This is a genomic window from Mycobacterium sp. 852002-30065_SCH5024008 (genome assembly GCF_001665645.1).
Lineage (GTDB): Bacteria > Actinomycetota > Actinomycetes > Mycobacteriales > Mycobacteriaceae > Mycobacterium > Mycobacterium paraffinicum.
The window spans coordinates 1-47923 of the sequence record NZ_LZSZ01000076.1 but is presented as its reverse complement, the minus strand read 5'-3'; the positions used below and the strand labels follow the sequence as shown (position 1 = coordinate 47923).

43 protein-coding genes and 1 pseudogene are annotated in these 47923 nt (G+C 69.3%); 26 read left to right on the top strand and 18 right to left on the bottom strand.

What is annotated here, in order from left to right; translation table 11 throughout:
- The first annotated feature begins 125 nt into the window (after window positions 1–125).
- Both A5781_RS09625 and dnaE read left to right on the top strand, forming a co-directional pair.
- Window positions 126–557: an SRPBCC family protein gene (locus A5781_RS09625; protein WP_067204128.1), complete on the top strand. Its 432-nt coding sequence runs from the start codon at window positions 126–128 to the stop codon at window positions 555–557.
- 77 nt (window positions 558–634) lie between these two features.
- Window positions 635–4168: a DNA polymerase III subunit alpha gene (gene dnaE / locus A5781_RS09620; protein ID WP_067204124.1), complete on the top strand. Its 3534-nt coding sequence runs from the start codon at window positions 635–637 to the stop codon at window positions 4166–4168.
- A gap of 37 nt (window positions 4169–4205) precedes the next feature.
- Here the strand turns inward: dnaE and A5781_RS09615 are convergent, their stop codons facing one another.
- Entirely contained in the window at window positions 4206–5135 is a 930-nt protein-coding gene (locus tag A5781_RS09615) for an MBL fold metallo-hydrolase (protein WP_067204121.1), read from the bottom strand.
- Window positions 5132–5578 carry a PPOX class F420-dependent oxidoreductase gene (locus tag A5781_RS09610; RefSeq protein ID WP_067204118.1) on the bottom strand — a complete coding sequence of 149 codons (447 nt, stop codon included), beginning with the start codon at window positions 5576–5578 and terminating at the stop codon, window positions 5132–5134. Before A5781_RS09610 ends, A5781_RS09615 begins: the two co-directional genes overlap by 4 nt.
- 54 nt (window positions 5579–5632) lie before the next feature.
- Here A5781_RS09610 and A5781_RS09605 point away from each other — a divergent pair, with 54 nt between their 5' ends.
- The 5 genes from A5781_RS09605 (at window position 5633) to A5781_RS09585 (ending at window position 11148) form a co-directional block, all read left to right on the top strand.
- A complete protein-coding gene (locus A5781_RS09605; protein ID WP_067204114.1) occupies window positions 5633–6022 on the top strand; it encodes a helix-turn-helix domain-containing protein in 390 nt (129 codons plus the stop codon).
- Window positions 6023–6036: 14 nt separating this feature from the next.
- Window positions 6037–6516, top strand: coding sequence for a VOC family protein (locus tag A5781_RS09600; RefSeq protein ID WP_067204111.1), 480 nt, complete (start codon window positions 6037–6039; stop codon window positions 6514–6516).
- A gap of 60 nt (window positions 6517–6576) precedes the next feature.
- Entirely contained in the window at window positions 6577–8403 is a 1827-nt protein-coding gene (gene fadD11 / locus A5781_RS09595; protein WP_067204108.1) for a fatty acid--CoA ligase FadD11, read from the top strand.
- Entirely contained in the window at window positions 8400–10292 is a 1893-nt protein-coding gene (locus A5781_RS09590) for a lysophospholipid acyltransferase (protein ID WP_067204105.1), read from the top strand. The genes fadD11 and A5781_RS09590 overlap by 4 nt, the downstream gene beginning before the upstream one ends.
- 70 nt (window positions 10293–10362) lie before the next feature.
- Window positions 10363–11148 (top strand): DUF6065 family protein, encoded by a 786-nt coding sequence (locus A5781_RS09585; protein ID WP_067204133.1) that lies wholly within the window; start codon window positions 10363–10365, stop codon window positions 11146–11148.
- Between the two features lie 2 nt (window positions 11149–11150).
- On the opposite strand, the gene A5781_RS09580 is transcribed toward A5781_RS09585, so the two are convergent.
- Window positions 11151–11366 (bottom strand): hypothetical protein, encoded by a 216-nt coding sequence (locus A5781_RS09580; RefSeq protein ID WP_067204102.1) that lies wholly within the window; start codon window positions 11364–11366, stop codon window positions 11151–11153.
- A 108-nt stretch (window positions 11367–11474) separates the two neighbouring features.
- On the opposite strand from A5781_RS09580, the gene A5781_RS09575 reads away from it, so the two are divergent.
- The 3 genes from A5781_RS09575 to A5781_RS09565 are packed head-to-tail and all read left to right on the top strand — an operon-like array spanning window position 11475 to window position 14167.
- Window positions 11475–11912 carry a nitroreductase family deazaflavin-dependent oxidoreductase gene (locus A5781_RS09575; RefSeq protein WP_067204098.1) on the top strand — a complete coding sequence of 146 codons (438 nt, stop codon included), beginning with the start codon at window positions 11475–11477 and terminating at the stop codon, window positions 11910–11912.
- Window positions 11913–11950: 38 nt separating this feature from the next.
- Window positions 11951–13234: a threonine ammonia-lyase gene (gene ilvA / locus A5781_RS09570; RefSeq protein ID WP_067204095.1), complete on the top strand. Its 1284-nt coding sequence runs from the start codon at window positions 11951–11953 to the stop codon at window positions 13232–13234.
- A gap of 12 nt (window positions 13235–13246) precedes the next feature.
- Entirely contained in the window at window positions 13247–14167 is a 921-nt protein-coding gene (locus A5781_RS09565; protein ID WP_067204092.1) for a phosphatase PAP2 family protein, read from the top strand.
- 11 nt (window positions 14168–14178) lie between these two features.
- On the opposite strand, the gene A5781_RS09560 is transcribed toward A5781_RS09565, so the two are convergent.
- The gene (locus A5781_RS09560; protein ID WP_067204089.1) at window positions 14179–14841 is read right to left on the bottom strand and encodes a pyridoxamine 5'-phosphate oxidase family protein; all 663 of its coding nucleotides are present in this window, start codon (window positions 14839–14841) and stop codon (window positions 14179–14181) included.
- 35 nt (window positions 14842–14876) lie between these two features.
- On the opposite strand from A5781_RS09560, the gene A5781_RS09555 reads away from it, so the two are divergent.
- Window positions 14877–16205, top strand: coding sequence for an aminotransferase class I/II-fold pyridoxal phosphate-dependent enzyme (locus tag A5781_RS09555; protein WP_067204086.1), 1329 nt, complete (start codon window positions 14877–14879; stop codon window positions 16203–16205).
- 214 nt (window positions 16206–16419) lie between these two features.
- On the opposite strand, the gene treZ is transcribed toward A5781_RS09555, so the two are convergent.
- The 6 genes and pseudogenes from treZ to A5781_RS09525 all read right to left on the bottom strand — a co-directional run bounded on the left by treZ (window position 16420) and on the right by A5781_RS09525 (window position 26618).
- On the bottom strand, window positions 16420–18153 hold the full coding sequence (gene treZ, locus A5781_RS09550; protein ID WP_067204083.1) for a malto-oligosyltrehalose trehalohydrolase: 1734 nt from the start codon (window positions 18151–18153) through the stop codon (window positions 16420–16422).
- Window positions 18146–20446, bottom strand: a complete 2301-nt coding sequence (gene treY / locus A5781_RS09545) for a malto-oligosyltrehalose synthase (RefSeq protein WP_067204079.1) — start codon at window positions 20444–20446, stop codon at window positions 18146–18148. Before treY ends, treZ begins: the two co-directional genes overlap by 8 nt.
- 3 nt (window positions 20447–20449) lie before the next feature.
- The gene (glgX, locus tag A5781_RS09540) at window positions 20450–22648 is read right to left on the bottom strand and encodes a glycogen debranching protein GlgX (protein WP_067204076.1); all 2199 of its coding nucleotides are present in this window, start codon (window positions 22646–22648) and stop codon (window positions 20450–20452) included.
- A 38-nt stretch (window positions 22649–22686) separates the two neighbouring features.
- Window positions 22687–24837, bottom strand: coding sequence for an acyltransferase family protein (locus tag A5781_RS09535; RefSeq protein ID WP_067204073.1), 2151 nt, complete (start codon window positions 24835–24837; stop codon window positions 22687–22689).
- Between the two features lie 348 nt (window positions 24838–25185).
- A pseudogene (gene ripD, locus A5781_RS09530) lies at window positions 25186–25842 on the bottom strand (NlpC/P60 family peptidoglycan-binding protein RipD); the annotation flags it as partial.
- Between the two features lie 323 nt (window positions 25843–26165).
- Window positions 26166–26618 (bottom strand): hypothetical protein, encoded by a 453-nt coding sequence (locus A5781_RS09525; RefSeq protein ID WP_067204066.1) that lies wholly within the window; start codon window positions 26616–26618, stop codon window positions 26166–26168.
- A 62-nt stretch (window positions 26619–26680) separates the two neighbouring features.
- Here A5781_RS09525 and A5781_RS09520 point away from each other — a divergent pair, with 62 nt between their 5' ends.
- From A5781_RS09520 to A5781_RS09505, 4 genes are all read left to right on the top strand, one after another.
- Entirely contained in the window at window positions 26681–27985 is a 1305-nt protein-coding gene (locus A5781_RS09520) for an adenosylmethionine--8-amino-7-oxononanoate transaminase (RefSeq protein ID WP_067204063.1), read from the top strand.
- 61 nt (window positions 27986–28046) lie between these two features.
- The gene (locus tag A5781_RS09515; RefSeq protein WP_067204060.1) at window positions 28047–29195 is read left to right on the top strand and encodes an 8-amino-7-oxononanoate synthase; all 1149 of its coding nucleotides are present in this window, start codon (window positions 28047–28049) and stop codon (window positions 29193–29195) included.
- The gene (gene bioD / locus A5781_RS09510) at window positions 29192–29872 is read left to right on the top strand and encodes a dethiobiotin synthase (protein ID WP_067204056.1); all 681 of its coding nucleotides are present in this window, start codon (window positions 29192–29194) and stop codon (window positions 29870–29872) included. The genes A5781_RS09515 and bioD overlap by 4 nt, the downstream gene beginning before the upstream one ends.
- Window positions 29872–30381, top strand: a complete 510-nt coding sequence (locus tag A5781_RS09505; RefSeq protein WP_067204053.1) for a 2'-5' RNA ligase family protein — start codon at window positions 29872–29874, stop codon at window positions 30379–30381. Before bioD ends, A5781_RS09505 begins: the two co-directional genes overlap by 1 nt.
- On the opposite strand, the gene A5781_RS09500 is transcribed toward A5781_RS09505, so the two are convergent.
- The 4 genes from A5781_RS09500 to A5781_RS25845 all read right to left on the bottom strand — a co-directional run bounded on the left by A5781_RS09500 (window position 30378) and on the right by A5781_RS25845 (window position 34213).
- Window positions 30378–31670, bottom strand: coding sequence for a hypothetical protein (locus tag A5781_RS09500; protein ID WP_231990680.1), 1293 nt, complete (start codon window positions 31668–31670; stop codon window positions 30378–30380). The two genes, A5781_RS09505 and A5781_RS09500, sit on opposite strands and share 4 nt — an antisense overlap.
- Before the next feature lie 68 nt (window positions 31671–31738).
- Window positions 31739–32107, bottom strand: a complete 369-nt coding sequence (locus tag A5781_RS09495) for a hypothetical protein (protein WP_067204049.1) — start codon at window positions 32105–32107, stop codon at window positions 31739–31741.
- A 3-nt stretch (window positions 32108–32110) separates the two neighbouring features.
- Complete coding sequence (locus tag A5781_RS09490) at window positions 32111–33955, bottom strand: hypothetical protein (protein WP_067204047.1); 1845 nt, start codon at window positions 33953–33955, stop codon at window positions 32111–32113.
- An 84-nt stretch (window positions 33956–34039) separates the two neighbouring features.
- A complete protein-coding gene (locus tag A5781_RS25845; protein WP_197503764.1) occupies window positions 34040–34213 on the bottom strand; it encodes a hypothetical protein in 174 nt (57 codons plus the stop codon).
- A gap of 131 nt (window positions 34214–34344) precedes the next feature.
- Between A5781_RS25845 and bioB the strand changes: the two genes are divergently transcribed.
- From bioB to A5781_RS09475, 3 genes are read left to right on the top strand one after another with little or no spacing between them, the layout of a single operon-like run.
- Complete coding sequence (gene bioB / locus A5781_RS09485; protein ID WP_067204045.1) at window positions 34345–35379, top strand: biotin synthase BioB; 1035 nt, start codon at window positions 34345–34347, stop codon at window positions 35377–35379.
- A 14-nt stretch (window positions 35380–35393) separates the two neighbouring features.
- Window positions 35394–35621, top strand: a complete 228-nt coding sequence (locus A5781_RS09480; RefSeq protein ID WP_067204043.1) for a hypothetical protein — start codon at window positions 35394–35396, stop codon at window positions 35619–35621.
- The gene (locus A5781_RS09475) at window positions 35618–36283 is read left to right on the top strand and encodes a DUF2567 domain-containing protein (RefSeq protein WP_067204041.1); all 666 of its coding nucleotides are present in this window, start codon (window positions 35618–35620) and stop codon (window positions 36281–36283) included. The genes A5781_RS09480 and A5781_RS09475 overlap by 4 nt, the downstream gene beginning before the upstream one ends.
- Here the strand turns inward: A5781_RS09475 and A5781_RS09470 are convergent.
- Complete coding sequence (locus tag A5781_RS09470) at window positions 36278–37618, bottom strand: lipase family protein (protein WP_067204039.1); 1341 nt, start codon at window positions 37616–37618, stop codon at window positions 36278–36280. The genes A5781_RS09475 and A5781_RS09470 overlap by 6 nt on opposite strands.
- A 161-nt stretch (window positions 37619–37779) precedes the next feature.
- Window positions 37780–38496, bottom strand: coding sequence for an NUDIX domain-containing protein (locus tag A5781_RS09465; protein ID WP_067204037.1), 717 nt, complete (start codon window positions 38494–38496; stop codon window positions 37780–37782).
- A gap of 46 nt (window positions 38497–38542) precedes the next feature.
- On the opposite strand from A5781_RS09465, the gene nadA reads away from it, so the two are divergent.
- Genes nadA through nadC form a run of 3 tightly spaced genes read left to right on the top strand, consistent with a single transcriptional unit; the run spans window position 38543 to window position 42014 of the window.
- On the top strand, window positions 38543–39592 hold the full coding sequence (gene nadA, locus A5781_RS09460; RefSeq protein WP_067204035.1) for a quinolinate synthase NadA: 1050 nt from the start codon (window positions 38543–38545) through the stop codon (window positions 39590–39592).
- Window positions 39589–41163 carry an L-aspartate oxidase gene (locus A5781_RS09455; protein WP_067204033.1) on the top strand — a complete coding sequence of 525 codons (1575 nt, stop codon included), beginning with the start codon at window positions 39589–39591 and terminating at the stop codon, window positions 41161–41163. The genes nadA and A5781_RS09455 overlap by 4 nt, the downstream gene beginning before the upstream one ends.
- Window positions 41163–42014, top strand: a complete 852-nt coding sequence (gene nadC / locus A5781_RS09450) for a carboxylating nicotinate-nucleotide diphosphorylase (RefSeq protein ID WP_067204030.1) — start codon at window positions 41163–41165, stop codon at window positions 42012–42014. Before A5781_RS09455 ends, nadC begins: the two co-directional genes overlap by 1 nt.
- 5 nt (window positions 42015–42019) lie before the next feature.
- Here nadC and A5781_RS09445 read toward each other — a convergent pair whose 3' ends face one another.
- Window positions 42020–42586, bottom strand: coding sequence for a TetR/AcrR family transcriptional regulator (locus A5781_RS09445; RefSeq protein WP_067204029.1), 567 nt, complete (start codon window positions 42584–42586; stop codon window positions 42020–42022).
- A 40-nt stretch (window positions 42587–42626) separates the two neighbouring features.
- Between A5781_RS09445 and A5781_RS09440 the strand changes: the two genes are divergently transcribed.
- Complete coding sequence (locus A5781_RS09440; protein WP_067204027.1) at window positions 42627–43655, top strand: zinc-binding dehydrogenase; 1029 nt, start codon at window positions 42627–42629, stop codon at window positions 43653–43655.
- A gap of 98 nt (window positions 43656–43753) precedes the next feature.
- Here the strand turns inward: A5781_RS09440 and A5781_RS09435 are convergent, their stop codons facing one another.
- A complete protein-coding gene (locus A5781_RS09435) occupies window positions 43754–44176 on the bottom strand; it encodes a nitroreductase family deazaflavin-dependent oxidoreductase (RefSeq protein ID WP_067204025.1) in 423 nt (140 codons plus the stop codon).
- Between the two features lie 105 nt (window positions 44177–44281).
- On the opposite strand from A5781_RS09435, the gene hisD reads away from it, so the two are divergent.
- The 4 genes from hisD to hisH form a co-directional block, all read left to right on the top strand.
- The gene (gene hisD, locus A5781_RS09430; protein WP_197503765.1) at window positions 44282–45598 is read left to right on the top strand and encodes a histidinol dehydrogenase; all 1317 of its coding nucleotides are present in this window, start codon (window positions 44282–44284) and stop codon (window positions 45596–45598) included.
- Entirely contained in the window at window positions 45595–46731 is a 1137-nt protein-coding gene (locus tag A5781_RS09425; protein ID WP_067204022.1) for a histidinol-phosphate transaminase, read from the top strand. The genes hisD and A5781_RS09425 overlap by 4 nt, the downstream gene beginning before the upstream one ends.
- Window positions 46728–47348 (top strand): imidazoleglycerol-phosphate dehydratase HisB, encoded by a 621-nt coding sequence (hisB, locus tag A5781_RS09420; RefSeq protein ID WP_067204021.1) that lies wholly within the window; start codon window positions 46728–46730, stop codon window positions 47346–47348. The genes A5781_RS09425 and hisB overlap by 4 nt, the downstream gene beginning before the upstream one ends.
- The coding region (gene hisH, locus A5781_RS09415) for an imidazole glycerol phosphate synthase subunit HisH (protein WP_067204130.1) at window positions 47345–47923 on the top strand (579 nt) is incomplete at its 3' end. The genes hisB and hisH, both read left to right, overlap by 4 nt.

Sequence of the window (47923 nt, the reverse complement as noted above, 5' to 3'; positions counted from 1 at the left end):
TATGCGATCGTCGGCAGCGTCAGATGTGTATAAGAGACAGGCTGCGAGGCGGGCACAAAGCCGCATCCCTCCGTTCGGGGGCGTAAGTGGCGGATGTGACAAAGCGGCCGCGCTAGGCTTCGCTCATGGCCGCTGTTGACCTGACCGCCGACGTGCCGATGACGCCGCAGGAGATGTGGGAACGTGTCTCCGACCTGTCGGACCTGGGTGACTGGCTGGTCATGCACGAGGGCTGGCGCAGTGAACTGCCCGAGGAGCTCAGCGAGGGCGTCCAGGTGGTGGGCGTGGCCCGGGCGAAGGGCTTCCGCAACCGGGTGACGTGGACGGTGACCACCTGGGATCCGCCGCATCAGGTGGCGCTTTCGGGGTCCGGCAAGGGCGGCGCCAAGTACGCCGTCACGCTCAGCGTGCAGGCCGTCGGGGACGGATCGACGCTGGGCCTGCGCCTCGAGCTGGGCGGGCGCGCGTTGTTCGGCCCGGTCGGTTCGGCGGCGGCCCGCGCCGTCAAGGGGGACGTGCAGAAGTCGTTGAAGAACTTCGTCGAGCTGTACGGATAATCGGGTCCAAGAAACCCGAGACACACTTCGCGACACGCCCGAACGGCGTCGGTGCGCAGTCATAGACTGGCGTCCCTATGAACCAGTCGTCCTTCGTGCACCTGCATAACCACACCGAGTACTCGATGCTGGATGGGGCCGCGAAGATCTCGCCGATGCTGGCCGAGGTGGAGCGGCTGCAGATGCCCGCGGTCGGGATGACCGACCACGGAAACATGTTCGGCGCCAGCGAGTTCTACAACGTGGCGACCAAGGCAGGGATCAAGCCGATCATCGGGGTCGAGGCGTACATCGCGCCGGGCTCGCGCTTCGATACCCGGCGCATCCTGTGGGGTGACCCGGGCCAGAAGTCCGACGACGTCTCGGGCAGCGGTTCCTACACGCACCTGACGATGGTGGCCGAAAACGCCACCGGGCTGCGCAACCTGTTCAAGCTGTCGTCGTTGGCCTCCTTCGAGGGCCAGCTCGGCAAGTGGTCGCGCATGGACGCCGAGATCATCGCCGAACACGCCGAGGGCATCATCGCCACCACCGGCTGCCCGTCGGGGGAGGTGCAGACGCGCCTGCGGCTGGGGCAGGACCGCGAGGCGCTGGAGTCGGCCGCCAAGTGGCGCGAGATCTTCGGCGCCGACAACTACTTCCTCGAGCTGATGGACCACGGGCTGTCCATCGAGCAGCGGGTCCGCGAGGGCTTGCTCGAGATCGGCCGCAAGCTGGGCATCCCGCCGCTGGCCACCAACGACTGTCACTACGTCACCCGCGACGCCGCCCACAACCACGAGGCGCTGTTGTGCGTGCAGACCGGCAAGACCCTCTCGGATCCGAACCGGTTCAAATTCGACGGCGACGGCTACTACCTGAAGTCGGCCGCCGAGATGCGCCAGCTCTGGGACGACCAGATTCCCGGCGCGTGCGACTCGACGCTGTTGATCGCCGAGCGGGTGCAGTCTTACGACGACGTGTGGGCACCGCGCGACCGGATGCCGATCTTCCCGGTGCCCGAGGGGCACGACCAGGCGACCTGGCTGCACCACGAGGTGATGGCGGGACTGCGGCGACGTTTCGGATCCGGCGTCGGTCAGGACTACATCGACCGGGCCGAGTACGAGATCAAGGTCATCTGTGACAAGGGCTTCCCGTCCTACTTCCTGATCGTCGCCGACCTGATCAACTACGCGCGGTCGGTCGACATCCGGGTGGGGCCCGGGCGCGGTTCGGCGGCGGGCTCGCTGGTGGCCTACGCGCTGGGCATCACCAACATCGACCCGATCCCGCACGGCCTGCTGTTCGAGCGGTTCCTCAACCCCGAGCGTCCGTCGGCGCCCGACATCGACATCGACTTCGACGACCGTCGTCGCGGCGAGATGGTGCGCTACGCCGCCGACAAGTGGGGCCAGGACCGCGTTGCCCAGGTCATCACCTTCGGCACCATTAAAACCAAAGCGGCGCTGAAGGATTCGGCGCGGATCCATTACGGGCAGCCCGGCTTCGCCATCGCCGACCGGATCACCAAGGCGTTGCCGCCGCCGATCATGGCCAAGGACATCCCGCTGTCGGGTATCACCGATCCGGCGCACGAGCGGTACAAGGAGGCCGCCGAGGTGCGCGGCCTGATCGAGACCGACCCCGACGTCCGCACCATCTATCAGACCGCGCGCGGCCTGGAGGGGCTGATTCGCAACGCCGGCGTGCACGCCTGCGCCGTGATCATGAGCAGCGAGCCGCTCACCGAGGCCATCCCGCTGTGGAAGCGGCCGCAGGACGGCGCCATCATCACCGGCTGGGACTACCCGTCGTGTGAGGCCATCGGCCTGCTGAAGATGGACTTCCTGGGCCTGCGCAACCTGACGATCATCGGTGACGCGCTGGAAAACATCAAGGCCAACAGGGGAATCGACCTCGACCTGGAATCGGTGCCGCTGGACGACAAGCCCACCTACGAACTGCTGGGCCGCGGCGACACGCTTGGGGTGTTCCAGCTCGACGGCGGCCCGATGCGCGACCTGCTGCGCCGCATGCAACCAACCGAGTTCAACGACATCGTCGCCGTGCTGGCGCTGTACCGCCCCGGCCCGATGGGCATGAACGCCCACAACGACTACGCCGACCGCAAGAACAACCGACAGGCGATCAGGCCGATTCATCCGGAGCTCGAGGAGCCGCTGCGCGAAATCCTCTCGGAGACCTACGGTCTGATCGTCTACCAAGAGCAGATCATGTTCATCGCCCAGAAGGTCGCCTCCTACACGATGGGCAAGGCCGACGCGCTGCGCAAGGCGATGGGCAAGAAGAAGCTCGAGGTGCTGGAGGCCGAGTACAAGGGCTTCTACGATGGCATGACCGCCAACGGCTTCTCCGAAAAAGCGGTGAAGGCGTTGTGGGACACCATCCTTCCCTTCGCCGGCTATGCATTCAACAAGTCGCACGCCGCCGGCTACGGCCTGGTCTCCTACTGGACCGCTTACCTGAAGGCCAACTACCCGGCCGAATACATGGCCGGCCTGTTGACCTCGGTGGGCGATGACAAGGACAAGGCCGCGGTCTACCTGGCCGACTGCCGCAAGCTGGGCATCACCGTGTTGCCGCCGGACGTCAACGAGTCCCTGGTGAACTTCGCCTCGGTGGGGCAGGACATCCGGTTCGGGCTGGGCGCGGTGCGCAACGTCGGCGCCAACGTGGTGGGCTCGCTGATCAAGACCCGCAACGAGAAGGGCAAGTTCACCGACTTCTCCGACTACCTGAACAAGATCGACGTCTCGGCCTGCAACAAGAAGGTCACCGAGTCGCTGATCAAGGCGGGCGCGTTCGACTCGCTGAGCCATGCCCGCAAGGGCCTCTTCCTGGTGCACACCGACGCCGTCGATTCGGTGCTGGGCACCAAAAAGGCCGAGGCGATGGGGCAATTCGACCTGTTCGGCGGCGACGAAGGCTGCACCGAATCGGTGTTCACCATCAAGGTGCCCGAAGACGAATGGGAAGACAAACACAAGCTGGCCCTGGAGCGGGAGATGCTCGGCTTGTACGTGTCGGGGCATCCGCTCAACGGCGTGGCGCACCTGCTGGCCGCCCAGGTGGACACCCAGATCCCGGCCATCCTCGACGGTGATGTCCCCAACGAGACCCAGGTGCGGGTGGGCGGCATCCTGGCGTCGGTCAACCGGCGGGTCAACAAGAACGGAATGCCCTGGGCGTCAGCGCAACTGGAGGACCTCACCGGCGGCATCGAGGTGATGTTCTTCCCGCACGCGTACTCCACCTATGGCGCCGACATCGCCGACGATGCGGTGGTGCTGATCAACGCCAAGGTGGCCATTCGCGACGATCGCATCAGTCTGATCGCCAACGAGCTTGTGGTGCCGGACTTTTCCAACGCCCAGCCGAACCGGCCGATCGCGGTCAGCCTGCCCACCCGGCAGTGCACCGTCGACAAGGTCAGCGCGCTCAAGCAGGTGCTGGCGCGCCACCCCGGCACCTCCCAGGTGCATCTGCGGCTCATCAGCGGTGACCGGATCACCACCCTCGAGCTGGACGCCTCGCTGCGGGTCACGCCGTCACCGGCGCTGATGGGGGACCTCAAGGAGTTGCTCGGCCCCGGGTGCCTGGGCAGCTAGCCTCGCGGCCGAGTGTGAAGCTGGCCGCACTCGCGCACTAGGCGGTCAATCCCAGCGCCGCCTGATGGTCGTGGGTGGGGATGATCGTCACCGCATGGCGCGCCAGGTGCAGCCGCTGCAGCGTCCGGAAGGCTTCGTCGCGATCCTCGTCCACCAAAATGCCTGGGTAGCTGGACTTTTGACGGACCTTCTCGATCTGCAGCCAGTGCCAGGCCGCGTCGCCGGCTATCAGGATCCAACCGCGCCCGGTGTGGGCGAGCACTCCGATGCTGCCGGGGGTGTGGCCGGGCAGGTCGACCAGCAGGACGGAGTGGTCGCCGAACACGTCGCGGCTTCGGGTGAAGGTCAGCACTGGAGGGCCGTCCAGCTCGTAGTCGACGACAGGCCGTCCGCGCAGCGAATCGCGGACGCCGCCGACCGGCGCGACGGGGCCGGACCCGATCCAGTCGCGTTCGGTGCGGTGCAGGTGAACGGGGAGGTCCGGCAGATCCAGCAGGCCCGACACGTGATCCCAGTGCGCGTGGGTCGGCAAGGCGAAATCCAATACCGGCGGCTCCGGCAGCCGGGTCAGGGCCATGACCGTGGGAACGGTGTCGGCGGGCGGGCGGACCGCCACACGCAGCACTGCGGGTAGTTGGGCGATCGCCCGCCGCTCGACGTCGCGGCACACGGCCGGGTCGACGATGAAGGTGGCGTCCGGATGGCTGACGATGAACGAGGTCATCGAGTTCCCGACGCGGCCCGGCGTGAACGTGCCCTCGACGATCGCCGCGGTCGGCACCGAGCGCGGCACCTGGGGCAGCGCGGTCACCGTGACGGTGCGCCGGGGCTCGGGCAGTCCCGCGTCGGCGATGCTGCGCAGGAACCTGCGGTCGGGCCGTCTGGGCCGCACCGCACCCCAGACCAATCCGGTTGCGGCGGAGCAGCATTGGCGCAGGCTGGGGGAGCGGACGGGATCGTGCGTCATGGCACGTCCACCCGGACGATGACACTGTCGGGCCACACCCCGCCGTCGCGCGCGCGGCTCAGCTTCTCGCGAACGCACAGGTCTTGGTGAACGTTGGTGACGCCCGGGACCTTGATCAGCGGCACGATGTTCCACTGCCAGCCATACCGTTGGTGCAGGACGTGGTTGGCCCGCTCGGCGTCGTCGCCCGACAGGATGGTGGCGCGGCCCGCCAACGTCTTCGCGCCCGGACGGACCCGGCCGCGATGGTCGCAGGCGGTGAGTTCGACGTCGCGGCGCGTGGTCAGCCGCCTGGTCTTGGGTCCCACCTTGGTGCGGAACACCAGTGCGTCGCCGTCCAGCCCGAACCAGATCGGGGTGTCGACGGGCGTTCCGTCGCGGCGGAACGATCGGAGCAGCGCGTAGCGTGCCGCGCCCAGCCCGTTGAGTGAATGTGTGTGCATGACTCCAGTCAACGACTTAGAGTTGGCTCTAAGTCAAGCGTCAAAGGAGGGCCGATGAGTCCACGGCTGACGATCGGCGAGGTGGCGCGCCAGGCCGGGGTCGCGGCGACCACGCTTCGGTACTACGAACAGATCGGCTTGGTGCCGCCGCCTGGGCGGCTGGGCGGGCAACGCCGCTACGACGATTCGGTGCTGGCCCGGCTCGAGGTGATCCGGCTCTGCAAATCGGCCGGCTTCGCGCTGGAGGAGATCCAGCTGCTGTTCGCCGACGACGCACCGGGGCGGCCGGCCAGCCGCGCCCTGGCCGAGGCCAAGCTTGCCGAAATCGATGCCCAGATGGAGTGCCTGGCCCAGGCCCGGGCGGTCATCGAGTGGGGCATGCGCTGCACGTGTCCCTCAATTGACTCGTGTACCTGTGGAATTCATACCGCGTTGCCCGCCTGAGCAAAGGAGCTCCCATGAGTCAGCCGCACACCATCGCCGTGCAGAACTTCTCCCACGTGTGCATCGGCGTCTCCGACATCGAGGCGTCGCTGGCGTTCTACACCGCGGTGCTGGGCATGGATGTCGTGTTCGACGTCGAACTCGACGGGGCCGCCCTTGATTCGGTGACCGGCGGGGCCGCGCAACGCGGGCGCATGGTCGGCGGGCTGATCGGTGCCGCCATGGTCGAGCTGCTGTCGCTGGGCGCGGTCCCCGACTGCCCGAGCGGGCCGCACCTGGGCTACACCAACATCTCGTTCCGGGTCGACGACGTCGACGCCACCTTCGACGCCGTTCGGCGCGAACATCCCGACGTCCGGGCCGAGCCGCCCGTCGACATCGGCGGGGTGCGGATGTTCTTCATCTATGACCCCGACGGCACCCCCATCGAACTGGTGGAGTTGCCCGCCGGCATATCGAGCACGCTGCAGCTCTGGCGCCCGGATCCAGCATGATCCATTCCGCGTCCCCGATCACGGACGTACGCTCACGAAGGCAGAGCTGAGAGGACACCCATGACGACAGCCGAGCGCCCGGTCACCCTATGCGAGGCATTCCAGCGCAGCGCGTCGATCGATCCGGAGGCCGTCGCGCTCCGCACGCCCGGCGACACCCAGACGATGACGTGGAGCGAGCTTGCCGCGCAGGTACGGAAGGTCACCGCTGGCCTGGCCGGCCTGGGGGTCGGGCGGGGCGACACGGTGTCGCTGATGATGGCCAACCGCGTCGAGTTCTACCCCTTCGAGATCGGCGCCCAACACCTCGGCGCCACTTCGTTTTCGGTGTACAACACGCTGCCCGCCGAGCAGCTGACCTACCTGTTCGACAACGCCGGCACAAAGGTCGCGATCTGCGAGGAGCAGTACGTGGACCGCATCCGCGCCAGCGGCGCGCCCATCGAGCACATCGTCTGCATCGACGGTTCGCCGCCCGGCACCATTTCGGTGGACGACCTATACGCCGCCGCGCAAAAGGATTTCGACTTCGAGGCGACCTGGCGGGCGGTGCAGCCCGACGACGTCGTCACGCTCATCTACACCTCCGGGACCACCGGAAACCCCAAAGGTGTGGAGATGACCCACGCCCATCTGCTGTTCGAGGCGTATGCCCTCAACGCCGTCCTCCCGTCCCAGTTCGGTGACCGGGTCACGTCGTACCTGCCGACGGCGCACATCGCCGACCGGGTGATGGGTCTCTACGGCCTGGAAGTATTCGGCGCCCAGGTCACGGTCGTCTCCGATATCCGCGCCATCGCCGCCGCCCTGCCCGACGTGCGGCCCACGGTGTGGGGCGGGGTGCCGCGCGTGTGGGAAAAGCTCAAGGCCGGAATCGAATTCGCCGTCAGCAGCGAGACGGACGAGGTCAAGCGTCAAGCCTTGCAGTGGGCGATGTCGGTGGCCGGCAAGCGCGCCGCCGCGCTGGTGGCCGGCGAGCCGATGCCGGACGAGCTGGCCGCCGAATGGGCGCAGGCCGACGAGTTGGTGCTGTCAAAGCTGCGCGAACGGCTTGGCTTCGGCGAACTCCGTTGGGCCGTCTCAGGCGCGGCTCCGATCCCGAAGGAGACGCTGGCGTTCTTCCTGGGTATCGGCATCCCCATCGCCGAGGTCTGGGGGATGTCGGAGCTGAGCTGCGTCGCCGCCGTCAGTCATCCGCGCGACGCGCGCCTGGGCACCGTCGGCAAGCTGCTGCCCGGGCTGGAGGGCAAGATCGCCGACGACGGCGAATATCTGGTGCGCGGTCCGCTGGTGATGAAGGGCTACCGCAAGGAACCCGCCAAGACCGCGGAGGCCATCGACGCCGACGGCTGGCTGCACACCGGCGACATCATCGACGTCGACGACGAGGGCTACCTGAGGATCATCGACCGCAAGAAGGAGTTGATCATCAATGCGGCCGGAAAGAACATGTCGCCGGCCAACATTGAGAACACCGTGCTGGCCGCGTGTCCGATGGTCGGCGTGATGATCACGATCGGTGACGGGCGGTCGTTCAACGCCGCCCTCATGGTCTTCGACGCCGAATCGGTCGGGCCGTACGCGGCCCAGCACGGCCTGGCCGACGCGTCGCCCGCGGCCCTGGCGAACCATCCGGAGGTCATCTCCCGGATCGCCGCGGGGGTGACCGAGGGCAACGCCAAACTGTCACGGGTGGAACAGATCAAGCGTTTCCGGATACTGCCCGAGCTCTGGGAACCTGGGGGAGACGAGATCACGCTGACCATGAAACTCAAGCGCAAGCCGATCATGACGAAGTACGCGAGCGAGATCGAGGAACTCTACGCGCCCGAACTGCACCCGGAGGTGCACGAGCCGTCGGCGGCCGCGACGGTGCAGCCGGCATGAGCGGGGGACCGGGGGCGACCGCCCGCGAATTCGGCCGGGCCGGCGTGCGGAAGTTGCTGCAGCGCACCGGCATTGTCGAGGAGTCGACGACACCGCTGACGACCGACCCCGTGGAAGTCGTCCAGCTGCTCGCCGCCCCGTGGTATGACGAGCGGCTGAGTGGGCTGGCCGACGAGCTGGGGCGCGACCTGGCGAGCGTGCGCGCCGAGGCCGCGTGCTACCTGCGGGAGATGGCGCCCTCGCTGGACGAGCGGGCGGTCAGGGCCTGGCGCAGCTTCAGTTGCTGGCTGATGCGCGCCTACGACGTGCTGGTCGACGAGGACCAGATCGCGCAGCTGCGCAAACTGGATCGCAAAGCGACGCTGGCGTTTGCCTTTTCGCATCGCTCCTATCTGGACGGCCTGCTGCTGCCGGAGGTGATTCAGGCCAACCGGCTCTCGCCCGCGCTCACTTTTGGCGGGGCGAACCTGAACTTCTTCCCGATGGGCGCCTGGGCCAAGCGCACCGGCACGATCTTCATCCGGCGTCAGACCAAAGACATTCCCGTGTACCGGTTCGTGTTGCGCGCCTACGCGGCCCAGCTGGTGCAGAACCACGCCAACCTCACCTGGTCGATCGAAGGCGGCCGCACCCGGACCGGCAAGCTGCGGCCCCCGGTCTACGGGATCCTGCGCTACATCAGCGACGCCGTCGACGAAATCGACGGACCCGAGGTGTATTTGGTCCCCACCTCGATCGTGTACGACCAGCTGCACGAGGTCGAGGCCATGACCACCGAGGCGTACGGTGCCACCAAGCGGCCCGAGGACTTCCGTTTCCTGATCCGGCTGGCGCGGCAGCAGGGTGAGCGGCTCGGCCGCGCGTACCTGGACTTCGGCGAACCGCTGCCGCTGCGCAAGCGCCTCGAGGAGCTGCGCGCCGAGGAGTCCGGCGCGGGCACCGAGATCGAACGCATCGCGCTGGACGTCGAACACCGGATCAACCGCGCCACCCCGGTCACCCCCACCGCGGTGGTGAGCCTCGCGCTGCTGGGCGCCGACCGCTCGTTGTCCATCAGCGAGGTGCTGGCCACCGTGCGGCCGCTGGCGAGCTACATCGCGGCGCGGAACTGGACGGTGGCCGGCGCCGCCGACCTGACGAATCGCTCGACCATCCGTTGGACGCTGCATCAGCTCGTCGCCTCGGGCGTGGTCAGCGTGTATGACGCCGGCACCGAACCGGTTTGGGGCATCGGGGCGGACCAGCACCTGGTCGCCGCGTTCTACCGCAACACGGCCATCCACATCGTGGTCGATCGCGCGATCGCCGAGACGGCGTTGCTGGCGGCCATCGAAGACGCCGAGGGCTCGGTGGACGGGCTAGTGCAGCCGACGCGCGTACGAGACGAGGCGCTGGCCCTGCGCGAGTTGCTGAAATTCGAGTTCCTGTTCTCCGCGCGCGCGCAATTCGAAAAGGAGCTCGCCGACGAAGTGCGCCTGCTCGGGCGGGTGGAAGACACGAGCAAGGCCGCCAGCGCGGCCGATGTACGCGGGCTACTGGAAAAGGCCGACCTGCTGTTGGCGCACCTGGTGTTGCGCCCGTTCCTGGACGCTTACCACATCGTCGCCGACCGGTTGGCCGCCTACGAGGACGAATCATTCGACGAGAACGCGTTTCTCGCCGAATGCCTCGAGGTCGGCAAGCAGTGGGAGCTGCAGCGCAGGATGGCCAGCGCCGAGTCGAGGTCGATGGAGCTGTTCAAGACCGCGCTGCGGCTGGCCCGGCACCGCGAGTTGGTGGACGGCTTCGAGGACCTGGATATCGCGCGGCGGCGGCGCGAGTTCGCCGACGAGATCGCCACCGCCGTCCGGCGGGTCAACACCATCGCGGGCCTGGCCGGGGCGCGGTAACCAACGCTTCGCTCGCATGCGCTATGACTTGACGGACAACGTCTGCCGCAAGCAGCGAATCGAGGGGTCGATGAGTGACACATTCGGCGGGCAGACCCGCCCACTGATCGCGTTCACCACGCAGGACAACGCGCCGCCGATCACACCGGCCCCCATCAGCCGGCCGTGGATGTCGCAGATGCGCAACGGTTGGCCGAACCGGTGCCTGCCGATGCTGATCGCCAACCAAAGTGGCTGGGAGCTGCGCAACCCGTGCGCCTTCACCGCGACGTGGATGGGCGGGGACGACAGCTTGGGCGTGATCATCGCCCCGGACCGGCGCGACCCCCGGCAGCTCCTGCCGTTCAGCCATTTCGGTCACGGCATCCTGACCTGGCACCTGCCCATGCTCTTCCGGACCCCGCCCGGCTACAACCTGTTGGTCCGCGGGCCGGCGAACTACCCGAAGGACGCCGTGTCACCTCTGGAAGGGATAGTCGAAACGGACTGGGCCACATCGAGTTTCAGTATGAGCTGGCAGATCACCCGCAAGATGATGCCGGTGCGCTTCGATGTCGACGAACCGATCTGCATGATCGTCCCGCAGCGCCGGGCCGAGCTGGAAGAGTTCGCCCCGGAGATCAGGCCGATCGACTCCGACGAGGAAGTGCGCCGCAAGCACGAGTTCTTTCTGCGTTCACGCAACGAGCTGGGGCAGGCGCAGGCCGCGACCAACACCGCCCTCGGTGAAAAGGTGCCGTGGCAAGGCGACTACACGCGGGGCAGGCATTCCGACGGCGAGGCGGGGGCCCCCGATCACCAGACGCGCATCCACCTGCGCCCATTCGTCGAGTCGCGGGGCGAGAAGCAGCAATAGGCTCATCCCGCGTGCTTCGCGGTCAGCTCCGGGATTCGCGTCGGCGCCTGGGCCGATGATCCGGCCCAGCCGATGTACCCGTCGGGGCGCACCAGTACCGCGGGCCCGCGGTCGGTCCGCTCCGCCTGCAGCATCCCGGGCGCGTCAACCGGTGGGGCGCCGTGTTCGCGCACCAGGACGAAACCTCCGGCGCGCTGGAGTTCGGTCAGCCGTCCCACGGTGAGCGGGATCGCAGTGGCGCTCGCTGACCGAATGGGTGCGCCCGGTGCTCGCGCGCTACCTGACGGGCCCGGCACCCCCGGGGCCCTCGGCCTAGAGTTGGTGCCATGCCACTTTCAGGGGAGTACGCACCGAGCCCATGGGACTGGGCCCGCGAACAGGCCGAGAAGTACGAGCAGTCGGGCGGGACCGAAGCCACCGACATGAAGGGGAAACCCATCATCGTGCTGACCACAGTCGGGGCCAAGACGGGCAAGCTGCGCAAGACCCCGCTGATGCGGGTCGAGCACGACGGCGAGTACGCCATCGTCGCCTCACTCGGCGGGGCCCCGAAGCACCCCGTCTGGTACCACAACATCGTCAAGAACCCCCGGGTCGAGCTGCAGGACGGCGGCACCACCCGCGAATACGACGCCCGCGAGGTGTTCGGTGACGAGAAGGCGGTCTGGTGGGAGCGCGCCGTCGAGGCCTGGCCGGACTACGCCGAATACCAGAAGAAAACGGACCGCCAGATCCCGGTGTTCGTGCTGAGCCCGGTCGGCTGAATTCCGGAGTTGATCGGCTGGCATGGCACCATTGATCAGTGTCCGCCGAATTGAGCCATAGCCCGAGCGTCGCGCCGCTGTGCGCGGCTGACATCGACGGCGCGGCCAAGCGGATCGCCGCGGTGGTCACGCCGACCCCGTTGCAGTACAGCGACCGGTTGTCGGCAATCACCGGCGCGCACGTCTACCTCAAGCGCGAAGACCTGCAGGTGGTGCGCTCCTACAAGCTGCGCGGGGCCTACAACCTGCTGGTGCAGTTGTCCGACGAGGAGCTGGCCGCGGGCGTGGTGTGCTCGTCGGCGGGCAATCACGCGCAGGGCTTCGCCTACGCGTGCCGGACGCTGGGGGTGCACGGCCGCGTCTACGTGCCCGCCAAGACTCCCCAGCAAAAGCGGGACCGCATCCGCTACCACGGCGGTGATTTCATCGAGCTCATCGTGGGCGGAACCACCTATGACCTGGCCGCCGACGCCGCGCTGGCCGACGTCGAACGCACCGGCGCCACGCTGGTGCCGCCCTATGACGACCCCCGCACCATGGCCGGTCAGGGCACCATCGCCGTCGAGGTGCTGGACCAATTGGATGACGAGCCGGACCTGGTGGTGGTCCCCGTGGGCGGTGGCGGCTGCATCGCCGGCATCACCACCTACCTGGCCGAGCGGACGACGAACACGTCGGTGCTGGGCGTCGAACCGGCCGGGGCCGCGGCGATGATGGCCGCACTGGCCGCCGGCGCGCCCGTGACATTGGACCACGTCGACCAGTTCGTCGACGGCGCGGCGGTGCGCCGCGCGGGCACCCTGACCTACGCCGCGCTGGCCGCCGCCGGCGACATGGTGTCGATCACCACGATCGACGAGGGAGCGGTGTGCACCGCGATGCTGGACCTCTATCAGAACGAGGGCATCATCGCCGAGCCTGCGGGCGCGCTGTCGGTCGCGGGGCTGCTGGAGGCCGACGTCGAGCCCGGTTCCACGGTGGTGTGCCTCATCTCGGGCGGCAACAACGACGTGTCGCGCTACGGCGAGGTGCTGGAGCGCTCGCTGGTCCACCTCGGCCTCAAGCACTACTTCCTGGTGGACTTCCCGCAGGAGCCCGGTGCGTTGCGCCGGTTCCTCGACGAGGTGCTGGGGCCCGACGACGACATCACCCTGTTCGAGTACATCAAGCGCAACAACCGCGAGACCGGCGAGGCGCTGGTGGGCATCCAGCTGGCGTCGTCGGCGGATCTGGACGGCCTGCTGGCGCGGATGCTGGCGACGGAGCTACACGTCGAACGCCTGGAGCCCGGCTCACCGGCCTACCGCTACCTGCTGTTCTAAACCAGCGCCGCGATGCATGACTCGCAGTATGGACCCGGCACTGGCGGGTTCGGCCTGGTCAGCGCGGGCGTCATAGCGTCGCTCCTATTGCTTGGGTGGGCGGCACTTTGGATCGCTCGCCACGGACCCCGGTTACGGATGCTCGGGGAGCGGGTGTCCAACTCGGCCGTGATCGGCAAAGCGCTGACGCGGGTCCGCGACTGGATCAGCGACAGGGGGTGGTCGCTGGCCCGTCGGTGGCCCGCGGGCGAAGTCGCCGTTGTCGCATTGGTTCTCGGGCTAGTCGCGGTGGTGGCGCTGGCGGTCGGCTTCACCGAAGTGCTCGAGGATGTGCTCGAGGGCGACGGCATCGCCGGGATCGACCAACCGGTGACTCAGTGGCTTGCGGCCCACCGTGACCTGTGGCTGACGGCTGCTCTGCGGGCGATCACCGTCGCGGGCGGACCGCTTTTTCTGGCCGCACTCGCCTTCCCGATTTCCGTTGCCGCCGGTTGGCGGTGCAGGTCATGGCGGCCGGTGGTGCTTGCTCTGGTTGGTGGCGGTGCGGTTCCGCTGGTGCTCTTCACCGCCAAAGCCTTGGTGGGTCGACAACGCCCGCCCCTTCCTTTCGCCCTCATCGACGCGGACGGGTACTCGTTTCCCTCGGGACACGCGACCGGCACCGCGGCGATAATGGTCATCTCCGCGTGGATCCTGACCCGCTGGCTGATCCTCTGGTGGACCGCTCGCGTGCTGGTATGGACCATTGCGATCGCGGCCGCGTTCCTGATCGGATTCTCGCGTGTCTATCTGGGGGTCCATTACCTCAGCGATGTGCTCTCTGGCTGGATGCTGGGCATGGCCTGGGCCGGCACCGTCATGCTCGTCGGAACCTGGTGGGACAACACGCGGCGCGCACGCGGCCGGGCGGGCGCCCGACAACCCGAGCTCTGACCAGCCGCGGCTCAGGCTCGGCGCTTGCTGAGGTACGGCGGCAGCGCCATCGCGGGATCCAGATCCCCGGCCGGCACCGGCGTCCCGGCCGTCACGCTCAGCGGCACCACCCCCGCCCAGTGCGGCAGTGCGCAATCCTCCGGATCGTCCACCGGGGCGCCGGTGCGCACCTTGGCCGATACCTCCACGAGGTCTAGCGCGAGTACCCCGGTGGCGGCCAGCTCGCGCGCGTTCGGGGCTCGGCAATCGGCGGCGCGCCCGGACGCTAGGTGATCGAGCAGGCCGGCGAGCGCCCGCAGTTTCTCCGCCTCGTCGTCGACGACACGCGCGGAGCCCAGCACGACGACGGAGCGGAAGTTCACCGAATGGTGCATGGCGGCACGGGCCAGCACCAGCCCGTCGACCAGCGTGACGGTGACGCACACCGGCAGACCGGCCGGCGCCGCCCGGGCCGCCAGCACGGGACCGCTGCCGGTGGAACCGTGCAGGTAGAGCATCTCGCCCAGGCGGGCGTGCGTGGTGGGCAGAACCACCGGCCGGCCGGCGCTGAGGTAGCCCAGGTGGCAGATCAGCGCCTCGTCCAGGATCTGGTGCACGGTTTCGCGGTCGTAGCGCGCCCGCTCCCGGTAGCGGGTGGGCGTGGTGCGCGGGGTCGGCTGGTATTCGGTTTGCATAGCGTAGACCTTTGTTCTAGTACATAATGATTAGTGTGCCAGTACAAAGCAGCATAACCGGGACGGGCGCGGAGTCCATAGCCGCCAGCATCGAAGCCGCCATCTCGGCGGGCTCCCTGGCGCCCGGTGATGCGCTGCCGCCGGTGCGCGACCTGGCCGCCCAGCTCGGCGTGAACGCCAACACCGCCGCCGCGGCCTACCGCCTGCTGCGGCATCGCGGGGCCGTGGAGACCGCCGGCCGGCGCGGTACCCGGGTGCGGCACCGCCCGGCGACCACCCCCCGATCCCTGCTGGCGCTCGACGTCCCCGCCGGCGTGCGTGACCTGTCGACCGGCAACCCGGACCCCGCCCTGCTGCCCCTCGCGGGCGCCACGCTGCCCAATCCGGTTGCCGGCCGCCCGGTGCTGTATGGCGAGCCGGCCATGTCGGCGGCCCTGGCGGAGTTCGCGCGGGCGGCGCTCTTCGCCGACGGTGTACCGTCCGATCACCTCGCGGTGACGAGCGGTGCGCTCGATGGAATCGAGCGCGTCCTGACTGCGCATCTGCGTCCCGGTGACCGGGTCGCGGTGGAGGACCCAGGCTGGGCCAACGTGCTCGATCTGCTTGCCGCCCTGGGCCTTTCGGCCGAGCCGGTCCGGGTCGACGACGACGGGCCGCTGGCCGACGACCTGGCGCGGGCCCTGGACCGCGGCGTGCGTGGGCTGATCATCACCAATCGCGCCCAAAACCCTACGGGTGCGGCGCTATCCGCTGATCGCGCCGAAGCGTTGCGGCCACTGTTGGCGCAGCGGGCCGGCGATGTGCTGCTCGTCGAAGACGATCACTGCGCGGGCATCTCCGGCGCGCCGCTGCACTCGTTGGCCGGCGTGACCGACCATTGGGCGTTCGTGCGATCCGCCTCCAAGGCCTACGGACCCGACCTGCGGGTGGCCGTCCTCGCGGGTGACCATCGCACCGTCGAGCGCGTGCACGGCCGGCTGCGGCTCGGTCCGGGCTGGGTGAGCCACCTGCTGCAAGACCTGGCCGTCAGCCTGTGGTCGGACCAGGGGGCCGCGCGCCTCGTCGGCACGGCCGAGCGGCAATACGCCGACACCCGCCGGCGGCTCCGCGCCGCCCTCGCCGAGCGTGACGTCGCCGCCCACGCGCGCTCCGGACTCAACGTATGGATTCCCGTGCCCGACGAGACGGTCGCGATCACCCGGCTGCTCCGCGCGGGCTGGGCGGCGGCGCCGGGCACGCGGTTCCGGATCCGCACGCCGGCGGGCATCCGGGTCACCATCGCCGACCTACGCGCCGACGAGATCGACCCGCTGGCGGACGCGATCGCCGAGGCGGTGCACGGCTCGGGCCGCCCCAGCGTCTAGCCGGGCGTCAACGACCCTCGCCGCTAACGCTTCCCATACCCGGGCCCGTCCACAACAGCGCCACGCTGCGCTCCGGTGGCGTTTCGTTGACTACGACGAGCGGTGCCGGTACCGGCTTCTTCTTCCTCAGCAAGCCGATCCACCGGCTTAGGGATTGATTCATGGGCGAATCATCGGCGGTCGCGCGGCCGGCCGCGCACCGTCATCCACAGGCTTACGCCCGTTCGCGCACCGCCAGGATGGCGAACGAATGGCCTTCCAGCACCGTGCTATCGGCATCGACCGCGGGATCACCCCAGGCCAGCACCACGTCGCCGGTGACGGGCACCTTTGTCGCCTCGGCGTCGAGGTTGCACACGATTCGCAGCCGGCCGCGCGACACGCTGATCCAGCGTTGCGCCTCGTCGTAGTCGACCGCGAGGTGGTCCAGCCAGGGGTCGGCCAGGTCGGGGTCGCTGTGCCGCAACGCGATCAGGTCGCGGTAGAGCCGGTGCAATCGGCCGTGTTCGCCGGAGTCGACCTCGTCCCAGTTGAGTTTCGAGCGCTGGAACGTCTGCGGGTCTTGCGGGTCGGGAATTTCGTCGGCGTCCCAGCCGTGTTCGGCGAACTCCGCCTTGCGACCTTCCGCGGTGGCCTTGGCCAGCTCCGGCTCGGGATGCGAGCTGAAGAACTGGAATGGGGTGGACGCCGCGTACTCCTCACCCATGAAAAGCATTGCGGTGAAGGGTGTCCCGAGCACCAGCGCCGCCTTGATCGCGAGCTGGCCGCCGGTCAGGTTCTGCGACGGGCGGTCCCCGAGGGCCCGGTTGCCCACCTGGTCATGGGTGCAGGTGTAAGCGACCAGCCGGGTGGCGGGAACGGAACCCGTGTCCAGCGGCCGCCCGTGCCGGCGGCGCCGGAACGACGAATAGGTGGCGGCGTGAAAGTAGCCGTGCCGCAGCGTCTGGGCGAGGCTGGCCAGCGACCCGAAGTCCGCGTAGTACCCCTGGCGTTCACCGGACACCGCGGTGTGGATGGCGTGGTGGATGTCGTCGGCCCACTGCGCCGTCAGCCCGTAACCGCCGCGGTCGCGCGGGGTGATCAACCGCGGGTCGTTGAGGTCGCTTTCGGCGATCAGTGACAGCGGGCGGCCCAATTGGTTTGCCAGCCAGTCCGTTTCGGTAGCCAGCTCCTCGAGGATGTGGAAGGCGGTGGTGTCCACCAGCGCGTGCACGGCGTCCAGGCGCAGGCCGTCGGCGTGGAAGTCACGCATCCAGCGCAGCGCGCACCCGATGATGTAGCGGCGCACCTCATCGGAGTCGGCATCGGCGATGTTGATGCCTTCGCCCCACGGGTTGCTCGCCGACGACAGGTAGGGGCCGAACTTGGGCAGGTAGTTGCCCGACGGGCCGAGGTGGTTGAACACCGCGTCGATGAGCACCCCCAGGCCGCGCGCGTGGCAGGCGTCGACCAACCGGACCAAACCGTCGGGGCCGCCGTAGGGCTCGTGCACGCTGTACCAGAGCACGCCGTCGTATCCCCAGCCGTGCGTTCCGGCAAAGGAATTCACCGGCATCAGCTCGACGAAGTCGACCCCGAGGTCCACCAGGTAGTCGAGCTTCTTGATGGCGGAGTCGAAGGTGCCGGCACCGGTGAAGGTGCCCAGGTGCATCTCGTAGATCACCGCGCCCTCGACCGGCCTGCCCTGCCAGTCGCCGTCGGTCCAACGAGCGCCGGCCGGGTCCCACAGCTGTGAGCGGGCGTGCACGCCGTCGGGCTGCCGGGGCGAGCGCGGGTCGGGCAACACGGTGGGATCGTCGTCGAGCAGGAACCCGTAGCGGGCGTCCGGCGCCGCGTCGACGTTCGCGTGCCACCAGCCGTCATCCGCGCGCGTCATCGCGTGCACCCGGCCCTCGACGTCGAGCCGGACCAGCTCCGGTTTGGGCGCCCAGACCCGGAATTCAGTCATGGTGACGCTCCAGCAAGACGACGGGCAGGTCGGCGAACAATTGCGCCGCCGAGGTCGGCCCCTCCGCGATGGCCCCGGTGAGCGCGTCCTTCCACGTCCCTTCGGGCAGCGGCAGCACCGTGTTGCCCCAGCCGGTTTCGGTCAGCCGCACGGTCCAGCGGGTGACCGCGACCAGGACGTCGTCACCCCGGCGGAACGCCAGCACATGCTCGCTGGCGTCACCGCTGGCCAGCACGGGGACGTAGTTGCCGCGCACGAAGCTGTCCGGATGGGAGCGTCGCACCCGAAGCGCCGTGGTGACGACCCGAATCTTGGGGTGTTCCAACGCCTTCAGGGCGGCCCGCCGGGCGGTGTAGTCGACGGCCCTGCGGTTGTCCGGGTCGACGAGGCTGTCGTCCCAGAGTTCGGTGCCCTGGTAGACGTCCGGTATCCCGGGCACCGTCAGGGCCAGGAGCTTCTGGCCCAGCGCGTCGCTGGCGGCGTGCGGGTTGAGCTGGGTGACCAGTTTGGTCAGCTGGCCGGCCACCGGGCCGTCGAACACGGTGTCCAGCCACCGGTGCACCGCGTCCTCGAACTCGGCGTCCGGATCGTTCCACGAGGTATGCCAGGCCGCTTCCCGGATGGCCTTCTCGGCGTAGCCGTGCAGCCGCTCGCGCAGCTCCGGGCCGACCTCGCCACTGACCGGCCAGACGCCGAAGATGTTCTGCCACAATAACTGTCCGGTCGCCCGGTCAGGGGAGGGCGCGTCGGCCTCCCAGCGGGCGACGAACTCGGCCCACAGCGACGGGACCTGCGAGAGCACCCCGATCCGGGCCCGCACGTCCTCACCCCGTTTGGTGTCGTGGGTGGTCAGCGTCGTCATCGTCTGCGGCCACAAGCGGGCACGGTCGGCCGCGCTCTGGTGGAACTCTGCCGCGCCGACACCGAAACGATGCGGTTCGCCACCCACCTCGTTGAGCGACACCAGCCGGGCGTCGCGGTAGAAGTAGCAGTCCTCGACGGATTTGGCCGTGACCGCGCCGCAGAGTTGCTGCAGGCGGGTGACCGGCTCGCCGCCGCGGGCCAGTGCCGCGGCGAGCACCTGCAGCGCGGGGCCCAATTCCGGTGAGTGCGCCTGGGTTTCGGCCAGCGCGGTGGGCATGATCGCCGACAGCCCCGGATAATCGCAGCGGTAGACGCCGATATGGGTGAGCAGCGCGGCGACCGCTTCGGGCAGCTGCGGATGATCGGCGCCGGACGCCGCCACGATGCTACGGCGCAGCCGGCGCAGCTCGCTCGCCAACGTGTCGGTGGCCGCGCGGACCTTGAGTTCCGCCAACATCTCCGGCGCCGCCCCGTAGTCCAGCCCCGCCGACTCGACCAGCTCGGTCAGGGCGGGGGCGCCACTCGGGTCGACGAAGACGCCGCCGATCTCCCGCAGCACGTCGTAGCCGGTGGTGCCGCCGATGGGCAGGGTGGGTTCCAGCGCCTCGTCGACCGCGAGGATCTTCTCGATCACGATCCACGTCTGCGGTCCAACCGCTTCGCGCAGCCACGCCAAATAGCCGCAGGGGTCTGACAATCCGTCGGGGTGGTCGATGCGCACGCCGTCGACGAGTCCCTCGGCGGCCCACCGGGCCACCTCGACGTGGGTGGCGTCGAACACCGCGCGATCTTCCTGGCGCAGTCCGGCCAACGACGTGATCGAGAAGAAACGCCGGTAGCCGCAGACGCCGTTGCGCCAGCCCACCAGCCGGTAATGCTGGCGGTCGTGCACCTCGGGCCCGGTGCCCTCGCCGGTACCGGGCGCGATGGGCAGCGCCAGGTCGCCCAACCGGAGCAGGTCCCCGTCGACCTTGAGGTCGGTGGCGTCGTCGTCGGAACCCAGGATGGGCAGCACGATCCGGCCGCCCTCGTCGAGGTCCCAGTCGACGTCGAAATATGTTGCGTAGTCCGAGGAACGGCCGTGCCGCAAGACGTCCCACCACCACGCGTTCTGTTGGGGCTGGTCGATCCCCACGTGATTGGGCACGATGTCGACGATCAGGCCGATGCCGCGCTCTCGCGCCGCCGTGGACAGCCGCGCCAGCCCGTCCCGGCCGCCGAGTTCGGGCGAGACCGTCGTCGGGTCGGTGACGTCGTAGCCGTGGTTCGAGCCGGCGGCAGCGGTCATGATCGGCGACAGATAGAGGTGCGACACCCCGAGTTCGTCCAGGTAGTCCAGTAGGTTTTCCGCGTCGGCGAAGGTGAACGCGAACCCGCTGGCCTCACCACGCAGCTGCAGCCGGTAGGTCGACAGTATGGGAAAGGCCATGCGTCAGAAGGTCTTACGTAATACCAGGAGCGAACGTCCGGGCAGCGAGACTTTCTCTTCGGGTTTCACCAGCTGATCGGCGTCACCGCCCGGATGGTTGGTGTCCAATTCCACGGTCCACTCCTGCGCATAGTCGTCGTTCGGCATCACGAACTCCACGGGTTCTTCGCCGGCGTTGAAGCACAACAGGAATGAGTCGTCGACGACCCGTTCGCCGCGTGCGTTGGGTGCCGTGATGGCCTCACCGTTGAGGAACACCGCCACACACTTGTGAATGCTCTCGTCCCAATCCTCGTGCGTCATTTCGCGGCTACTCGGATTCAGCCAGGCGATGTCGCGCACTTCCTCGCCGGTTCGGATCGGCTCACCCTCGAAGAACCGGCGCCGGCGGAACACCGGATGGTGCTTGCGCAGCGTGCTCACCTTGCGCGCGAACGCCAGCAGGTCCGAATTCTTGTCCGCCAACGACCAATCCATCCAAGACAATTCGGAGTCCTGGCAGTAGACGTTGTTGTTGCCGTCCTGGGTCCGCCCAAGCTCGTCGCCGTGCGCGATCATCGGCGTGCCCTGGCTGAGCATCAGGGTCGCCCAGAAGTTGCGCATCTGGCGGCAGCGCAGCTCCATGATCTCCGGGTCGTCGGTGGGTCCCTCGACGCCGCAGTTCCACGAGCGGTTGTGGCTTTCGCCGTCCCGGTTGTCTTCGCCGTTGGCGAGGTTGTGCTTCTCGTTGTAGGAGACCAGGTCGTTGAGCGTGAACCCGTCGTGGGCGGTGACGAAGTTGATGCTGGCGCTGGGGCGCCGGCCGGTCGCCTCGTACAGGTCCGACGACCCGGTCAGCCGGGACGCGAACTCGCCAAGGGTTGCGGGCTCGCCCCGCCAGTAGTCACGCACAGTATCGCGATACTTCCCGTTCCACTCGGTCCACAAACCCGGGAAATTTCCCACCTGATAGCCGCCCTCGCCGACGTCCCACGGTTCGGCGATCAATTTGACCTGGCTGACGATCGGATCCTGCTGCACCAAATCGAAGAACGCGCTCAATCGGTCGACGTCGTGCAGCTCGCGTGCGAGTGTGGCCGCCAGATCGAAGCGGAAGCCGTCGACGTGCATCTCGGTCACCCAGTAGCGCAGCGAATCCATGATGAGTTGCAGCACGTGCGGGTGGCGCGGGTTGAGGCTGTTGCCGGTGCCGGTGTAGTCCTTGTACAACCGCAGGTCCGTGTCCACGAGCCGGTAGTACGCCGCGTTGTCGATGCCGCGGAAGTTGATGGTCGGCCCCAGGTGGTTGCCCTCGGCGGTGTGGTTGTACACCACGTCGAGGATGACCTCGATGTTGGCTTCGTGGAAGCTGCGCACCATGGATTTGAACTCTGCGACGCTGGCGTTGCGGTTGGACGCGTATTGGTTGTGCGGCGCGAAATACCCGAAAGTGTTGTAGCCCCAGTAGTTTCGCAGGCCCAGGTCCAGCAGCCGCGAGTCGTGCATGAACTGGTGCACCGGCATGAGCTCCAGCGCGGTGACGTTGAGCGACTTGAGGTGATCGATGACCAGGGGATGTGCCAGGCCGGCGTAGGTGCCGCGAAGCTCCTCGGGGATGCCCGAGTGGGTCCGCGTCATGCCCTTCACGTGGGCCTCGTAGATCACCGTTTCGTGGTAGGGGGTGAGCGGCGGCCGGTCGGAGCCCCAGTCGAAGAAGGGATTGCTCACCACGCTGGTCATGGTGTGGCCGAGCGAGTCGACCATCGGGGGAGTCCCGGGGTCGGCGTCATCGGCATTGGGGTCGTCGGGGTGGACCGCGTTGAGGTCGTAGGAGAACAGCGCCTGGTCGAAGGTGAAGTCGCCGTGGAAGGCCTTGCCGTACGGGTCGAGCAGCAGCTTGCTCGGGTCGCACCGGTGGCCGGCCGACGGATCGAAGGGCCCGTACACCCGGAAGCCGTAGCGCTGGCCGGGGGTGATGTTCGGCAGATAGGCATGCCAGACAAAGCCGTCAACCTCGTCGAGGGGGATCCGCGACTCCGCTCCGGCATGGTCGATCAGACACAACTCGACCCTCTCGGCTATCTCGGAGAACAACGAGAAGTTGGTCCCCGCGCCGTCATAGGAAGCTCCGAGCGGATAGGGGGTCCCCGGCCACACGGTGGCCAGTTTCGGCTGTTGGTTACCAGTAACGCCTGTTTCTGAAGCGTATTTGTCGGTCGGCACCTTCTGACCTTATCCGCGCTCGGGGGCGTGGGGGCGCGTCACCACCAACCGGTGTTGGCCGCGATCTGGCGGCCCAATTCCCCTGCCGTGGTTCGCACGTAAGTGGGGGTGAGGTGGTGGGCGCCGTGGTAGATCAGCACGTTTCCCTCGACGGGGCGGCACACGTCGGCACGGCAGATCGCGTCGGACATGTCGAGCACCTTCAGCAGCGGGAACTGGGTGACGAAGTCGAGGGTCTGATTGTGGTCGGACAACACGTCGGAACGCTTGATCGCGCACGATTGGGGGTTGCCGCCCTTTTTGGCGAGGCAATCCGCCGGGTCGAACGGCTGGCCGTTCTTCACCAGCCACGGGGTGTCCCGCATGCCGAGGATCGGAATGTTGTTGTCGGAGAACCTCTGCCAGATCCCGATGTAGGTCGCCGGCATCACGTCGCCGGGCTTGATGTTCCACGGCCGGGTGGTCGTGGTGAACACGTAATCGGGATGGTCGGCAATGACCTTGGTCATCGTCTGTTCCACCCACTCCCGGCACTGCGGGTAGGCGGCGTTGTTGCCCATGATCAGCGGCACTTCCTCGGTGGACAACGGGCAGCCCATCTTGAGGTAGGTCACCACCTTGAAGTGGTGCAGCTGGCCGAGCAGGCTCAGCGCGGGCAGCCAGTGTTCGGCATGGGACCCACCCGCCAGCGCGATGGTGCGGTCGGCGGCCACGTCGCCGTAGGTGCAAACGACCACGGCCGGGTTGACGAAGTCGCTGATGCAACCGTCGCGGGTGGAGGACGGCAGGTCTTCTTTGACCTCCAGCACGCTGGGCCGCATCGGCAACGCCGGCACCCGCACCCGTTCGGTCAGGGCGCGCGCCCCCGGATAGTCCTGCGGGTTGAGCACGCTGAGCTCCTTGCCCGCGGCGCGCAGGACGGTGACGTGCTGGCGCCATGTGAACGACGTCGCCGTCAGCGTCACGCCGAGCAGCACGATCGCGGTTCCCAGCGCCATCGTGGGCCTGGGCAGGCGCGCCAGCCACGCGGGTGCGGGCGCCGGTGATTTCCCGGAGGCGCGGTAGCGCAGGGGGTCCTCGACGAGCCGGGTGGTCAGGTAGGCGAGCAGGCCCGACACCAGCAGCACGGCCGTGCCTTCGACGAAACTGGCGTGCCGGTGCCCGGTGAAGGACAGCCAGAAGATCAGCAGCGGCCAGTGCCACAGGTACAGGGAGTACGCCATCGCGCCCAACGCGACGAGCGGCCCGGCCGCCAGCAGGCGATTCGGCAGCGGCAGCCGGTCCCTGGGATCACGCTGCAGGTTCGCCCCGGCCAGGATCATCAGCATGGTGGCCCCGACGGGCACCAGGGCCCACGGGCCGGGAAACTCCTTCACGCCGTCGATCAGGGCGCCGCAGGACACGATCGCCCCGAGCGCGACGGTGGCCAACACCGTCCGCAGCCACATCGGCCAGCGGATGGCCGGCACCACCGCGCCGACCAGCGCCCCGAGTAACAACTCCCAGGCGCGCCCGAAGCTGTTGTAGTAGGCGGCGGCCTGGTCGTCCTGATGCGCCACGATCGCGTACACGAACGACGCCACCGTCAGCGCCGTCAGCGACACCAGGAAAAGGGTGCGCAGGTGGGCGCCCAACGGACGCCGGAAGAAGTATGCACAGCCGGCGATCAACAGCAGGAAGCCGACGTAGAACTGGCCCTGCACCGACATGGACCAGATGTGCTGCAGGGGGCTGACGGCCTCGCCCGCGCGCAGGTAGTCGGAGGCGGTGTTGGCCAGCTCCCAGTTCTGGTAATAGCCGAGGCTGGCGAGGCTTTGGTCGGCGAAGGTCTCCCAGCGGGTCTCCGGTTGCACGAGGATGGTCAGCACCGCGCACCCGGCCAGCACCACGACCAGAGCGGGGACCAGGCGGCGGACGAGCCGGATCACCTCGGCAACCGGCGACAGGGTGACGGCCGGATTGAGCGCCGCGCGAATGATTTTGCCGCCGAAGAAGAATCCGGACAGCGCCAAGAACACGTCGACACCGCCGGAGACGCGGCCGAACCACACATGGAACACGGCGACCAGCGCGATCGCGATACCCCGCAACCCGTCGAGGTCGTAGCGGTAGAACCCCGCATTACGCGTTCCCGTGGCGACCGTTTCCTCGGTCGCGATCGGAAGGGGAGGCGGGGACAGGGTCGACATGATCGACCGCTAATTTACCGAAAACCGCCACCCGCTCCCGTTTAGGAGCAGGTGGCGGCGATCGATAGTCCCGGAAGCCCCGGGAAATTACCGGGCGGGGCCGGCGGCCGGGGGCAGGAACGGCGATTGCTGGGGCGGCAACAGCTGCACCGGGGCCTGTTGCGGCGGCACTTGCTGCGTCGGCAGCTGCGGGAGCGGGGCCAGCGGCGCCTGCTGCGCCGGGAGTCGCTGCAGCGGCGCTTGCTGCACCGGGGCCTGCGCGGACTGCTGCTGCAACGGCGCTTGCTGCACCGGCGCCGGCTGCACCGGCGCTGGCTGGGCCGGAGCCTGCGGCAGCGGGGCCTGCTGCTGGGCGGGCAGTTGCTGCAGCGGCGCTTGCTGCAAGGGGGCTTGCTGCACCGGCGCCGGCTGCGCGGGCAGTTGCTGCACAGGGGGCTGCTGCAGCGGGGCTTGCTGCGCCGGCGCTTGCGTCGGCACCTGCTGCGGCAGTTGCTGGGCCGGCGCCGGCTGGACCCCGAGGACCCGGACCAGATAGGGAGCCATGCCGTTGGCGCGCACCGGCGAAACCTGGACGACGTCACCCACCTCGAGCATCTGGTTGTTCCCCAGGTACATCGCGACGCTCTGTGTGCCTTCGGGCCCGTAGAAGATCAGGTCACCCTTCTGCGCCTGCTGCGGCAGAACCTTCTGACCGACCCTGTACATCGCCCCGGACGAACGCGGCAGCTTGATGCCCGCGCCGGCGTAGGCGTATTGCATCAGGCCCGAGGCGTCGAACCCGACGGTGTTGATGCCCGAACCGGTGCCACGGGTGGGTCCGTTGATGCCGCCGCCGGCCCAGGAAAACGGCACGCCGCGCTGCGACAGCCCGCGCGCGATCACCACGTCGGTGACCTGCTGGTAGTCCATCGGCCGGGTGCCCGGGTCGGCGGATGCGACCACGGGGGCGACCACCGGGGCCGCAAGCATCGCCAGACCGATCGCGATGGCGTAGATGCGTTTCATTGTTCTTGGCCTTTCAGGCGCTCAGTGGCCTCAGCGCGGTGACTTCACGCGTCCGCCGCCGATCCATGCCCTGGGCGAGGACCCCCACGTTGGGGCCGCGCCGCCGCATGACACTTGCGGATGTGACAGCGGGCACGACACCCCTGTATTCACATCAGTCACTGCAACCACTCTGACAACAGAAGGGGTTAGCCGCCAGGCCCCGGCGGCATTTTTTGTCGTACCGTGACCGGACGGTGACTGGGCGGCGCGAATCCCGTATGCGCAGTTGTGATTTCGGTCTCAGTCGGGCGCGCGGCGGACCGACCGCGGCGGCGGCGCGCCTAGAGCCAATAGCGTTCGCTGAAGGTGGTCAGCAGGGAGCCGACGACCGAGCTGACCATCACCAGCGTGAGGGCCAGAACCGGCCAGAAGGACATGTACCAGCCCTTCAGCATGGAAACGAGGGGGCCGACAACAGCGGCGGCGATCGCCGCGCCGATACCGCCCCACACCACCGGGCGGATGTAATAGTCGATCCCGAAGGGCACCGGCCCGCATGTCTCGTCGGCGCACACGTGCTCGAGGAAGCCGAAGAGGCGGTCCGGCCACGTCGTCGCGGTGGCCAGGATGACGAGCACCGCCAACAGCACGACGGTGGAAACGACGTCCCATGGGGCCAGCCGCACTCGAATGACCCGCGGCGCTTCGTCGTCGTAATTGACCAGCGGGGAATTGGTTTTCGCGGTCGGAGACGCGTCCGCGGCGGGGTGACCGGGCGATTGCGGCGTAGCCATCGGATCCCATGCTCCCCGATGGGCGGGCTTTGTGCGACTCGGCTGCTTTACCCTCGATCACTATGCCTGCGGCGAGGGCCGGGCTGACGCCCGAGCAGATCAGCGCGATCGACGCCGCGCATCTATGGCACCCGTACAGCACCATCGGCGGCGAGGCCGCCGCGCCGGTGGTGGCCGTCGCGGCGCGCGGCGCCTGGCTGACCTTGATCCGTGCCGGCCGGCCGATCCAGGCGCTCGACGCGATGAGCTCCTGGTGGACCGCGATCCACGGGCACGGCCATCCCGTGCTGGATGCGGCGCTGACCAGGCAGCTGGGCGTGATGAACCATGTCATGTTCGGCGGGCTCACCCACGAACCGGCCGCCCGGCTGGCGCAGCTGCTGGTGGACATCACCCCGGCGGGGTTGGACACCGTTTTCTTCAGCGACTCGGGCTCGGTGTCGGTCGAGGTAGCGGTCAAGATGGCGCTGCAGTACTGGCGCGGCCGCGGCCGGCCCGGCAAGCACCGGCTGATGACGTGGCGGGGCGGCTACCACGGGGACACCTTCACGCCGATGAGCGTCTGCGACCCCGACGGCGGCATGCACTCGCTGTGGACCGACATCCTGGCCCGCCAGGTGTTCGCCCCGCAGGTGCCGCGCGACTACGACCCCGGCTACAGCGCGGCGTTCGAGCAGCAACTCGCCCGGCACGCCGGCGAACTGGCGGCCGTCATCGTCGAACCGGTGGTGCAGGGCGCGGGCGGGATGCGCTTCCACGACCCCCGCTACCTGCGCGACCTGCGCGAGCTGTGCTTCCGGCACGATGTTCTGCTGATCTTCGACGAGATCGCCACCGGCTTCGGCCGCACCGGCGAGCTGTTCGCGGCCGACCACGCCGGGGTGAGCCCCGACATCATGTGCGTGGGCAAGGCGTTGACCGGCGGATACGTCACCCTGGCGGCCACGCTGTGCAGCACCGACATCGCGCACACCATCAGCACCGGCGAGGCCGGCGCGCTCATGCACGGGCCCACCTTCATGGCCAATCCGCTGGCCTGCGCGGTGTCAGTGGCCAGCGTCGAGCTGCTGCTCGACCAGGACTGGCGCGGCCGGGTCAACGAGATCGCCGCCGGGCTGGGCGCCGGGCTCGAGCCCGCCCGGGCGCTGCCCGGCGTCATCGACGTGCGGGTGTGCGGGGCGATCGGCGTCATCGAGTGCGCCCGCCCGGTCGACCTGGCCGTCGCCACCCCGGCGGCCATGGAGCGCGGCGTGTGGCTGCGCCCGTTCCGCAACCTGGTCTACGCGATGCCGCCCTACATCTGCCCGCCGGCCGAGATCGCCCAGATCACCTCGGCGATGGTCGAGGTCGCGCGCCTCGTTGACTAGCGGTGACGACCCGCAGCGCCCGGCTTCGCCGCGCTGGCGATCGCCACTAGGCTGATCCCCGATGAGGGCACCGATCGAGACGTCACCGCTGGCCTGGCTGGAGGCGGTGGAAACTCAGCGCCGCGAGGCCGGGCTGCGCCGGTCGTTGCGGCCGCGGCCCGCCGTCGCCACCGAGCTGGACCTGGCGTCCAACGACTACCTCGGGCTATCCCAGCACCCCGATGTGATCGAGGGCGGCGTCGCGGCGCTGCGCATGTGGGGCGCCGGCTCCACCGGTTCACGCCTGGTCACCGGCGACACCGAACTGCACCAGCAATTCGAGTCCGAGCTCGCCGAATATGTCGGCGCCGCATCGGGATTGCTGTTCTCCTCGGGATACGCGGCCAACCTGGGCGCGGTCGTCGGCCTGTCGGGCCGCGGCGCACTGCTGGTGTCCGACGAGCTTTCGCACGCCTCGCTGGTCGACGCCTGCCGGCTGTCGCGGTCCCGGGTGGTGGTCACACCGCATCGCGACGTCGATGCCGTGGAGACCGCCCTCGCCGCACGCGACGAGGAGCGCGCCGTCGTCATCACCGAGTCGGTGTTCAGCGCCGACGGCGCCCTGGCGCCGCTGCGGGAGCTGCACGAGGTCTGTCGCCGGCACCGCGCGCTGCTGATCGTCGACGAGGCCCACGGCCTGGGCGTGCGCGGGGGAGGGCGCGGGCTGCTGTACGAGCTCGGGCTGGCGGGCGCCCCCGACGTGGTGCTCACCACGACGCTGTCCAAGGCGCTGGGCAGCCAGGGCGGGGTGGTGCTCGGGCCCGCGGCCGTTCGCGCCCACCTGATCGACGCGGCGCGCACGTTCATCTTCGACACCGGCCTGGCGCCCGCGGCGGTGGGCGCCGCGCTGGCCGCGCTGACCGTGCTGCGGGCCGAACCGTGGCGACCCGAGGCGGTGTTGCGACATGCCCGCATCCTGGCCGAGGTGTGCGACGTGCCCGAGATCCCGCAGTCGGCGGTGGTGTCGGTGGTCCTGGGGGACCCGGAGGTGGCCCTGGCCGCCGCGACCGCCTGCTTGGACGGCGGCGTGAAGGTGGGCTGCTTCCGGCCCCCGACCGTGCCGGCCGGGACCTCCCGGCTGCGGCTGACCGCGCGCGCGTCGCTGGATGCGGCCGAACTCGAGATCGCGCGGCGGGTGCTCACCGACGTGCTTGCTGTGACGCGCCCTTGACCGTCCTGGTCGTCACGGGGACGGGAACCGGGGTCGGCAAGACCATCGTCACCGCAGCGCTGGCCTGTCACGCGCGTCAGGCCGGCATCGACGTGGCGGTGTGCAAACCGGTCCAGACCGGCACCGACACCGGCGACGACGACCTGGCCGAGGTCGCCCGGCTGTCCGGCGTGACCGAGTTGGCCGGGCTGGCGCGCTACCCGCAACCGCTGGCGCCGGCCGCCGCCGCCGAGCTGGCCGGCGCCGCGCTGCCCAGTGGCGACCAGGTGCTGCAGCTGATCGCCGGCCTGGATCGCCCGGGCCGGCTGACGCTGGTCGAAGGGGCCGGCGGGCTGCTCGTCGAGCTCGCCGCCGCGAGCGTCACCCTGCGCGATCTGGCCGTCGAGACGGGTGCCGCGGCGCTGGTCGCGGTGACCGCGGAACTGGGCACCCTCAACCACACCGCGCTGACGCTGGAATCGCTTGCCGCCCATGATGTCCCGTGCGCCGGGCTGGTCATCGGCAGCTGGCCGGCGCGCCCCGGGCCGGTGGAGACCTCGAACCGGTCCGCCCTGGACCGGCTGGGTCCGGTGCGGGCCGCGCTGCCCGCGGGGGCCGGATCGATGGACGCCGCGCAGTTCGCGGCCATGAGCGCCGCGGCGTTCGACCGCGACTGGGTCACCGCGCTGGTCCGCTGATGGTGCATTCCATCGAGTTGCTCTTCGACGGCGACACCGAGTCGACGATCCGCGGGCTCTGGGATGCGCTGGCCGGCGCCGGAATTCCCAGCCAGGCGCCGGCCGGGCGGCCGCACGTCACGCTCGCGGTGGCCGACCGCATCGCCGAAGAGGCCGACGCCGCGCTCCGGCCGCTGACCGACCGGCTGCCGCTGGGCTGCGCCGTCGGCGCGTCGTTGCTGCTCGGGCGGTCCAACGCGATCCTGGCCCGGCTCATCGTGCCGACGGCGGAGCTGCTGGATTTCCACGCGGAGGTGCACCGGCTGTGCGGCGAGCACCTGGCCCCCGCGCCGGCCCCCACTAGCCTGCCCGGCCAGTGGACGCCGCACGTCACGCTGGCCCGGCGCGTCGGGGGACCGGTTTTGAGCCGGGCGCTGCGGATCGCGGGGCGGCCCACTCTCGTCGAGGGGAGCTTCGCCGGTTTGCGGCACTGGAACGGCGAGAAGAAGGTCGACTACCTGATCGGCTAGCCGCCGAACAGCAGGTACAGGCCGGTGAAGGTGTAGCCGACCATGACCAGCATCATGGTCAGCTGGCCGGTGAGCTGATGGCCGCTCGGCAGCAGCCGCAGGGCCTTGTCGTGGGCCGCGATCACCGCGAAGATGTGGCCGGTGACCACGCAGGCCACCTTGATCCCGGCCAGCACCGGCGGGTGGGCGGACAACACGTAGGCCACCTGCTGGTGCGCCAAGCCCAGCAAATTCCAGCCGCGGCCGAACGGGTCGGCCAGCGCGAACACGGCCTGCTGTCCGCGCTCGACGAGGTAGGTCAGGTAGTGCGCGAAGATGTAGCCCACCACGATCGGGATCAGGGAATGCGCCATCTGGCCGGGCAGGGCGCCCCGCTGCTCTCGGCCCACACCGCCCGTCGCGCGCGCGGCGAGCGAAAAAGTTACCGCTACAACAGAAATGAAGACCACCAGCCCGAGGGTCCGCAGCAGCGACGACGCCAGCGTCGGCGTCAGGCCGACGTCGCGAGACAGCCCGTCGGCAAAGCCGCGCCACGTCGGGGACGACGAGAAACTGTCGAACGCCGTGGACCCGAGTAAGACCGCGAGCAACACGACTACCCCGGGCCGCACGGGCAGCGACGGCAAATGGTCGAGCGGGTTCCCGACGACGATCTTCCCGCTCTCCGGGTTGCGGCGAAACGGGGACAGGCGAGACACCGCCATGCTGTACACGCCGAACGGGTCGGCGCGGGCCAGCCAGCGCTGGCCATACAGCCAGGCGCCCACCAGCATGGCCACGGCATACATACCCAGCCACGCGCGCACCCAGGGCAGCGACGCCGGGTTCGGGCTGGCCAGCTCCATCCAGACGAACGCGAACAGGCCCAGCGCGCCCGGCCGGTAGCCCCAGCGTTCGGGATAGGACCGCCGCGGTCGATGCAGGCGCTCGGGTGTGGCCCGTCGCAGCAACAGGTAGACCGTCCGCATCGGGGAAATGACCCGCCAAACCGGCCCGATCGCCAGTGACAGCGCCACCAACCCGACCCACAGCAGCACGTAGAACACGCCCAGCAGGGCATTGGTCTCCGACTGCGGGCCCCACACCCCGGCCGCCAACGCCCACGCGGCGAACACCAGCGCCAGCCCGGCGGCCGTCCACCGCGTCGCCCGGGCGTCAACCAGCGCGGTCACCGCCGCGGGCAGTGGGCGGCCGGGCTTGAGCGGATCGAACCGCGGCCGCCGCCAGGCGAAGGCGACCAGCGCGAAGGTGAACGTCAGGGCCCACGCCGCGCCGACCATCGCGTACATGTACGGCACCGGAAGGTCGCCGGATCCGCCGAGCCCGTGCGCGAGCACCACGGTCGCGCCGCCGCCGGTCACGGTTGGACTTGGACGGTCGCAATCGTGCGGTCCAGGTGGTGCAACTCCACCTCGACGTTGCCGGGCACGTCGGCGCTGAACTGGAACGTCTGGTTGGGCGCGGCCGCCACCTGGAACTTGCGGTCGGGCGTCGAGTGCACGTGCAGCTCGTCGGCGGCGTCACTGGTCACCTTCACCGTGATCGGCTGGTGCACCTTGGCCTGCAGGGCGGCATTGGTGGGAGTCACCTGCCCCTTGGCGATGGTGACATCGATCGTCGGGCCCGCGCCGGCGGGCTGCGACTGGTTATGTGAACCGCCGCAAGCGATCAACCCCCACGCCAGCGCCGCCACCCACGCCGCGGTCAGGGCGCTACGGATTCCCATCGATCACGCCGCCTGGGGGGTGCCGGGCACGGTGTGCTTCTCCTCCTCCGGCCGCTTGGGCAGGGTGTCGTAGTTATTGATCCGGCCGGCGCCCCAGGTCAGGGCGGTGATCACCATCAGCGTCAGGAACAGCACGACGATCCCCCCGGCGGTGAACAACCAGGCTGGCGCGCTCTGATCGCGTTCGCGCTGCAGGATGGTGACCTCCAGGACGAACGGCCGCGTGCTGGTCGCGAGCGCGGGGACCTCGGGCGCCGGGATGGCGTCGTCGGCCGGCTCGTAGATCGGCACGGCCGTCATCGTCCGGCCGTCCTGCAGCCGCAACAGCGTCTTCCAGTCTCCCCACACCGGGACCGGCTGGGTGGACCGATAATGCCCCGGCCCAACCTTGGCGAGCTTGTCGATCATCAGGCCACGGTCGTTCTGCATCCGCCCCTGCCAGGACAGGATCGTCAGCCAGTCCGGGTGGTCACTGACCATGGTCGTCGGGGAGATCATCACGTCGGCCGACACCATCCGCTGCCCCGCAGGGCTGGGGAGATCCGTCAACGTCACCGTGGCGGTGTTCTGGCCCGGCACGAGGATGTGCAAGCCGTTGGCCACCGCGACGCCGATCACCAACACCGCCGCCGCCACCACCGAGATGCCGACCCCGCGGCTTGGCAGGCGCTGGCCGGTGAGGACCACGCCGAATAGCGCGCCGCATACCCCGGTCAGCGCCGCGACGGGCACCGACATCGCCAGCGCCTCGCCCCACATGCTGGTCGGCCACGGGTAGTGGTACACCGCCCCGATCCACAGCGATTCCAGCCACAGCCCCACCGTGGCGACCGCGAGGCCGGAGACGGCGCCGAAGGCCACCGGACGCTTGATCAACGGGGTCAGCGCCACCAGCTCGACGACGAGGGCGGGACCCAGGTACAGCGGGAACCAGTTGATCGGGGCGCCCAGGATGGGGCCAACCACCACCGCAACCGCGCCGCGCAGCGCGATGGCGAACAGCGCCGCGATGATCGCGGCACCGCGTCCCATCGTCATGCGGGCAGCGACGGCCGCCAGCGCGGACGCCGCGGCGATCAGCATCGGCTGAAACACCAGCCGGAACTGCGGGACCCCGAAGTCGAACTCGATCTGGTAGACGGACAGGCCGATGAACAGCCCGCCGAAGGACAGGTAACGCAGGAAGGTGATGAAGGCGCCGTGGGTTACCTCATCGGCTTCGTGCGCCTCGCCTTCACGCTCCAGCATCAGCACCGAGAAGAGCGAGAAACACGCCCCGCCGATCATCATCAAATGCGTTGGGCCCCAGAGAGTTACGTCTTGCCCAAAGATCCGGTGCCAGATGTCGTCGAGCGGGAACCCGATCATCGCGTACATCCCGCAGCCCGCCATCAGCAGGCCACCGACGGGCGCGTGCCAGTTGCGCGTGATGCGCACCGACGCGGGGCCCGGCTTGTCGAACGGCAGCACGACCGAGACCATGCCGGCGACGAAGATTCCGAACAGGCCGATGATGATGAAGTAGTGCGCGGGGTTGGCCAAGGGGCCGGGGTCGCGCCCGTTGCCGATGTGCCAGCTGACGTCCCAGATGAACCCGAACAGGGCGCAGATGATGAACGTCGTGAAGATGAGGACCGGAAGCGCCACCCAATTGGGCCGGTGGAACTTCTCGCCCAGCTTGTCGGCGACCCGGGTCAACCACTCGATCCGATGGGTGCGGTGGGCATAACCGACCCACAGCATGACCGCGGCGATCACTACCGCCGCGACCGACAGCCCGATCACCTGGTTCAGGCCGGCGCCGCGCGCCGGTGCCTCGGCAACGAAAGTGAGTTCCGCCGATTTCATCGTCAAACCCTCCCAACAGCGCCCGACCGCCTGGCGAGCTGTGATCCAGCTCGCAGGAAGCGGAATGCCCAAATCGGCGGCCGGTCAATCACCGATTTCGTCGGTGCCCTGCGCGGAGTCCTCCTCGTCGCCGGGGGAGCGGCGGTCCTTGAGCGCGATGTAGAGGATCACGCCGACGACGATGATCGCCGGCAAGAAGGCCGGGATCGCCAGCAGGATCATGTGGTGAGCCACATACGCGACGTGCGGATCGGTCATTGTGGTGAGATACCCCGGCGGACGGCATGTTCTGCGGCCGTTACCCTACTTTGAACACTTTTTATTCAAGCTGCCACCACCGTGGGCAGGGGGGCCGCGTGCGCGGCCACCGATGATGCAGGGGAGTACGGGTGACTCAAGCGGCAACTCGACCGGCCACCGGCGCCAACGACGCAGACATCCTGGCGGTTGCCCGCGAACAGGTACTCGAGCGCGGCGAGGGACTGAGTCGCGAGCAGGTGCTGCAGGTGCTGCAACTGTCCGACGACCGGCTCGACGACCTGCTGGCGCTGGCCCACGAGGTGCGGATGCGCTGGTGCGGGCCCGAGGTCGAGGTCGAGGGCATCATCAGCCTGAAGACCGGCGGCTGCCCGGAGGATTGTCATTTCTGCTCGCAATCGGGGTTGTTCGCCTCGCCGGTGCGCAGCGCGCGGCTGGACATTCCCAGTCTGGTCGAGGCCGCCAAGCAAACCGCGAAGTCGGGTGCCACCGAGTTCTGCATCGTGGCCGCCGTCCGTGGGCCCGACGAGCGGTTGATGGCCCAGGTCGCGGCCGGCATCGAGGCGATCCGCAACGAGGTCGAGATCAACATCGCCTGCTCGCTGGGGATGCTGACCACCGAGCAGGTCGAGCAGCTGTCGGCGATGGGTGTGCACCGCTACAACCACAACCTGGAGACCGCCCGCTCGTTCTTCACCAACGTGGTGACCACCCACACCTGGGAAGAGCGCTGGCAGACCCTGTCGATGGTGCGCGACGCCGGCATGGAGGTGTGCTGCGGCGGCATCCTGGGCATGGGCGAGACGCTCGAGCAGCGCGCGGAGTTCGCCGCCGAACTGGCCGAGCTGGGGCCCGACGAGGTGCCGTTGAACTTCCTCAACCCGCGGCCCGGGACGCCGTTCGGTGACTTGGAGGTGCTGCCCGTGGCCGAGGCGCTGAAGTCGGTCGCCGCCTTCCGCCTGGCGTTGCCGCGCGCGATGCTGCGATTCGCCGGGGGCCGCGAGATCACCCTGGGTGACCTGGGCGCCAAGAAGGGCATCCTGGGCGGCATCAACGCGGTGATCGTCGGGAACTACCTGACCACACTCGGCCGCCCGGCCGAGGCCGACCTGGAACTGCTCGACGACCTGCAGATGCCTATCAAGGCGCTCAACGCCACCCTGTAGGAAACTTGGCGACTGTGGTTCGGGATCTGGGCGCTCCGGTCAGCGCCGGCGTCTACAACGTCTACACCGGGGAATTGGGGGGCACCGCAGTGCCGACAGCGGCGCAGTTGGGCCTCGAGCCGCCCCGGTTCTGTGCGGAATGCGGACGCCGGATGATCGTGCAGGTCCGACCCGACGGCTGGCGGGCGCAGTGCTCGCGGCACGGTCGGGTCGACTCCGTCGACCTGGAGGCCCAGCGATGACAGAGCCCATGGAAGGTCGGGACACGCCGCCGGCCGCGACCGCCCCGCGTAAGCCACCGGTGCGCGCCATCGCCGTCGCCGGGCTGGGGTCCGCGGCGGCCGGTGTGTTGGCCGGCGGGCTGTGGGCGTGGATCGCCCCGCCGATCCACGCCGTGGTGGCGCTCACGCGGGCGGGTGAACGGGTCCACGACTATCTCGGCACCGAGTCTGAGCACTTCTTCGACGCGCCGTGCCTGATGCTGGGGCTGCTGACCGTGCTGGCGGTGGTGGCGCCCGTGCTGGGGTGGCAGTGGCGCGAGCACCGCGGCCCGGGGATGGTCGCCGCGCTGTCCGCCGCCCTGTTGACCGCTGCTGCGGCCGCGACGGCTACCGGGGCCGCGCTGGTCCGGATCAGCTACGGCGCATTGAACTTCGACGCGGTGCCGTTGTCCAAAGGCCCGTCGGTGGCGTACGTCGTCCAGGCGCCCCCGGTGTTCTTCGCCCAAAACCCGCTGCAGGTCGCGCTGACCCTGCTGTGGCCCGCCGCTATCGCCGCGCTGGTGTATGCGGTGCTGGCGGCCGCCGACGCCCGCGACGACCTGGGCGCCCTTCCGCCGGGCGGCCGGCCTTCCGAAGCGCTGCCGGTGGGAGCAGGGGGTGCCGCCGAAGCGGCCGTGTCATAGCGGACGGCGGTGAATGCTCCGGCCGAAGATGACCTTGGCGGCGATCTTGGCCAGCCGGGCCATCCCGACGTAGGTCATCGGATGGAACATCGTCGGCCAGGTGGTCCGGATGAGGTGCTCGGTCAGGGGGCGGCGGTCGAACCGGTCCGTGAGCCAGCGCAGCGTCATCGGCGCCGACAGCGGGTGTAGCAGCATGTGCTCGTTGAACGCGTCCCGGTGGTAGGTCACCTGGGCGCCGCCGGCCGAATAGGCGTCGGCGAGCACGTCGATGTCTTTCACGTCGATGAGGTAGTCGTGGACGGCCTGCACGATCAACACCGGCGGCGTCGGCACGGCCACGCCCAGCTTGATGTTCTCGAAGACGTGCATCACCTCGGGCGTCGACAGGATGCTCTCCAGCGGCTCGTCGAGGTAGTCGCCCATGTTTTTGCCGGCCATCCGGACGACCGCCTCCACGGTGGTCATCTTCTCGAGCGACTCGAGCAGGGCGCGCCCCTCCTCGTTGCTGTGCTCCTTGATCACCCTGTCCAGCTCGGGGTAGATGTGGGCGAGCGCGGCCACCACCAGCGCGGGCAGGCCCGATAGGAAACCGCCGTTGAGCCTGCGGAAGGTGTTGCCCAGATCCCCGACCGGTGATCCCAGCACCGCCCCGACGATGTCCAGTTCGGGCGCGTAGTCGGCGCACACTTCGGCCGCCCAGGCACTGGCCAGCCCGCCGCCGGAGTACCCCCACAGCCCGATCGCCGCCTCCTGGGAAAGCCCGAGGCGTTCCGAACCCAGAGCGGCCCGGATGCCGTCCAAGACGCGATAGCCGGGCTCGTACGGCGCGCCCCACAGGCCCTGCAGCCCCTCATGGTCCGGCACGGAGACGGCCCAGCCCTCGGCGACGGCGGCGGCGATCAGGAAGAACTCGAACTGACCGATCGACCCGAGGGCCTTCGCCCGGCGCCGCAGCGCGTAGGACGGGAAGCAACGGGACGACACGGCGTCGATCGCGCACTGGTAAGAAAGCAGCGGGCACGGGCGTTCCGGCGCGAGCTCGGCCGGGACGATCACGGTGGTCGCCGCCGCCTCCGGCTCGCCGTTCATGTCCATCGTCCGGTAAAGCAGCTGGATGGCCTTGACCGGCTGCGGGATCAAACCCAAAAACGCCAGTTCGACGTCGCGCGAACGCAGCACCGTCCCTGGTTCGGCGTGCTGGAAGCCCAGTGGCGGCTGGTAGAACGGGTCGTCCGAGGGCAGCAGCGGGCGTACTTTGCGCTGCAGTTCCTCGTGCGGCGGCCGGGCGATCCACTCCGCGCCATGCGTGCCTGCCAGATTGCCGAGCTCAGCCATTGAGGCTCCCTTCTAGGCCATCCGGCATTGTCGCGCACGAACGGCAGGTAACCAAAACGTAATCGCCGCACTGTGAGCGAATTCCTGCCGGGGCGTGCAGAGCCGGACGCGCCACTGGCACCAATTTGCGATCGCGTCACCCGAAGACGCTTTCCGCGAGCCTAGCCGGGGGGCCGTAACGCGGCGAATTCATCGGTGATCCGCAGTCGGGAGTCGGTGAAGTGGTACAGGGCCGCCGGCCGCCCGCCGCTGCGGCCCGACTGCGCGATGGTGCCGGTCTGGCTGATCACGCCGCGGCGGACCAGCACGCGTTGCAGGTTCGTCGCATCGACTTGGTAGCCGAGCGCGGCGCCGTAGATGTCGCGGAGTGTAGAAAGCGCGAATTCCTTTGGGGCCAAGGCGAACCCGAGGTTGGTGTAGGACAGCTTGGCGATCAGCCGGGTGTGCGCGTGCGTGACCATCGGCTCGTGGTCGAAAGCCATCGGCGGCAGGCAGCTCACCGGATGCCAGCGGGTGTCCGGCGGTAGCTCGGGGGTGGCGGGGGAGGGCACCAATCCCAGGAATGTCGACGCGATCACCCGGGCGCCCGGCACCCGGTTCGGGTCGGAGAACACCGCCAGCTGTTCCAGGTGCGCGAGCTCTTTCAGGTCCACCTTCTCGGCCAGCTGTCGCAGCACCGAGGTGGTCATGTCCTCGTCGTTGCGCAGCTGCCCGCCGGGCAGCGACCAGGCGCCGCGCTGCGGATCCTTGGCACGCTGCCATAACAGCACGTTAAGCTGCGGTTTTTCCGTCGGGCGGCCCTTCGTAACCTGCTCGGTGACATGGCGAACCTGGAATACGACCGCGAGCACTTCGTGGGCGGTGTTACCATGAACCATGTTTTCGATTATAAGTCGAAAACCTCCTGGGCTGAAAGGAGCCGCCGTGACGGTTATAAATCGCATGGACACGCTCGCCGAACACATGATGGCCGACGTCACGAATTCACCCGCCGGTTACGCCGGTGTGGAGGGTGACGAGCAGTGGGCCGCCGAGATTCGCCGACTGGCGAAGCTGCGCGGCGCCACGGTGCTCGCGCACAACTACCAGCTGCCCGCCATCCAGGACGTCGCCGACCACGTCGGGGACTCACTGGCGCTGTCGCGGATCGCCGCCGAGGCGCCCGAGGACACCATCCTGTTCTGCGGGGTGCACTTCATGGCCGAGACCGCCAAGATCCTCAGCCCCGACAAGACGGTCCTCATCCCGGATCAGCGGGCCGGCTGCTCACTGGCCGACTCCATCACCCCCGACGAGTTGCGCGCCTGGAAGGACGAGCACCCCGGCGCCGTCGTCGTCTCCTACGTCAACACCACCGCCGCCGTGAAGGCGCTCACCGACATCTGCTGCACCTCGTCCAACGCGGTCGACGTGGTCGAGTCCATCGACCCCGACCGGGAGGTGCTGTTCTGCCCGGACCAGTTCCTCGGCGCACACGTGCGCCGGGTGACCGGCCGCACGAACATGCACGTGTGGGCCGGTGAATGTCACGTGCACGCCGGAATCAACGGCGACGAGCTGTCCGAGCAGGCGCGGGCGAACCCCGACGCCGACCTCTACGTCCATCCCGAATGCGGTTGTGCCACTTCGGCGTTGTACCTCGCCGGCGAGGGCGCCTTCCCGGCGGATCGGGTGAAGATCCTGTCCACCGGCGGCATGCTCGACGCGGCGCACCAAACCCAGGCCCACAAGGTGCTGGTCGCCACTGAGGTCGGCATGCTGCATCAGCTGCGCCGGGCCGCCCCGCAGGTCGACTTCCGCGCGGTCAACGACCGGGCGTCCTGCAAGTACATGAAGATGATCACGCCCGCGGCCCTGCTGCGCTGCCTGGTGGACGGGGCCGACGAAGTCGATGTCGACCCGGAGATCGCGGCGGCGGGCCGCCGCAGCGTGCAGCGAATGATCGAAATCGGTCAGCCGGGCGGCGGCGAATGACCGTCCACCCCGCCTGGACCCACAGCGCCGACGTCGTCGTCATCGGTACCGGTGTCGCGGGATTGGCCGCGGCGCTTGCCGCCCATCGCGCGGGCCGCAGCGTCGTTGTGCTGAGCAAGGCCGACCAGGCGAAGGGTGGCACCGCGACCCATTACGCGCAGGGCGGCATCGCGGTGGTCTTGCCCGACAACGATGACTCGGTGGAGGCCCACGTCGCGGACACCCTGGCGGCCGGCGCCGGCCTCTGCGACCCCGACGCGGTGTATTCCATCGTCGCCGACGGGTACCGGGCGGTGTCTGAATTGGTCGGTGCCGGAGCGCGATTCGACGAGGCATACCCGGGCTGCTGGGACGTGACGCGCGAGGGCGGGCACTCGCGGCGGCGGATCGTGCACGCCGGCGGCGATGCCACCGGAGCCGAGGTGCAGCGGGCGCTCGACCACGCCGCGGCCCGGCTGGACATCCGCGCCGGCCATGTGGCGCTGCGGGTGCTGCACAACGATGCCGCCGTCACCGGGGTCCTGCTGGGCAGCGTGGACGGCTACGGAATCATCAACGCGCCCGCGGTGATCCTGGCCTCCGGAGGTCTCGGGCACCTCTACGGCGCGACCACCAATCCCGAGGGCTCCACCGGTGACGGAATCGCGCTGGCACTGTGGGCCGGCGTCGCGGTCAGCGACCTGGAGTTCATCCAGTTCCATCCGACGATGCTCTTCGGTGGGAGCGGCGGCCGGCGCCCGCTGGTCACCGAGGCCATCCGCGGCGAGGGCGCGATACTCCTTGACCGGCAAGGCAATTCGGTGACGGCCGGTGTTCACCCGATGGGCGATCTGGCGCCGCGTGACGTCGTCGCCGCGGCCATCGACACCCGGTTGAAGGCCACCGGCGACCCGTGCGTCTTCCTCGACGCGCGCGGCATCGAAGGTTTCGCGACCCGGTTCCCGACAGTGACCGCCGCCTGCCGCGCAGCCGGCATCGACCCCGTCCGTCAGCCCATCCCGGTCGTGCCGGGGGCGCACTACGGCTGCGGCGGCGTCGCCACCGATGTGCACGGCCAGACGGAATTGCCCGGCCTGTTCGCCGCCGGCGAGGTGGCGCGCACCGGACTGCACGGCGCCAATCGGCTGGCGTCCAACAGCCTGCTGGAGGGCCTGGTGGTCGGTGGCCGCGCCGGGAAAGCCGCGGCCGCGCACGCGATGGCGGCCGGGCGCGTCAGGGCTGTCGAGCCCGAGCCCATCGCCCACACCGCCCCGGAACGCGGCGCATTGCAGGCCGCGATGAGCCGCGATGCCTCGGTGGTGCGCGACGCCGCCGGGCTGCACCGCTTGTCCGAGACGCTGTCGGGGGCGCGGGTGCGCCCCATCGCCGGCCGCCGCGACTTCGAGGACGTCGCGTTGACCGTCGCCGCCCGCGCGGTGACCGCCGCGGCCCTGGCCCGCAACGAGAGCCGGGGCTGCCACCATCGCGCCGAATACCCGGACCCCGCACCGGAACAGGCCCGCAGCAGCGTGCTGCGGCTGGCCGACGACCACAGCTCGGTGCTGGTGGAGGCGCTGGCGGCGGTGGGCTGATGATGCTGCCCGACGAACGAAGCGCCGCTCAGGACACCATCCGGCGCGGTCTGGAAGAGGACCTGCGCTACGGCCCCGACATCACCACCCTCGCGACGGTGCCCGCCGGTGCGGTGGCCACGGCGTCGATGGTGCCCCGCGAGCCGGGCGTGATCGCCGGCGTCGAGGTCGCGCTGCTGGTCCTCGACGCCGTCCTCCCCGGGGGCTACGAAGTGGTGCACAGCGTCGAGGACGGCGCCCGGCTGCAGCCGGGCGAGCCGATGCTGACCGTGCGCGCGGACGCCCGCGGCCTGCTGACCGCCGAGCGGACCATGCTGAACCTGGTGTGTCACCTGTCGGGCATCGCCACCACGACGGCGGCCTGGGTCGAGGCCGTGGAGGGCACCAAGGCCAAGGTCCGCGACACCCGCAAAACCCTGCCCGGGCTGCGCGCGCTGCAGAAGTACGCGGTGCGGGTCGGCGGCGGCGTCAACCACCGGATGGGGCTCGGCGATGCGGCGCTGATCAAGGACAACCACGTGGTCGCCGCGGGCTCGGTGGTGGACGCGCTGCGGGCGGTGCGCGACGCGGCGCCGGATCTGCCGTGCGAGGTGGAGGTGGACTCCCTCGAGCAGCTGGACGAGGTGCTGGGCGAAAAGCCGGAACTGGTGCTGCTGGACAACTTCCCGGTGTGGCAGGCGCAGATGGCCGTGCAGCGTCGCGACGCGCGCGCCCCCGCCGTGCTGCTCGAGGCCTCCGGCGGGCTCAGCCTGGAAAACGCCGCCACCTACGCGGCAACCGGGGTGGACTACCTGGCCGTCGGCGCGCTGACGCACTCGGTGCGCGCGCTCGATGTCGGCCTGGACATGTAAGGGTCCTAGCCGCGCAGCAGCGTGCGCGCGGCCGGTTTGGCGGCGTCGAGCGCGCCCGCGTCACCGGAGATCCTGGACAGGATCAGCGCTCCCTCGATCAGCGAGATCACGGCCAGCGCAACCCGTTTCGCCTCGGCCGCCGACCAGCCGTCGGAGCACAGCCGCTGCTCGACTGCCGCACACCAGCCCCTGAACGCGCGGGCCGACGCGTCGCGCACCAGCGGGCTGGCGTTCACCGACTCGGTGGCGATCGGCTCGATCGGGCAGCCGTCGCGCCGATCGCCGGCCAACCCCGCGGCCAGCAGATCGATCCAGCGATCGACGATGTCTGCCGCCGGCCGGCCCGTCGCCAGGAACCGCCGCAGCAGTTGTTCGATGCCGGCGCCTTTGGTTTCGACGACCGCCGCGGCCAGCTGTTGTTTGCCCTGTGGGAAGTGGTGATACAGCGAACCGGGCTTGACGCCGGCTTCCTCGAGGATCTGGTTCAGGCCTGTCGCCGCGTAGCCCTGGCGGCGAAACAGCGTGGCGGCCCTATCGATCAACGCGGTGCGGCTGCGGTCGGGTCTCGGCACGCTATTGACTTTACTTGAGTGATCACTCAAGAATGCAGAGATGAGGCAGCTGACGTACGAAGACACCGGGCGATACGCGTGGCGTCAGGTGCCCGAACCCCAGCTCAGCGCTCCCGAGCAGGCGCTGATCCGGCCGCTGACGGTGGCGTGTTGCGACCTCGACGTCGCGGTGTGCAATGGGCGGCTGCCCTTGCCGCCGGGGTACGCGGTGGGCCACGAAGGATTGGCCGAGGTCGTCGCCGTCGGCGATGAGGTCAGGGGCGCCCGGGTCGGCGACCGCGTCGTGGTGCCGTTTCAGATCAGCTGCGGGGCCTGCCGCGAATGCCGCCGCGGCGTGACCGGTTCGTGCAGCGCAGTGCCATTGATGGCGGCCTACGGGATGGCACCGATCGCCGGCCTTGACGGCGGCGGCTTTATGTCGGATCTGGTGCTGGTCCCGTACGCCGACGCGATGCTCATCCCGTTGCCCGACGCCGTCGACCCCGTCTCCATCGCGTCCCTGTCGGACAACATTCCCGACGGCTGGCGCACCGTCGGGCCGTTTGGGGCAGAACTGGAGGCACTGGATCCGGTCGATCGCCGCGTCCTCGTGCTCGGACGGCTGTCGATCGGCCTGTACTCGGCTGCGATCGCCGCGGCGCTGGGGGCTCACGTCGACTACGTCGACACCGACCCGCAGCGGCTGGCCGCCGCCGAGAAGCTCGGCGCGGTGGTCCACGACGCCGCCAAACCGGACAAGTCTTGGGGCTCTTACCCGGTCACGGTGCACACCACCAGCGATCCGGCGCTGTTAGCGGCGACACTGCGCGCGACCTGGCCGGACGGCGTCTGCACCGACACCGCGATCTACCCCGAATACAAGGTCGAGATGCCGCTGCTGCCGATGTACTCGCGCGGCGTCCGGTTCATCACCGGACGCGTCAGCGCGCGCACGGTCATCCCGCGCGTGCTCGAACTGCTCGCGGGCGGTCTGGACGTGTCGCCGGCCGTCGACCGCGTCGTCGCCTGGGAAGACGCCCCATCGGCCTGGCCGACGATGACCGGCAAGACGGTCTTCACCAGGGCGTAGACCGCTCGAGTGTGCGTCCAGGGCGTTGAGTGTGCGCCCAGGGCGCTCTCCAGCGGCGTGTCGCCACCGTGAGCGCACCCCCAAAAGCGCGCCGCGCCTCAGGCGATGTCGCCGACGAAAACGCCGATCCGCCGGAGCTGCATCCGGGCCATCCGCGGCAGACGTTCGGCGTCGGGGCCCTCGGAACCGGCCGGCAGGATCCGCGGATTGGTGATGTGCACCACGCGGTTGCGGCTGAACGCTACGTCGGCCTCGCCGGCCGCCAGCACGTTCTTGACCCAGTTCGTCTTGCCGTGGCCCAGCGCGATCGCCAGCACGTTTCCCTTGCGATAGGGGGTGATGACCGTCTCGTACGGCGTGCCGGAGGTGCGGCCGCGGTGCTTGATGGTCGCCGTGCCGGGCAGAAAGCGGGCGATCGGCTTGACCGCCGGGTTGAAATACTTGATCTGAAAGCGCTCGAACCAGGGCGGGAACACCATCGGGACGCCCGGGGCGTTGTTGGGGTGATCCTTCGCGGACATGACGGCTCCCTGCGTTGTGTGGGCGTTCCACGGGCACTGTACCGGGCGGATATCCACTTGAGTTGCTCTGGGACAATGGAGGCAATGAGTACCGCTTCAGCACCCGTGATGGCCCGCATAGACCTGCGGGGCGTCGAGCTGACGGCTGCCCGATTGCGGAGCGCGCTCCCGCGCGGCGGCGCCGACGTGGAGAGCGTGCTGCCCAAGGTGCGGCCGATCGTGCAGGCCGTGGCCGAGCGCGGCGCCGAGGCGGCGCTGGAGTTCGGGGCGTCGTTTGACGGTGTGCGGCCCGCGGCGGTCCGGGTCCCCGAGGCGGCTCTGGAAGCGGCGCTGGCCGGCTTGGAACCCGACGTCGTGGACGCCCTGCGGGTGATGATCGAACGCACCCGCGCGGTGCACGCCGACCAGCGCCGTGCCGACGTCACCACCACGCTCGGCCCGGGCGCGACGGTCACCGAGCGGTGGGTGCCGGTCGAGCGGGTGGGCCTGTACGTGCCCGGCGGCAACGCGGTGTACCCGTCCAGCGTGGTGATGAACGTGGTGCCCGCGCAGGCCGCCGGCGTCGACTCGCTGGTGGTGGCCAGCCCGCCGCAGGCTCGCTTTGACGGCCTGCCGCATCCGACGATCCTGGCCGCCGCCCGGCTACTCGGGGTCGACGAAGTGTGGGCCGTCGGCGGCGCGCAGGCGGTGGCGCTGCTGGCCTACGGCGGCAGCGACACGGACGGCTCCGAGCTGGCGCCGGTCGACCTGATCACCGGGCCCGGCAATATCTACGTCACCGCCGCCAAGCGGCTGTGCCGCTCGCGCGTGGGCATCGACGCCGAGGCCGGGCCCACCGAGATCGCCATCCTCGCCGACCACACCGCCGACCCGGCGCACGTGGCCGCCGACCTGATCAGCCAGGCCGAGCACGACGAGATGGCGGGCAGCGTGCTGGTCACCCCGAGCGAGGACCTGGCCACCGCGACCGACGCCGAGGTGGCCGCCCAGCTACGCACCACGGTGCATCGCGACCGGGTGACCGCCGCGCTCGGCGGTCGCCAGTCGGCGATCATCCTGGTCGACGATCTCGACGCCGCCATCCAGGTGGTCAACGCCTACGCCGCCGAGCACCTGGAGATCCAGACCGCCGACGCGTCGGCGGTCGCCGGCCGAATACGTTCGGCCGGAGCCATTTTCGTCGGTCCGTACTCACCGGTGAGCCTCGGCGACTACTGCGCCGGATCCAATCACGTGCTGCCCACGGCGGGCTCGGCGCGGCATTCCAGCGGCCTGTCGGTGCAGACCTTCCTGCGCGGCATCCACGTCGTCGACTACACCGAGGCCGCCCTCAAGGACGTCTCGGGACACGTGGTCACGCTGGCCAAGGCCGAAGACCTTCCGGCGCACGGCGAGGCGATCCGGCGGAGGTTCGAGCGATGACCGGCGCGGAGAACCCGACGCTGGACGACCTGCCCCTGCGCGAGGATTTGCGCGGCAAGTCACCTTACGGCGCACCACAACTGGCCGTCCCGGTGCGGCTGAACACCAACGAGAACCCGCACCCGCCCAGCCGGGCGCTGGTGGACGATGTGGTGCGGTCGGTGGCCGAGGCGGCCGCCGACCTGCACCGCTATCCCGATCGCGACGCGGTGGACCTGCGCGGCGATCTCGCCGGCTACCTCACCGCGCAGACCGGCGTGCAGCTCGGGGTGGAAAACGTCTGGGCCGCAAACGGATCCAACGAGATCCTGCAACAGCTGCTGCAGGCATTCGGCGGGCCCGGGCGCACCGCGATCGGGTTCGCCCCGTCCTACTCGATGCACCCGATCATCGCCGGCGCCACGCGCACGGAATGGCTGGAGGGCGTCCGCGCCGACGACTTCAACCTCGACGTGGACAGGGCGGTCGCCGCCGTCGCCGAACATCAACCCGATGTGGTCTTCCTCGCCAGCCCGAACAACCCGTCCGGGCAGAGCGTTTCGCTGCCGGCTCTGCGGCGGCTGCTCGACGCGGTGCCGGGAATCTTGATCGTCGACGAGGCCTACGGTGAGTTCTCCTCCGAGCCGAGTGCCGTCGGGCTGGTGCGGGAGTATCCGACCAAGCTCATCGTCACCCGCACCATGAGCAAGGCGTTCGCCTTCGCCGGCGGGCGGCTCGGCTACCTGATCGCCACGCCCGCGGTGATCGACGCGATGCTGCTGGTCCGGCTGCCGTATCACCTGTCGTCGGTCACGCAGGCCGCGGCCCGGGCCGCGCTGCGGCACGCGGACGACACCCTGAGTAGCGTTGCGGCGCTGATCGCCGAACGGGAACGGGTCACAACCGCCCTGACCGGCATGGGTTTTCGCGTGATCCCCAGCGACGCGAACTTCGTGCTGTTCGGACAATTCGCCGACGCCCCGGCCGCCTGGCAGCGCTACTTGGACGCCGGCGTCCTGATCCGCGACGTCGGGATTGACGGCTACCTGCGGGCCACGACCGGACTGGCCGAAGAGAACGACGCGTTCCTGCGGGCCAGCGCCCAAATCGCTGCCACCGAACTGGTCCCAGCCACCCCAGTAGGAGCCCCGTGACCACTATTGCGACTCGGCGCGCGCGTATCGAGCGTCGCACCAAGGAATCTGACATCGTCATCGAGCTCGACCTCGACGGTACCGGGCAGGTCCACGTCGACACCGGCGTGCCGTTCTACGACCACATGCTGACGGCGCTGGGGACCCACGCCAGCTTTGACCTGAACGTCCGCACCAAGGGCGACGTCGAGATCGAGGGCCACCACACCATCGAGGACACCGCCATCGCGCTGGGGCAGGCGCTCGGCCAGGCCCTGGGCGACAAGCGGGGCATCCGCCGGTTCGGCGACGCCTTCATCCCGATGGACGAGACGCTGGCCCACGCCGTCGTCGACGTGTCCGGCCGGCCCTACTGCGTGCACACCGGTGAGCCGGATCACCTGCGGCACACCACCATTGCCGGCAGCTCGGTGCCCTACCACACCGTGATCAACCGGCACGTGTTCGAGTCGCTCGCCATGAACGCGCGCATCGCGCTGCACGTGCGCGTCCTGTACGGGCGCGACCCGCACCACGTCACCGAGGCGCAGTACAAGGCGGTGGCGCGCGCGTTGCGTCAGGCCGTCGAGCCCGATCCCCGGGTGTCGGACGTGCCGTCCACCAAAGGTGTTCTGTGACAAAACCATCCGTCGTGGTCCTGGATTACGGCTCGGGCAACCTACGGTCGGCCCAGCGCGCGCTCGAGCGGGCGGGCGCATCGGTCGAGGTGACCGCCGACGCCGATGCGGCGGCCGCCGCCGACGGGCTGGTGGTGCCCGGCGTCGGGGCCTTCGAGGCCTGCATGACCGGCCTGCGCAGAGTCAAGGGGGACCGCATCATCGCCGACCGGGTCGCCGCCGGGCGCCCGGTGCTGGGCGTCTGCGTGGGCATGCAGATCCTGTTCGCCAGCGGCGTCGAATTCGGTGTGCAGACAACGGGTTGCGGCCAGTGGCCGGGAGAGGTCACCCGGCTGGATGCCCCGGTGATCCCGCACATGGGCTGGAACGTCGTGGAATCCGGGGAAGGCACCACCCTGTTCAAGGGGCTGGACGCCGACACCCGCTTCTACTTCGTGCACTCCTACGCCGCGCAGAACTGGGAGGGTTCGCCCGAGGCCGTGCTCACCTGGGCCACCCACCGGGTGCCCTTCCTGGCCGCCGTCGAGCAAGGGCCGCTGTCGGCCACCCAGTTCCACCCCGAAAAGAGCGGGGAT

Excerpts from the sequence above, each read along its gene's own strand:
- A5781_RS09625 (WP_067204128.1), top strand. The coding sequence starts at position 126 with ATGGCCGCTGTTGACCTGACCGCCGACGTGCCGATGACGCCGCAGGAG.
- dnaE (WP_067204124.1), top strand. The coding sequence starts at position 635 with ATGAACCAGTCGTCCTTCGTGCACCTGCATAACCACACCGAGTACTCG.
- A5781_RS09615 (WP_067204121.1), bottom strand. The coding sequence starts at position 5,135 with ATGACGCACGATCCCGTCCGCTCCCCCAGCCTGCGCCAATGCTGCTCC.
- A5781_RS09610 (WP_067204118.1), bottom strand. The coding sequence starts at position 5,578 with ATGCACACACATTCACTCAACGGGCTGGGCGCGGCACGCTACGCGCTG.
- A5781_RS09605 (WP_067204114.1), top strand. The coding sequence starts at position 5,633 with ATGAGTCCACGGCTGACGATCGGCGAGGTGGCGCGCCAGGCCGGGGTC.
- A5781_RS09600 (WP_067204111.1), top strand. The coding sequence starts at position 6,037 with ATGAGTCAGCCGCACACCATCGCCGTGCAGAACTTCTCCCACGTGTGC.
- fadD11 (WP_067204108.1), top strand. The coding sequence starts at position 6,577 with ATGACGACAGCCGAGCGCCCGGTCACCCTATGCGAGGCATTCCAGCGC.
- A5781_RS09590 (WP_067204105.1), top strand. The coding sequence starts at position 8,400 with ATGAGCGGGGGACCGGGGGCGACCGCCCGCGAATTCGGCCGGGCCGGC.
- A5781_RS09585 (WP_067204133.1), top strand. The coding sequence starts at position 10,363 with ATGAGTGACACATTCGGCGGGCAGACCCGCCCACTGATCGCGTTCACC.
- A5781_RS09575 (WP_067204098.1), top strand. The coding sequence starts at position 11,475 with ATGCCACTTTCAGGGGAGTACGCACCGAGCCCATGGGACTGGGCCCGC.
- A5781_RS09565 (WP_067204092.1), top strand. The coding sequence starts at position 13,247 with ATGCATGACTCGCAGTATGGACCCGGCACTGGCGGGTTCGGCCTGGTC.
- A5781_RS09560 (WP_067204089.1), bottom strand. The coding sequence starts at position 14,841 with ATGCAAACCGAATACCAGCCGACCCCGCGCACCACGCCCACCCGCTAC.
- treZ (WP_067204083.1), bottom strand. The coding sequence starts at position 18,153 with ATGACTGAATTCCGGGTCTGGGCGCCCAAACCGGAGCTGGTCCGGCTC.
- treY (WP_067204079.1), bottom strand. The coding sequence starts at position 20,446 with ATGGCCTTTCCCATACTGTCGACCTACCGGCTGCAGCTGCGTGGTGAG.
- A5781_RS09535 (WP_067204073.1), bottom strand. The coding sequence starts at position 24,837 with ATGTCGACCCTGTCCCCGCCTCCCCTTCCGATCGCGACCGAGGAAACG.
- A5781_RS09525 (WP_067204066.1), bottom strand. The coding sequence starts at position 26,618 with ATGGCTACGCCGCAATCGCCCGGTCACCCCGCCGCGGACGCGTCTCCG.
- A5781_RS09520 (WP_067204063.1), top strand. The coding sequence starts at position 26,681 with ATGCCTGCGGCGAGGGCCGGGCTGACGCCCGAGCAGATCAGCGCGATC.
- A5781_RS09515 (WP_067204060.1), top strand. The coding sequence starts at position 28,047 with ATGAGGGCACCGATCGAGACGTCACCGCTGGCCTGGCTGGAGGCGGTG.
- A5781_RS09505 (WP_067204053.1), top strand. The coding sequence starts at position 29,872 with ATGGTGCATTCCATCGAGTTGCTCTTCGACGGCGACACCGAGTCGACG.
- A5781_RS09500 (WP_231990680.1), bottom strand. The coding sequence starts at position 31,670 with ATGTACGCGATGGTCGGCGCGGCGTGGGCCCTGACGTTCACCTTCGCG.
- A5781_RS09495 (WP_067204049.1), bottom strand. The coding sequence starts at position 32,107 with ATGGGAATCCGTAGCGCCCTGACCGCGGCGTGGGTGGCGGCGCTGGCG.
- A5781_RS09490 (WP_067204047.1), bottom strand. The coding sequence starts at position 33,955 with ATGAAATCGGCGGAACTCACTTTCGTTGCCGAGGCACCGGCGCGCGGC.
- A5781_RS25845 (WP_197503764.1), bottom strand. The coding sequence starts at position 34,213 with ATGACCGATCCGCACGTCGCGTATGTGGCTCACCACATGATCCTGCTG.
- A5781_RS09475 (WP_067204041.1), top strand. The coding sequence starts at position 35,618 with ATGACAGAGCCCATGGAAGGTCGGGACACGCCGCCGGCCGCGACCGCC.
- A5781_RS09470 (WP_067204039.1), bottom strand. The coding sequence starts at position 37,618 with ATGGCTGAGCTCGGCAATCTGGCAGGCACGCATGGCGCGGAGTGGATC.
- A5781_RS09465 (WP_067204037.1), bottom strand. The coding sequence starts at position 38,496 with ATGGTTCATGGTAACACCGCCCACGAAGTGCTCGCGGTCGTATTCCAG.
- A5781_RS09455 (WP_067204033.1), top strand. The coding sequence starts at position 39,589 with ATGACCGTCCACCCCGCCTGGACCCACAGCGCCGACGTCGTCGTCATC.
- nadC (WP_067204030.1), top strand. The coding sequence starts at position 41,163 with ATGATGCTGCCCGACGAACGAAGCGCCGCTCAGGACACCATCCGGCGC.
- A5781_RS09440 (WP_067204027.1), top strand. The coding sequence starts at position 42,627 with ATGAGGCAGCTGACGTACGAAGACACCGGGCGATACGCGTGGCGTCAG.
- A5781_RS09435 (WP_067204025.1), bottom strand. The coding sequence starts at position 44,176 with ATGTCCGCGAAGGATCACCCCAACAACGCCCCGGGCGTCCCGATGGTG.
- A5781_RS09425 (WP_067204022.1), top strand. The coding sequence starts at position 45,595 with ATGACCGGCGCGGAGAACCCGACGCTGGACGACCTGCCCCTGCGCGAG.